Raw genomic sequence first — 57,671 nt, forward strand, 5'->3', positions numbered from 1 at the left:
CGGCAAACGTCATGGCGCGTTCGATCATGTCGCGCACCACGGACTTGGGGGAGAGTGCAAACTCGGTGATCCACGGATGGCCGCCGCGGTACATCTCGAATGCGGGGAACAGCAACTCCGACAACGGTTTCGGCCAAGTCACTTCTTCGAGGAGTTCCATGCGCTCCTCGTATTCGATGCCGTCGGCCTTCATCTGAGCCACAGCTTCGCCGCGGGCGAAGTGCTGCTGACCCATCAACACCTGACGGGGATCGTCGAGCGTCGACTCGATGATGGACACGACATCGAGTGCGTAAGTATCGGATTCGACGTCGAGGAGCTCGAACGCGGCCCATGCGAAGGGCGAGAGCGGCTGGTTCAACGCAAAGTCGCGCTGCAAATCCATGGTCAAGCGTGCCATGCGGCCGTACTCGTCGGGTTCATCGAGGCGTTCTACGATGCCGGCGCTGAGCAACCCGCGGTACAGGGAGATGGTCTTGAGGATGTGCTTGCGTTGAGCCGGCCGAGATTCGTGGTTGTCTTCCAACAGATGTCGCATGGCCTCGAAGCAATTGCCCGGCCGTGCAATGACATTGAGCAACATGGAGTTACTGACCGAGAACCGCGACACCAGCGGTTCGGGTGAAGCCGTCACCAAGCGGTCGAAGGTGGCTTCACTCCAGGATACAAAGCCCTCAGGTGCCTTCTTGCGTTGGATCTTCTTGATCTTCTTCGGATCGTCACCGGCCTTGGCGACGGCCCGCAGGTTGTCCACCTCGTGCTCCGGTGCCTGAACGACGACGGTACCCATCGTGTCGTAGCCGGCCCGGCCCGCACGTCCCGCGATCTGATGGAACTCTCGTGCTTTCAAGTGACGGGTCCGGACGCCGTCGTACTTGGCCAGGCCTGTGAGCAACACTGTGCGGATCGGGACGTTGATGCCCACACCGAGAGTGTCGGTGCCGCAGATGACCTTGAGAAGGCCGTCCTGAGCCAGGACTTCGATGAGGCGGCGGTACTTGGGGAGCATGCCGGCGTGGTGAACCCCGATGCCATGGCGAACGAGGCGAGACAGGGTCTTGCCGAATCCTGTAGTGAAGCGGAATCCGCCGAGAGCCTCGGCGATTGCTTCCTTCTCGGCCTTCGAGCAGAAGTTGACGCTCGTCAGTGCCTGGGCGCGTTCCAGTGCTGCGGCCTGCGTGAAATGCACGATGTATACGGGGGCCTGGTTGGTGGTGACCAGATCTTCGATGGTCTCGCCGACCGGCGTCGTTGCATACGAAAACATGAGGGGGACAGGACGTTCGGTGCCGGACACCACGGTGGTGGGGTTGCCGGTACGACGCGTGAGGTCCTCGGCGAAGAAGTCGACCTCACCGAGTGTGGCGGACATCAACAAGAACTGTGCATGCGGGAGTTCAATCAACGGAACCTGCCACGCCCAGCCGCGATCGGGTTCGGAGTAGAAGTGGAACTCGTCCATCACGACCTGGCCGATGTCCGAGTTCGCACCTTCGCGGAGAGCCAGGTTCGCGACGATTTCCGCGGTGGCGCAGATGATGGGCGCCGACGAATTGACCGCCGCATCACCGGTCATCATGCCGACGTTCTCGGCTCCGAACACCTCGCAGAGGGCAAAGAACTTCTCGCTCACCAAAGCCTTGATGGGAGCCGTGTAGTACGTGCGTTTGCCGCGAGACATTGCGTAGAAATGCGCACCGATCGCCACCATGGACTTACCGGAACCAGTCGGAGTCGCCAGAATGACGTTGGCGCCCGAGACCAGTTCCATGACGGCCTCTTCCTGGGCAGGATAGAGCGTCAATCCTCGCTCCACGGTCCAGGAGGCGAAGGCGTCGAAAACGGAATCGGGATCCGCGTTGTCGGGGAGCAGTTCCGTCAGCAGCACTCGTACAGGCTAGCCGTTGGCGGTGATCAGGTTGCGCTGCGCTCGTCGGAACCCATCGCGTCGAGCACCGCCATCCGCGTCGATGACGAACCGGTGATCATATTTTCGCCGACTCCGGCAATCAGCATGTGTCGCCACCGTGCTTCGTCGAACGTCAACGGAACAGTGGTCGAGAGGAAGTCTTCGACGACATGCAAGAAACGCATGGGGTCGTCACGGAACGGGAAGTGACCCGATCCACGAAAGATTTCGAGGCGAGAATTGGGCATTGCCGCATGCGCAAGATGCGCGTGAGAAACGGGGATCACGGAATCGTCGTCTCCCCAGATCAGTTGAACCGGGAGATTCTCCGTCAGGTAACACCGATCGAGCATGGTCACCACTTGGCCGCGCCAATCGACTACGGCACGCAAAGTGCGGAGGTATGCCTCGTAGGCGGTGGGGTCGGGTAACTCGGCGAGCACTCGGATCAGATCGGGAGTGTCGTGGAGCATGGTTCCCGGACGAAGGTTTGATCCGTGGACCGCACCGGCAAAGGTTCCGGCGAGTCGCACCAACGGTACGGCCCCGGGTAGGCGGAGCAGCTTGAGAACTTCGTTGACCACAGGCACCGACATGAGTCGCAGAATCGGATGTACGTCCTTTGTGATGCCGCCGGCCGAGACCAGCACCAGACGATCGACCATGTTCGGGAACTGATACGCGAACTGCATCGCGACACCACCGCCGAGCGAATGCCCGATCACCGAGACATGCTCGATGCCCAACGTCGACAACAGATCGCGCATGCCGTTGGCGTAGGCAGCCACTGAATAGTCGGCACGCGGTTTGTCGGAACGGCCGTGACCGAGAAGGTCAGGCGCGATGACGGTGTAGTTCTTGGCCAAGTGGGGAATTATTTCGGTCCACGTGGAGGAGTTGTCGCCGATTCCGTGGAGCAGGAGAACGGCGGGACCCTCGCCGGCGATTCGAAACGCTCGGCGGTAACCGTGAATTGTCCGAAACATCATCCGCGGTTCCTCGTCGGGTACCGGACGGAGCTGTCGCGTTCGGGGTCTGCTCATGTCGCCTCCAGGATCATGGCGTGACCTCAGCTGACTGATGCGCTCCGATTCGTTGAGCCGTCAACAAAAGCTACGCTGAATTTGAGGCTATCCGACGAAAGTGTCGAGGACAACATTTCAGATAACGACAGGGTTGCGGAATGCGCACAATGTGCGCATTCCGCAACCCTGTTCGTCAGTTCTGGTCGGTGTCGCCATCTTCGGGAGCATCGAACTCTCCGCTACCGGCCTGTTCGGCCAGGAAGCGCTCGAATTCGGCCCCGATCTCGTCTCCACTGGGGAGATCGGCCTCTCCGGCCAACAGGGACGCCTGTTGTTCCTGGGCTGTGACAAAAGTGTCGTATTGCCGTTCCAGTGCCTGGACAACCGTCTGAACTTCTTCATTCGCAGCAATATGCTCGTTAACCTGTTCCCGGACTCGCGCCGAGGCGTCACCCAGGGCGGCCAACGGGAATTCGAGCCCGGATACCGTGGCAACATTCTCGAGCAGAGTCTCAGCTGCACCGGGGTAGTCGGTCTGTGCGAGGTAATGCGGAACGTGGACCGAGAAACCTACGGCTTCGTGCCCGTGCTGAGCCATCCTGAATTCGAGCAGTGACGACGCACTACCCGGCACCTGTAATTCACCAGACCAGCGCTGATTGTCGCCGATCAGCTCTTTGTTCGTGGAATGCGCAGTCAAGCCCAAGGGACGTGTGTGCGGAATTGCCATGGGGATTGCGTTCAAACCGATGGTTTGACGAACGCCCAGTTGTTCTGCGAGCAATCGAACCGCGGTGGTGAACCGTTCCCACTTCAGGTCTGGTTCCATACCGGCGAGCAGCAGGAACGGAGTTCCGACGGTATCGCGCAGTGCGTACAAGTTGAGCGTGGGTTCGGCGTAGTCCGAGAAGTGATCGGCCTTGAAGGTCATCAGTGGCCGACGCGAGCGGTAATCGATCAAATCGTCCACAGCAAACGATGCGACAAGTTCGGTCTCGAGGCTCTCGCGCAGGTGCGTCGTCGCAAGCTTTACCGCGTGACCTGCGTCGGAGTAGCCCTCGAGCCCGTGAATAAGGACCGGTCCCTGGCCGTCGGCAGCAGACAATTGGGGTGCCGGGAATTCCAGCTCGTACATTTTCGACTGGTCATCCATCGCAGTCCCCTTCTTTCGCAGTGCTTGATTCCAGTGTCCACTATCAGCGACGGCTGATTGGCAGTGGACTCACTCTTCGGTCGAGGTTCCTCTCATGGAACACGCCCGCTGTGCTCGGACATTCCCGAAATCGCACATTGGTGCGTTCGCCACGAGCGAATTTCGGTTTAGGGGAGGATTCCTCGCGAGCTGCCCGGTTTCGACACCGGCGGCAAGCGCAACGGCAGATCCACGATCCGGGAGATCGGACATGGCAGAGTGACGTTGAGGCACTGCCGCCGCGGATTTCGGTTCGGCTGCAGCCGAATGGAGGCGCACATGCGTAACGGTCGAGTAATGTCCCGAAAAATGCTGCGGACACGAGTAGGTGGTGTCGCCGCAGCGATCGCCGCTGTCGGTCTGTTGGCGGGCTGCGCGCAGCCGGTGACAGGAGCGGCCGTACCGGATCCGGCAGTGGAGTCGCCGAGTTCTGTCGATTCGACATCCGTAACCGGTTCACCGCAGCCTGCCGCGAAGCTGTCCGACCTGCTGTTGACTCCGGCAGAATTTCCCAAGCCTTTCGACGCGATTGTGCTTCCCGCGCAGGCTGTGCCGATGGCGGCCCCTGACCTCGTCGGCGTTCCGCGCGGCGCCACAGTCGATCCGGCCGACTGCGCTCCGCCGAAACAGGACTACGGACCAGAGGGCACAGTCATGGCTGTCGGTACCGACAACTCGACGAGATCGACGATCTCCGTGGAACTGACGCGCATTGATACCAGTCTCACCGAGTTGCAGGCGCAGACCGAAGATTGCACGTCGATGACCGTGACTGCCAATGGAGTCACCACGACGGTGACCACCGTCATCCTCCCGCCGTCGCCGATCGCTGCCGATCAGACGTTGTCACTGCGACGGACTGTCACGGCGCCGTCCTCGGCCACCGGCGACCAATCCATGTTGACCCTGCTGGCCCAGGTCGGCGACGTGCGAATCGCCGCCACCCTCATGACATTCGGGGCGGCAAACGGGGTGGGTAACGCTGCCACTGGCCAACTCGACCAAGCGTTTACCGCAGCCGTTCAGAAGGTTCGCGCCGGCAGTTGAGAATGATGCACGGTGCACCGACAGGAAGTGGCGTCGCGCAACGTGAATGCTCGATTCATCCCCAGCTTGGCGCGTAATCCACAGTTGTGAATTCTGTCGACGTTTTCCCAGGTCGATCAGCGGGAGCCTTCGGTGGCGCTTGTCATGGTTTGTGGCATGACAACATCACCGTTTTCCCGCGAATTCGAATCCTCCGACCATGACGAGAGCAGTTCGGCGCTGCCTCTGTCCGAACACCTTTCGGATCCCGGCGAATTGGTTGCCGCGATTCCGGCGCTGTTGGGATTTCGCCCGGCCGATTCGATAGTCGCGATGTGCTTGATGGACACCACGCCGAAAACGCTCGGCCCGATCATGAGGCATGACTACTTTCCGAACATCGGTCCTGAACTTGCGCCGGCGATGCACGCGGCTCTGGCACAGTTCGTTCGAGTCTGCGCTGTGGAAGGGACGGTAGCCGTGATCCTCGTGATGGTCGGGGATCATCCACTCGGTGAATTATTCGACATTGCAGGCGAGTTCAACGACATGCTTGTCGGCGAGGGTATCGATCTCGCCGATGTGCTCTGTGTCGCCGAGATCGAACCGGGCCGCGAGTGGACGAGCGTGTTCGCGCCGGACCGCTACGGGCGATTGCCGGATCCGGCGTCGTCATCGGTGGCCGCGGCGCAGGTGTTCGGTGGACGCGTCATCAGGGGGTCGAGAGAAGAGTTGGTGCTGGCGGTGCGAGGTGAATCGCACAACCACAGGTCGATCGGATCGTCGATCGACGTGGAACGACCATCCGTGGCGTCAGCGCGGTGCGCGGCCCACTGTTCGAACGATCCCTTCGCACAGGTTCGACGGGAGGTGGAGACCGTTCTGATCTACGTTGAGAGCGTCGAGTGCGGGATGTATCCCGACACCTACGAGTGCGCACAGTTGGCGCTCATGTTGTCGGACGTGCGCGTACGCGATGCAATCATGGGGCTCGCTGCAACGGAGTACGCACGTGCGGCGGAAGCGTTGTGGTCCATGCTCACGCATGAGCTTCCAGTTCCGGAATGTGCCTGGGCGGCATCACTTTTGGGATTCTTTGCGTATGTCCGCGGTGACGGCCCCCTGGCCGGCGTTGCGCTGGCCTATGCGCTGGAAGCGGATCCCGAGCACACTCTGGCCGGTTTGCTCGACAAATCGTTGCACGCTGGAGTCAGGCCGGACGGAATCCGTGAACTAGCGACCGTCGGCCTGACGCTCGCTCGGGAATTGGGAGTCGCCCGAATGCCCGAAATGCGGCGGATGAACTAGCGAGCTGCGTGTGAGGCAGAACCCAAGTCCTGCAGGAACTGCCATGCGTCGGCCACGATCACGTCGAGGTCGGTACGCGTCGCCGTCCATCCCAACTCGGCGATTGCCTTGTCGCTGGACGCGATGAGAACTGCAGGATCACCCAGGCGCCGGGGCGCATCTTCGACGTTGATCGGCAGACCGGTCACACGGGCGCAGGACGCGATGACTTCACGCACGCTGAACCCCGTACCGCTACCGAGGTTGTAGATGCGGTGCTCCGCGGGCGTGGCCGCTTCCAGCGCGAGCAGATGTGCTTCGGCCAAGTCGAGAACGTGAATGTAATCGCGAACCGCGGTGCCGTCGGGAGTCGGCCAATCGGTGCCGAACATCGAGATCTTGTCTCGTTGGCCGAGTGCAACCTGAAGGACGAGGGGAATCAAATGTGTTTCGATAACCCGATTTTCGCCGGCGGACTTGTATGCGCCCGCGACATTGAAGTACCGCAGACTGGTCGCCGCGAGTCCGTGCGCGATGGAGTACGAGGTGATCGCATGATCGATCGCGAGCTTGGATGCTCCGTACGGATTGGTGGGGCGGGTCGGGGCTGTCTCCACGATGGGTGACTGCTCCGGCTCACCATACGTCGCTGCCGTGGAAGAGAACACCAAGCGCGGGGTACCCGAGAGACGAATTGCCTCCAGAAGGGCAAGGGTGGTGACTACGTTGCCCTGCCAGTACTTTTCGGGATGCAGTACCGATTCGCCGACGAGGGACTGCGCAGCGAAGTGCAGGACACCGTCGAACTTCGCGGAGTCTGTGAGGACCTCCGCGGCGAGTTTTGCGACGTCGCCTTCGATGAACTCGGCACCGGCAGGCACCGCGTCGGCATTTCCGGTGGAGAGATCGTCGATGATGACAACCTCATGCCCACGTTCGAGCAGCACCGTGCTGCAGACACTTCCGACATAGCCGGCACCGCCGGTGACCAAGAGCTTCATGAAGACGTTCAGACCTGCTTTACCTGTACGGCGTGCGCCATTTCTTCGGACAACTCGAACCCACTGTGGCCGGGCACCGTGATGGTGACGGAGCCGGGACGTGTTTCGACGGTGACTCTGGCGTCAGGAACAACGCCGGCTTCGCGCAACTGCGCGATGACTTCGGGATCCGACTGCACATGCTCGGCCAGCCTGCGCACAACGACTGCCGTCGGCTTGCCCGGCGGAACGTCGGTGAGGCGCATGAGCGTCTCGGGCGTGCTGGTCACTCCGTCGAGGCCCAGCAAATCGAGCCCGGGGATCGGGTTACCGTACGGCGAGGTGGTCGGATTGTTCAGAACGACGACAAGTCGACGCTCGACCTCCTCGCTCATGACGTGTTCCCAGCGGCAGGCCTCGGCGTGCACGTCTTCCCACTTCAGTCCGATCACATCCACCAGCAGACGCTCCGCCAATCGATGCTTACGCATGACCGAGACAGCCAGGTCACGGCCCTTGTCGGTGAGCTCCAGGTGTCGATCGCCGGCAACCATTAGCAATCCGTCGCGCTCCATGCGGGCAACGGTTTGGCTGACGGTAGGTCCGCTCTGTTCGAGCCGTTCGGCGATCCGCGCCCGGAGCGGGACAACGCCCTCTTCTTCCAAGTCGTAGATCGTCCGGAGATACATCTCCGTGGTGTCGACTAGATCCTTCACACTCAACCCCTTCGTCGGAAGTCATTCTACCGTTCAGTTCACTGATCTTGTGCCGCTAGCGCAGCGGCGAGTCCAGGGCATTGTCCGTATTCACGTTTATCGCCGCGATTGCCTGGACGGGAAGGTGCAACGGTGTGGTGCATGGCACGAATCGAACAGCAAGTAGCGTGATCGCATGACCGCCTCGATCAGATCTGACGGGGACCCCGCGCCGCCTCGAGCAAATCGAGTTGTGGTGTGGAGTCCGGAGTACCTGAGTTATCGGTGGAGCAACGATCACCCGATGAATCCGACGCGGCTCGACCTCACGATGGAACTCTCGCGCGGGCTCGGATTACTCGAGGGAATCGAGTTCCTCGAGCCCACTCCGGCCACCGATGTCGACCTCCTCCGTATTCATACTCCGGCGTACCTTGCGGCAGTGAAACAAGCGGGCCATTCTGCGTCCAACGGTGTCACCGGCGCAGATGTTCCCCACGGCCTCGGAACCGAGGACAATCCGGTGTTCCCGCAGATGCATGAGGCGAGCGCAATTCTCGCCGGTGGTTCACTCGCTGCGGCAAAAGAAATCGCGTCGGGTCGGACGCGACGAGCGGTCAGTATCGGCGGCGGCATGCATCATGCGATGGCCGACTGGGCATCCGGCTTCTGTGTGTACAACGACGCGGCAGTCGCGATTTCCTGGCTCCTCGACAACGGATACGACCGCATCGCCTACATCGACGTCGACGCCCATCACGGTGACGGCGTGCAACATGCGTTCCTGGGTGACCCCAGAGTTCTGACAGTCTCGCTGCATCAGCATCCGGCAACGCTGTGGCCCAACACGGGCTGGTCCAGTGAAGTCGGAGACGGTGCGGCAGAGGGAACAGCCGTCAATATTCCCGTGTTGCCGGGAACCGTCGACGCGTTGTGGCTGAGGGCGTTTCATGCTGTCGTTCCGGGTGCGATCGCGGCGTTCCGCCCGCAGATCATCATCAGTCAGTGCGGTGTGGATTCGCATCGGGAGGACCCTCTCGCCGATCTGGCCTTGACGGTCGACGGGCAGCGGGCAGCGTTCCTGGCGATGCGTGACCTTGCGGATCGCTACTCCGAAGGGCGTTGGCTGGCTGTCGGAGGCGGCGGGTACGGACTGGTGCGGGTTGTTCCGCGTGCGTGGACACATCTCATAGCGGCGGCCCTCGACCGTGAGATCGACGTGAGTACAGCAGTTCCGGACGGATGGAAAGAAACGACCGGAGCGCTCGCGCCCGGTGTAGATCTACCGTTGACGATGGGTGACGGCGGCGATGTGAACTACGCCAAGTGGGACGGTCCCGGGGGTACCCCCGAAACGGGAGTTGCTTCCGTGGACCGCGCACTTACCCGCATCGATTCCGCCATCATCGCCACGCGGCGAGCTTCGTTCCCGCTTCTCGGACTCGACCCGGAGGATCCCCGTGACTGAACAGTCCGATACTGAACCGACAGCATCCGATCAGACGCCGGCACCGGACGCTGCGCACACCTACCCACACAGTTGGGTTGTCGATGTTCTTGCGTCCGACGGAGGTGCGGTTGCTCTGCGGCCCATCGTCCCCGAGGACGCGGACAAACTGGTGGAGTTTCACAGCAAGCTGTCCGAGCGGACCCGCTACCTTCGGTACTTCGGCCCGTATCCCACGATGTCCAAGAAGGACGTCACGAACTTCACGACGGTCGATCACCACAATCGAGTGGCGTTTGTGATGATGCTCGGCGACGAGATCATTGCGGTCGGACGGTACGAGCGGCTGCTCGACGTCGGTGACGGTAAGTCCGCGGAAGTCGCGTTCGTGGTTGCCGACGCCCATCAGGGCCGCGGCCTCGGGCCGATTCTGCTCGAATACCTCGCAGCTGCCGCAGCGGAGAACGGTCTGACGATGTTCGTGGCCGAGGTGCTCTCGGAGAACCGCAACATGGTGACTGTGTTCCGGGAGGCCGGGTATCAGGTCAGTCGATCATTCGACGGGGGAGTGCTGCGTCTGGAGTTTGCGATAGACCCGACGGAAGCTCTTGTTTCCGTGCGAAATTCGCGCGAACGTGCGGCGGAAGCCCGAAGCATGGGCAACGTTCTGCGCCCGCGCTCGGTTGCCGTGATCGGTGCGTCCGCTGATCCGGCGAAGGTCGGCAACGCAGTCCTGACAAACCTGTTGCGCGGCGGTTTCACTGGGCCGGTCTATCCGGTTAACGCCGAACATCGTTCCGTCCACGGAGTGCGCGCGTACAAGACTGTTCGCGAGATTCCGGACGATGTTGATCTGGCTGTGGTCGCAGTTCCCGCCGAATCCATCAGCTCGGTCCTCGACGACTGCCTCGACAAGGGCGTCAAAGCGCTCGTCGTGGTGTCGTCGGGATTCAGTGACAGCGGCCCGGACGGTCGGGCATCCGAACGTAAGCTGGTCCATGCTGCCCGGGCTCACGGTATGCGGCTCATCGGTCCCAATGCGCTGGGTGTGGCCAACAACGATCCGTCGATTTCGTTGAACGCGACGCTCGCACCGGTCCTGCCGGCGGCGGGTAACGTCGGCTTCTTCTGTCAGTCGGGCGCTCTCGGAATTGCCATCCTCGACGAGGCTGCTCGCAGTCGAATCGGCTTGTCCGCCTTCGTTTCTGCCGGAAACCGCGCCGATGTATCCGGCAACGACCTTCTGCAGTACTGGGATTCCGATCAATCCACCGAAGTAGTGCTCCTGTACTTGGAGAGCTTCGGTAACCCACGAAAGTTCTCCCGCATCGCCCGGCGGGTAGCGCGAAAGAAGCCGATCGTGGCTGTCAAGAGTGGCCGTCATGCCGTCCCGCCGGTCCTGGCGGCAACCGGTGTGGAGATCGACGATTCAGTGGTGCGTGCACTTTTCGAGCAGGCCGGCGTCATCCAGGTCGGATCGATCTCCCAACTTTTCGACTGCGCACTGCTGTTCGGGTATCAACCCCTTCCTGCCGGTCCGCGTCTGGCGGTCATCGGCAACTCCACAGCCCTCGGTGTGCTCGCTGCGGACGCCGCTCGCAGCGAGGGCCTTCAAGTCAGCGATCCGATCGATCTCGGTGCGCAGGCCAGCCCGGAACTGTTCGCGTCCGCGGTCCGTGACGCCCTCGGGTCCTTCGACGTCGACGCGGTCATTGCCGTCTTCGTTCCACCCGTTGCCATCCCGGTCGAGCCTTTTGCCAAGGCACTCAAGGATGCCGTCGCCGGGTCGGACAAGCCGATTCTCACCACGTTCCTCGCGGCCGAGGGTGTGCCGGAAGTACTGACGGTTCGCGACGGCGCCGGCAATCCCACTCGTGGATCGGTGCCGTCCTACCCGGGGCCCGAACGCGCCGCACTGGCATTGGCACGGGCCTGGCGCTACGCAGAATGGCGAAGCAAGCCCGCGTCGAAGGTGGTTCGGCCCGCGGGAATCGACTCGGAGCGCGCACGAGCCATGGTTGCGGATTGGCTCGAAAATTCGCCCGGCCGTTGGCTTTCGGATGTAGAAGCGGCGGCGCTCCTTGCTTGCTACGGGGTCGACGTCGTCGAGTTCCGCTCGGTACTGAGCGAGGACGAGGCCGTCGAAGCAGCCGACGCGTTGGGTTATCCCGTCGTGGTGAAGGCCACCGGTGAACTGTGGCGGCATCGCCCTGATCTCGGCGGTGTTCGTCTGGATCTGGTGGGTCCGGATTCGGTTCGACTGGCGTACAGCGATCTGGCTGCCGCGTCTGGGGAGCCGCTCCTGCATGTGCAGAAGATGGCGCCGAAGGGAATCGGCTGTGTGGTGGCGGTGCAGGACGACCCGTCGTTCGGTTCGCTGATCTCGTTCGGTCTGGCCGGAGTCATCTCGGATCTGCTCGGCGACCGAGCCTATCGCGTCCTACCGCTCACCGAGGATGCTGCGACCGAACTGATCGATGCGCCCAAGGCAGCACCGCTGCTCTCCGGATATCGAAATGCGGTCCCGGTCAACAAGGCTGCGCTGGTCGATTTGGTTCAGCGGATTTCGACGCTGGCCGACGATATCCCGGAGGTCCGGGAAATGGCCTGCGAACCGGTCCTGGCATCGGCGATCGGAGCGGAGATCACCGACGCGCGGGTGCGAATCGGGCCGGAACCGAGTGCCGTGGATCTGGGACCGCGTCGCTTGCGCTGAAACAACGCAAAACACCGGCCCGGTTCGTTTCCGAGTGGAAATGAACCGGGCCGGTGTCTGTGGCGTTATGTACTGACTGGATCAGCTGGCGTCGGCGTACGAGCGCAGTTTCTCGGCACGATCGCCGACCCGAAGCTTGCCCATGACCTCACGTTCGATCTGGCGGACACGCTCACGGGAGAGTCCGAAGAGCTTGCCGATCTGATCGAGGGTGCGAGGCTGGCCGTCGTCGAGGCCGTAGCGGAGACGGATGACCTGCTGCTCACGCTCGTCGAGTGTGCCGAGCACACTGCGGACGTCGCTGTGCAGCAAACCGGCAATGACGGCGTTCTCGGCCGACGTTGCTTCGGCGTCTTCGATGAAGTCTCCCAAGGGAGCTTCTTCGTCGCTACCGACCGGCATGTCCAGGCTTACCGGGTCGCGGCTGTGGTCGAGGAGATCGGCAATCTTGTGGGCCGGAATGCCTGATTCTTCGGCCAACTCGTCGTCTGTTGCTTCACGTCCAAGTTGCTGATGTAGTTCACGCTTGATGCGGGCAAGCTTGTTGACCTGCTCCACGAGATGGACTGGGAGCCGGATGGTGCGACTCTGATCAGCCATTCCGCGGGTGATCGCCTGGCGGATCCACCACGTTGCATAAGTCGAAAACTTGAAGCCCTTGGCGTAGTCGAACTTTTCCATCGCTCGGATGAGTCCGAGGTTGCCCTCCTGGATGAGGTCCAGCAAGGGCATACCGCGTCCCGTGTAGCGCTTGGCCAAGGACACAACCAGTCGCAGGTTTGCTTCGAGCAAGTGGCTCCGCGCGGACTGACCTTCACGAACGATCGTTGCGAGATCCCTCTTCTTGGCGACTGTCAGGCGCTTTCCCGTGGCGAGAACGTGGCTGGCGTACAGCCCCGCTTCGATTCGCTTCGCCAGTTCGACCTCGTCTGCTGCTGTCAGCAGCGCGGTGCGTCCGATTCCGTTCAGATAGACACGAACCAGGTCTGCGGACGGGCTCTGGGCGTCCAGATCCGCAGCGCTCGGGCGAATGCGAGTAGTGGTGCTGGGGCTTGTCATGACTTGCCTCCCTATCGGCGGTCTCTCACAAGGTTCAACGTGTGAGAGTTCCCGATAAGTTCCCGCAGCGATTTCTCCAAAAGTGCCCTGACCTGCAGTGTTCCCGTTCTCGTCCTGAGAAGTTGCTGAGAACTCGAAAATCTGCAACCCGATCGGAACTCAATTTGTGACGGGCAACACCAATCCGTGACGAACCAGTGATACCAACAGACTGACGACCCCGCCGCTCAGGACCTCGGGGTCTTCACCGTTGGCCGCAGCGAGGAGTTCCACCAACTCCGCTACGACCAAACCGTCGGCGCGCAGGCCCGCGAGAAGGGCAGCTCCAAGTTCGTCGATCTCGTGCTGCCAGTGTGGTCCGTTGCCGCGGTGGACTCGGGTGACCACCTGCTGCCACCCTTCCTCACCAGGCAGGTAGACGCGTTCGAGTGCGGTATTCGGATCGAGGACAAACCGTTCCTGCAGTACGTCGTGTTCACGCAGCCACGCGACGCGCTCGAAGTAGGCCAGGGCTTCGGGGCCGAGCGGGTCGGAGAAGCCCTGCAGAAGGTCCTCAGCCATCAAGTCCGTCGGAGAGTCGGTACGGCGCAAGAAGACGAACCCGAAGCCGACACCTTCGACGTGCGACTCTTCGAGATGGTCGAGCCAGGCGTTGGCGCGAGCCTCCGTCGCCGGATCGCGAGGATCCTGGCCACCGTCCTTGAGCCACGTTCCGACGTACAGTGCGGGATCCGCGACGTCGCGCTGAACCACCCAGGCGTCGACGCCATGCGCCGGCAGCCACGACGCGATGCGTGATCGCCAGTCTTCGCCCTCGATATGTACCCACGACGCCAACAGCGCTGCCGTGCCGCCGGGGTTCAAGTAGTCGACGGAACGGGAAATCATCAATTCGCTCGCGCCGTCGAGATCGAGTCCCGAGTCGCGGTAGGTGTGGTGAACGCGAGCCTCGCCGACGACAAACGGGGGATTCGCGACAACCTGATCGAAGGTGCGTCCCTCTACTGGCTCGAACCAAGAACCCTGATGCAGTTCGACGTCGAGGCCGTTGAGCGACATGGTGGCGGCGGTGAGATCGATCGCGCGCTGGTTGATGTCCGTCGCGGTGACCGAATCTGCGTAAGTCTTTGCGTGCAGAGCCTGGATTCCGCAGCCGGTACCCAAATCGAGAACACTGCCGACGCGTGCGGTCGGTGTTGCCTGCAGTAGCGACAGCGATGCATGTCCCACGCCGAGAACGTGATCGCTCGTTGTGGTCTGCTTACGGCGAATTCCACCGTCCAGATCGGAGATCACCCAACGATCTCCGGCACCGACGTCGAGGGGACGCAAGTCGACTGCTGCACGAACGACGGAGTTGTCACCCTCGAGCAGACCCGCGTCGATGGCGTCGTCGACGGTCAGTGGCGTCAGTGCAGCTTCGACGTCTGAGCGAGGGCAGTCGTCGGCGAGAAGGAACAGCCGAACGAGTACACCGAGATCGCCGTGCTCGCTGCTGGCACGTCGAACGGGAACCGGTTCACTGCGGCCCAGCGCAGCGTGGACTTCGGGACCCAGTGTGTCGAGAAGGGTTCCGGTGTCGAACCGATTCCGAAGCAAGGCGGTACGTAGTGCGGGAGTGATGGACAGGAGTGTTTTGCTTCTCACTCGAGCATTCTCGCAGGTGCAACGTCAGTGGACGCGAGTCAACCTTCGATGGTGTGGTGTGTTCCTGCCTCGAGAGCCCCGGCGTTGTGCCGTCGCCCGTCGTAACGGCTGGGCTCGTCCTTGGTGCGCGGGGGACGATCATTGGCGATCAGGACCGCGATCCAGGGGAGTGGAATTGATGCACCGATGATGAGCATCGAGATCCAGCCGTTCTCCCAGATGCCGTACGCGATGGCGGCAAAGATCAAGGCCGGGAAGCGGAAGGCCATGATCGTCATGTACTTCCGGACTCGCGCTTTGTGCTGCTCTTCGACGGAGAGCTGTGCTGCGGTAATCAGTACGGGATTGTCGGGTGTTCCGGCTTCGTCGGACTCGCCGAACGCGCCATTTCGTGCCATAGGTCCACTGTTCCACTCTCGGCCGACAATTGCACACACGACCCTTCGGTCGCATCGCCCCGAAGGAGGCGGCATTATTGGAGGGGTGAGCACTCAAACCAAGGAACGTCCCGACGTTTCCACAGACGAAACAACCGACGACGACACCCCCAAGTTCTTCCATTACGTGAAGAAGAACAAAATCGCGGAAAGCGCTGTCATGGGCACCCATGTCGTCGCGCTGTGCGGTGAAGTCTTTCCCGTCACCAAATCAGCGAAGCCCGGATCTCCGGTCTGCCCCGACTGCAAAAAGGTCTACGAAGGCCTACGCAAAGGCGAGTGATCTCGCTGCGCGTGATCGAGTGGCGAGTGATCTCGCTGCGCGTGATCGAGTGGCGAGTGATCTGACGCGCAATCCGAACTCGGCGGGTCGATAGTTTCGATTTCGGCCGCCGGGTTCGTCGTGTCGGCATTCCTACGCAGACTCCGCGGCCGCCCGTACGAGGGAACCGCCGCAGGATCGGCCTTGTCACCGGAAATGCGGATCGGGCTGGTAGCCAGGCGCCACGTCAGGTTTGTCACCGGGCCGACGTTGTCGTCCTCGCTCTGCTGCGCGGAAAGCCACCCGCGAACCTGTTCCATGCGGGTGGCGCGTGCCGGCCAGAATTCCTGGACCGTGGCATTGAACTCGGCACCGAGCACCACCGCGAAACCGAGAAAAAACGTGAAGAGCAGGAAAGCGATCGGTGTCGCCAAAGCGCCGTACGTGTAACCCGCGCTCGCGACAAATCCCAGGTACCAGCGAAGTCCCGTACTTGCTGCCATGAAGAACACACCGGCCACCAGTGCCCCGGCGAGAAGTCTGTGCCACGGCAGCGACTTGGGCAAGGCAACTTTGTAGAGCGTCGTGAGACCGATGATCACCAGCAGGCCGACCGCTGGATAGTAGAAAGTATCGACCAGATGTGAGCCCACTTCGTACCAGGACGGTGGGAGTGCCCGGCCGATCATGGTGGGACCGAGTGCAACCAACGGCAGGGTGAACACCGCCATCGTCAGGAACATCACGTAAAGCAACAGCGCGAAGATTCTCTGCCAGATCGGGTTACGTGCATCTTGCTGGCCGTGAGCGTCGACAATCGAGTCGACAAACGTCGATATTGCCGAGGACCCGGCCCACAGGGACAGCAGGAAACCCACTGAAATGATGTCGGGCCGACCACGCTGGAGGATGTCCGTGACGGTCGGCCTGATGATCTGATCGACGACGCTTTCGCTGAAGATCGTCCCGCTGAAGGTGACGATCTTCGATTCGATGATCTCTACCGTGTTGGGGCCGAACCAACCGCCGATGTAACCGATCATGCCGAGCAGGCCCAAGAGCAACGGCGCGAGTGAGAGAGTTTGCCAGAATGCGGCGGTTGCGGCTTTCCCGAAGATCGAGTCGTCCCACGCCTTGCTGAGGGTGCGGCCGATCAATTGTCCGGTGCGGCGCAAGGGATGCCATCTACGGTGACGCAGATCACTCTCGCGGGACTGTGGATCCGGCTCGTCACTCATGATCACTCCAGCATTCCTGATGACACGCCAGGTTGCCCAACTGCAGCCGCGCTGTGTCGCACTTTTTTCTGACGCGACGTGTGGTCGAGGTCTCTCGAAATCCCTGGTGGAGAACACCGTTCCAGTGAATCCGGCCATGCCGCGGCGCTTCGGGTGCGGCTTTCGTCGGTGGCTGCGGTTACGCTCGTCGCCGGACATTCATTGAAAAAATCTAGGAGCTCGAGACAACAGTGCGAATCCAGCGGAGGCGCGGCCGATGACGTCTGAGGCAGTTGCGGTTAGAGCGAGTGGGGCGGCAGACGTAAACAACTCGACCGAGAGCACCGGAGGGCAACCTGGCCCCGCGACGCAGTCGCTTCGCGCTTGGCAGCGCCGTGCGCTCACGAAGTATCTGTCGAGCAGTCCTCGGGATTTCCTCGCGGTAGCAACTCCTGGCGCCGGCAAGACGACGTTTGCCTTGCGGGTTGCGTCGGAGTTGCTCCGTGATCGAACCATCGATCAGATCACGGTTGTCGCGCCCACCGAGCACCTCAAACATCAGTGGGCGGAGTCGGCGCAGCGCTCGGGCCTGGCGCTCGACTCGCGGTTCTCCAACTCCACCGGCCAGACGTCCAGTGACTATCAGGGCGTTGTATTGACCTACGCCCAGGTCGCAGCCCATCCAACCAAGCACCGAGTGCGCACCGAAGCGCGCAAGACGCTGGTCATCCTCGACGAGATTCACCACGGCGGCGACGCCAAGAGTTGGGGCGAGGCAATCCAGGAAGCGTTCGGTGACGCGACCCGCAGGCTGGCGCTGACCGGAACCCCGTTTCGAAGTGACGACAGCGCCATCCCTTTCGTGCAGTACGAACCCGACAAGGAAGGTCTGCTGCGGTCGAAGGCGGATCATTCCTACGGTTACGCGGACGCACTCAAGGACGGCGTTGTCCGTCCGGTGGTCTTCCTCGCGTATTCGGGTGAAGCACGCTGGCGCAACAATGCCGGCGAAGAATTCACTGCCAGGCTCGGTGAGCCGCTCAGTGCCGAGCAGACGGCTCGCGCCTGGCGCACTGCATTGGACCCTACGGGCGACTGGATTCCCGCCGTCCTGCACGCTGCAGACACTCGCTTGGGGCAGCTGCGTAGCGGGGGCATGCCCGACGCCGGCGGATTGGTCATCGCGACGGATCAGACGGTTGCTCGCGAATACGCCAAGGCGTTGACGGCAATCACGGGTGAGGCACCGACCGTGGTTCTCTCCGACGACCCCACCGCGTCGAAGCGGATTGCCGAATTCGGCGCCAGCGACGCCAAGTGGATGGTCGCGGTGCGCATGGTGTCGGAAGGCGTCGACGTTCCGCGTCTGGCAGTCGGCGTGTACGCGACCAGTGCCTCGACGCCCCTGTATTTCGCGCAGGCTATCGGCCGTTTTGTGCGTTCGCGCCGCAAGGGGGAGACGGCCAGTGTCTTCCTGCCGTCAGTGCCGGTGCTGCTGGATCTGGCGTCGCAGCTGGAAGCGCAACGTGATCACGTCCTCGGTAAGCCGCACCGCGAGAAGGACGGGCTCGACGACGATCTGCTAGCCGACGCCAACAAGCAGAAGGACGAACTCGGCGAGGAGGAGAAGGCATTCACCTCGCTCGGGGCCGACGCCGAGCTCGACCAGGTGATCTACGACGGTTCCTCCTTCGGAACCGCCACGTTCTCCGGTAGTGACGAGGAAGCCGATTACCTCGGGTTGCCCGGACTGCTGGATGCAGATCAGATGCGCGCATTGTTGCGTCAGCGTCAGGCGGCACAGGTCGACAACAACACCGCGAAGGCCGCCGCGCCGGTGCCGACCGCAGCCGTGGTGTCGGATCGCGCCGCCACAGCTGATCAACTCGGTGCATTGCGCAAGGAACTCAACGGCCTTGTTGCGATGAATGTGCACCGCACCGGAAAGCCCCACGGAATCATTCACGCGGAATTGCGTCGGGTGTGTGGTGGCCCGCCGACGGCCATCGCGACCGTCGATCAGCTCACCGAACGCATCGCGATTCTGCGTAGCTGGTAGTCGAAGTCGGTTCACTGAAGACGGCAAAACGGGCGATCACATACATGTGATCGCCCGTTTCGGCGTTCATGGTGTGCCTCGCGAAGAGGTCACCCCGGCTGACAGGTCAGATTGCGGGTTCACTCTCGGAGACGACGGCATTCATCTCGTGAAGTCGATCCGCGTGTTCGGTTGCGTGGTGTCCACAGAAGAGAAGCTCGCCGCCGGTGGGAAGCACCGCGCGTACGCGGGCTCCGGCACCGCACCGGTCGCACCGGTCGGCAGCGGTCAACTGTGGGCTGGTCAGTGTTCCGGGCATGACTCCTCCGTACTGGCTAGCGGCTTTCGTGCCGTGTGCCTGGGGCCTGGTCCGCCGCGTCGGAATGGCGCGGTAGATCCACTCTTACAGACGTTTGGGGTTCATGGGTTGTTCCCGGATGCGTTTCTTAGTGTCGTGTCTCACTGGAAATGCGCTGGGCTGGGGTTCTGGTGCTGAAATTGTTCGCTGACAGCTGATTCGAATTTCTCGCCTACAGCTCGATAGTCTGGGCCGATGAAACCGGAATCCGGCCAGAACGCGAGCGAACCCGTCGAGTTGCTACACATGTGCACGCGCGCCGAGTGGGAGCGCGCGCAGGAGATCGGTCAGCGTACTCCGGACGGGTTTGCGGCCGAAGGATTTGTTCACATGTCGACTCCGTACCAAGTTCATCTGCCGGCAAATCGGATTTTTGCGGGCCGGGACGACGTCGTTCTGCTGGTCCTCGATCCCGCACTGCTGGCCGCAGACGTGAAGTGGGAGCCGGGAGTTCCATCGGATCCGGATTCGATGCGATTTCCGCATCTCTTCGGTCCGATACCCGTCGGCGCGGTCATGTCGGTCACCGAGTACCTGCCCGACGAGAACGGGGTATTTCCGGCACTGCGGTGACGGACGCGCGTAGCGCGCAGCAAATTGCAACCCTATTGCGATGGATGTCGGCGATCGGCGCTACCGTTGATCTATGAATGTAGAAGTCACCCCACTACCGGGCATCGGGACTCGTAAAGATTTTGTCCTGGCTTCCGGTCGCCGCGTGGGTGTCGTCACTCACCGTGACGGTCATACCGATCTGATCGTCTCCAAGGCAGACGATCCCGATGCCTGTGCTGCCTCGTTGCCGCTCACCACGGAAGAAGCCGCCGCACTGAGCAACCTGCTGGGTGCGCCGCAGTTGGTGGCACAGCTCGAGGACGAGCACAGCGAGGTTCCCGGGATCCGTACCAAGCAGTTGTACATCAACGACGGTTCCCGCTACGACGGACAGACTCTCGGAGATACGGGAATGCGAACACGCACCGGCGTTTCGATTGTGGCAGTCATGCGCGCGGGGCAGGTGAACCCGTCGCCAAACCCTGATTTCACGTTTACCGGAGGAGATCTCCTGGTTGCGGTCGGAACGCCGGACGGTCTGGCCGCCGCGGCAAAAATATTGACCAACGGCTGACTGGCCCGTGAACACCACTACCCTCGCGCTGATCGAACTCGGCGCGGTCTTTTTTGTGCTCGGATTACTGGGAAGGCTTGCAGCTCGGTTCGGCATGTCGCCGATCCCGTTTTACCTGATCGGCGGCCTGTGCTTCGGGCAGGGCGGATTCATTCAGCTCGGCGATATCGGTGAGTTCTCGCACCTTGCGAGTGAAATCGGCATTGTTCTTCTCTTGCTTCTGCTGGGCCTCGAGTACACCGCAGCGGAGTTGATGACGGGGCTCAAACGCTCGCGGGTCGCGGGCTTGGTCGATCTTGTTCTCAACGCGACACCGGGCGCGGTAGTCGGCCTTATGCTGGGCTGGGGCGTTGTGGGCGCGACGGTCATGGCCGGTGTCACCTACATTTCCTCGTCGGGAATTATCGCGAAAGTTCTCAGCGATCTCGGGCGCTTGGGTAACCGCGAAACGCCGGTCGTCTTGTCGATTCTGGTGTTCGAGGATCTCGCGATGGCGCTCTACTTGCCTATCTTGACGGCGATGCTTGCCGGCGTGAGCTTCATGGGTGGGCTCGAGGCAGTGGGAATCTCGCTGTTGGTGATCACCGTGGTTCTGGTGGTGGCACTGCGATACGGACGCTATGTCTCCGCGCTGCTGGACAGCCCTGACAGTGAGACGTTGCTGCTCAAACTGCTGGGTGCGGCATTGCTGGTAGCTGGTGTCAGTTCCGCGATGCAGGTATCAGCCGCCGTCGGCGCTTTCCTTCTCGGAATAGCGATCTCGGGTTCGACGGCACGCAATGCCAGTCGAGTCCTCGAGCCGCTGAGGGATCTGTTCGCGGCCATGTTCTTCGTCGTGTTCGGCCTCAACACCGATCCGAGCACGATTCCGCCGGTCATCGGATGGGCGGCGTTGCTGGCCGTGGTCACGGCAGTTACCAAACTCATCACCGGAGCTTGGGCGGCCAAGCGCCAAGGTGTGGCGCGGATGGGTCAGGCCCGCGCCGGTGCAGCACTGATTGCGCGCGGTGAGTTCTCGATCATTATTGCTGGGCTCGCAGTCTCAGCCGGCGCCGTCGAGGCTGAATTGGCAGCGCTCGCAACGGCATACGTTCTCCTGATGGCAGTGATCGGTCCGGTTGCGGCAAGAATTGTCGAACCGGTCGCCTCGCTGTACATCAAAGTTCGTACCAAGGCATGATGTCGCCGCTAGCCTGTGCAAATGTCGAATCGCATGAAGAAATCGGCCGTGGTGTTCGCTCTCGCAGGTGCGATCATGCTCTCTCCCGTACCCGCGTTGGCCTCGGTACCCGCTACCGTGATGCCAGCGTCCGAATCCGTGGTGATCGACCGATCGCTGCACCTCGAGGGCGCCTCGAATGCCCGTGACATCGGCGGCTATCTGGGCGACGGTGGACGGTCTGTGCGAAGCGGAATGGTCCTGCGTTCGAACTCCCTGGACAAACTGACACCCGCTGACCTCGCCAAACTGGAAGATCTGAATGTCACCTCGGTAGACGATTTCCGGACGGTGTTCGAGCGGGCGCTGGCTCCGGACAAGATTCCCGCGGGTGCCACCGGCAACTGGTTCGACGTGATCGGCGGCAATCCGGCCAACCTGCCGGCCATGGTCAGCATGCCTGACCTCTACCGAATCATGGTCACCGATACAGACGCCGGCAAGTCGTTCCGCAATGCGCTGATCAACATCGAGACATCCGATGGTGCAGTGATGTATCACTGCACATCGGGTAAGGACCGCACCGGTTGGATGACCGCGGTGCTGCTCACGATCCTCGGCGTTGATCGCGAGACGGTGAACGCCGACTACATGCTGAGCAACCAATATCTGGGTGGCTCGGGAACAGGCAGTTCCGGACCTGGAAGTGCGTTCATCAACAGCGTCGAGCAGTCGTGGCTGGACATCTCGTTTGCCACGGTCGACCAACAGTTCGGCAGCTTCGACAATTACGTCAGACAGGGGCTGGGTCTCACCGACGCAGATATCGCGTCGCTGCAGGCAAAACTTCTCAACTGAGTTCTTGTCGAAATAACAGAACGGCCCTCGGATCAAGGATCCGAGGGCCGTTCTGGATGTACATGTTGTGACTAGTCGAGGTAGTCGCGCAGTACCTGCGAACGCGACGGGTGGCGCAGCTTCGACATCGTCTTCGATTCGATCTGGCGGATACGCTCACGCGTGACGCCGTAGACCTGTCCGATTTCGTCTAAAGTCCTCGGCTGGCCGTCGGTGAGACCGAAGCGCAGGCGAACGACGCCGGCTTCGCGTTCGGACAGCGTCTCGAGTACCGACTGCAACTGATCCTGCAGCAAGGTGAACGAGACGGCGTCGACTGCGACAACTGCCTCGGAGTCCTCGATGAAGTCACCGAGCTGGCTGTCGCCCTCGTCGCCGATGGTCTGGTCGAGAGAGATGGGCTCACGCGCGTACTGCTGGATCTCCAGCACCTTCTCGGGCGTGATGTCCATTTCCTTGGCGAGCTCTTCCGGGGTGGGCTCGCGGCCCAGATCCTGGAGCAGCTCACGCTGGATACGGCCGAGCTTGTTGATGACCTCGACCATGTGCACCGGAATGCGGATGGTGCGAGCCTGGTCGGCCATCGCGCGGGTGATGGCCTGACGGATCCACCACGTCGCGTACGTCGAGAACTTGTAGCCCTTGGTGTAGTCGAACTTCTCGACTGCACGGATCAGTCCCAGGTTGCCTTCCTGGATGAGGTCCAGGAACGCCATTCCGCGGCCGGTGTAACGCTTGGCAAGCGAGACGACCAGGCGAAGGTTGGCCTCGAGGAGGTGGTTCTTGGCGCGGTTACCGTCGCGGCAGATCCAGCTCATGTCGCGACGCTGGGCTGCGGGCAGCTTCTCGCCCTTGTCCGCGAGGTCGGCCATGATCTGCACGGCGTACAGGCCGGCTTCGATCCGCTTGGCGAGCTCGACTTCCTCTTCTGCGTTGAGGAGTGCGACTTTGCCGATCTGCTTGAGGTAGGCGCGAACCGAGTCGGCGGAGGCCGTCAGTTCGGCATCCTTACGAGCCTGGCGCAGGGCCTCGGATTCTTCTTCGTCCCAGACGAAGTCTCCGGAAGCCTTGTCCTTGTCGGTCGGCTCCTCGGTGGCAGTCTCTTCGTCTTCGCCGACGGCGACGACCTCGACTACATCGGACTCGACCTCTTCGAGGTCACCAGCCGTGATGTCGATGTCTTCCAACTGAACATCGCCGTCTTCGGCGCCGTCCAGGGGATCTCCGGCCTTCTTGGGGCTGGCCTTCTTGGCAGCGGCTTTCTTTGCCGGAGCTTTCTTGGCGGGAGCCTTCTTTGCTGCTGCCTTCTTGGCGGGGGCCTTCTTAGCCGGGGCCTTCTTTGCAGCCGGAGCTGTGACGGTAGCCGGAGCTGAGACAGTGGCCGCCTCCACGGCTGGAGATTGTGGCTCTGACTCTGATGGAGAATCAGCAGTCTGACGTGTATCGGTGGCTGCCACGTACGCCCTTTCGTGACGGTGTCGTGCGGCGTCACGCCAGAGTGGTGATCCGGCGGAGAGGTCAATGGTTGTGGCCGGCGCGCAGCCGGACTTCACCATTGTAACGACTCTCAGGAAACTCTTACGTCACGACGGCCGGTAACGGCTATTTCTTCCCCGATTTCACCCGGTCGGTCAGGCGGAAGTCGCAGACTGGACCGACGCCAGTGCTGCTCCCGCGATGCCGGCAGTGTTCAGGAGAGTGGCAGGAACCACCTTTGTGCGGTTGGTGAGCAGTGGAATCCACTTCTCGTGCTTGCGGCTGATGCCACCGCCGGCGATGAACAAATCGGGCCAGAGCAAGTTTTCGAAAGTGACGAGAACCTTGGACACCTCGGCGGCCCATTCTTTGTAACTCAGGTCTTTCTTTTCCTTCACCGACGACGCAGCTCGATGCTCGGCTTCCTTGCCGTCCACTTCGAGGTGACCGAACTCCGTGTTGGGCAACAGGACACCGTCGTGGAGAACGGCCGACCCGATGCCGGTGCCGAAGGTAAGCAAGATGACTACGCCCGACGTGTCCTTGCCGGCGCCGAATGCGTCTTCGGCGATGCCTGCGGCGTCGGCGTCGTTGAGGACCGTGACTGTGCGTCCGCCGAGCGCCTTACCGAACAAGGCCGACGCGTCGGTTCCGATCCACGACTTGTCGATGTTTGCGGCGCTGCGCGCAATGCCACCGGTGATCACGGCCGGCAATGTGATGCCCACTGGGCCGTCCCAGCCGGCCTGCTCGACGATCTGCGCCACCGTTGCGGCTATCGCGTCCGGAGTGGCAGGTTGCGGCGTCAGAATCTTGATGCGGTCGCCGATCATCTCGCCGGTGCTCAAGTCGATGGTGCCGCCCTTGACGCCACTGCCGCCGACATCGATACCGAAACCTGTGGTTGTCATCGCCTGATACTCCTGAGGGCTTGAATGAACGTCGCGATTGCCGCACGCAAACATTAACCTTCACGCCCGGCGAGTGGTGCCCTGCATGCCGATGTGTTCCGATGGGCGAGTGCCCTCACAAGAGATTTTCCTGTCCGACGTGTCCGCAGATTCGGTAGATCCAGCAGTGCTGAGAGTGGTGGCGGTGGCGGTCGCGGAGGCCGCAGCGGCACACGTACGGGGGCGCCGCCCCGAAGTATTCGGAGTCGTGGGTTCGGGTGTACTTCACGATGATTCGGTAGAGGTCAAGAGCACCCCGACCGACCCGGTGACGATCGTCGACACCGAGACCGAAGAAGTGATTCGGGATCTGCTCGCGAAACTTCGGCCGGCGGATTCGATCCTCGGTGAGGAAGGCGGCGGCACCGATGATTGTGAAGGTGTCCGTTGGGTCGTCGATCCGATCGACGGCACGGTGAACTTTCTCTACGGGATTCCGGCCTTCTCCGTGTCGGTCGCGGTCCAGATCGACGGCGTGTCGGTCGCGGGTGCGGTGGTGGACGTGTCCATGCGTGCGACGTACTCAGCGCATCGCGGCGGCGGAGCAACGATGACCGACGTCGACGGCAACGTCAGTGAGCTCGCCTCCAATTCGGTGACGGAGCTGTCAATGGCGTTGGTGGCCACGGGTTTCGGCTACGACGCCAAACGGCGGAAGGTTCAGGGGCGACTGATCGCCGAGATCTTGCCGCAGGTACGTGACATCAGGCGGATCGGCTCGGCCGCGCTCGATTTGTGCATGGTCGCAACGGGGCGCGTCGACGCCCATTTCGAGCACGGGTTGAGTCCGTGGGATTGGGCGGCAGGGTCGCTGATCGCGGAGGAAGCCGGCGCTGTCATTCGGATACCTGGACCGAATTCGACGTCGGCGGGGGGAGCGATCGTGTACGCCTGCGCTGCTGGAATTTCCGACGACTTTGCACACATGCTCACTGCCTGCAGCGGCGACGAACCGATCAGCACCTAGCGGTACGGGCCGCCTTGAGGAGTCCGATGTCCATCGGGGCGGCCTGTGCATTGGCAGGCTGCTCCGCGAGGGCGCGAAGGATCTCGGCTGCATCGGTGCTGGGAGACAAGCTGGCCGGTGTGTAGGTGCCCAGTGCCAAGTCGACGGTGTCGTCGGTGCGGCCATCCCTGATCAACTCCGCGCAGGGCGCGACCAGCCACACAGCGCTAGCGGCAGCGGTTCCGTTTTCACCGAAGCGAATCTGGCCTTGGCACTGCATGTTCTGGTCGACGTAGACGGGGTCGTTGCCGACCTGAACGTCCGGAGCGCTGGCAAAGCCGTAGTCCTTCAACTGCGCCGCGACCTGGGCGGCCTGACCGTGTTCGCCGTTGGCGTTGAATACCCGAACCCTGGTTGCGGACAGCGCTGCCGGTTCGACGTCGAGCAGCGTGGTGCGATCCACCACCGTTCCGAGTGGCAGCGGCGCCGGGGCGGCCGGATCGGAGGAAGCCTGCGGACGGTTGCACGCTACGGTCTCGCTGAGAGCCGCGTCGGCCGTCAGGATTCGGATCCACAGTGTGCTGCCCAGGACGGCGAGTACAGCGAACACCGCAACGACAGGCCACACGCGTCGGCGCTTGAACGGACGACCACGATCGTCGTTCGCGCTGCCTTCGGTGATCAGTGAAACCACGGTATCCCTCGATTTTCTCGGCGAACATGAGCTTTTCTCGCCAAGCCGGAGCAGAGGGCGTGACGTTCGGTGCCTACCTTAGAGGGCGCGATGTCGAATCTCTCCCACGTCGCCGCACAAGTCGCCCGTCGTCCGACTTTCGGCGGGGCGAAGATCACAAAATGCTGCGCGGTTGGTGACAATTCGCAGACGTTTTTCGGAATTGACCGAATGGGTTACTACTTTGGCGCCGACTTCGGCTACTGTCTGGCGGCCCAGGTCGTTCGACTGGGCGTCGGCTCCATGCCGTAATGACAACCAAATGAGGCGCAGATCACGTTCTCGGGAACACCTTCCGGGCACTTTTTCCTCCGCTGCAGCGTTATGCAGCGACAGGGAATGATCTCGATGCCACGGCGGTTTCCATGCGCATAGCGGGATCTACCGGATTCCAGGCGTTCATGGGACCGGGATACACGAAGAGGATGAGGGGTAGACGACATGGCAACTGACTACGACGCACCGAGGCGCACAGAGTCCGACGAGGTATCGGAGGATTCACTCGAGGAGCTGAAGGCGCGGCGCAACGAGGCGCAGTCGGCTGTCGTCGATATCGACGAGACCGACACTGCAGAGTCCTTCGAGCTGCCGGGTGCCGACCTTTCCGGCGAAGAACTGTCGGTGCGCGTCGTGCCGAAGCAGGCCGACGAATTCACGTGCTCCAGCTGTTTCCTGGTGCATCACCGCAGCCGTTTGGCCAGCGATGCCAATGGACAGCTCGTGTGCATGGATTGCGCTGCCTGATATTGATTCCCGACGGTCGACCCGATTCGTATTCGGGTCGACCGAGGGTTCAGGTCGGCGCGCAGAAGGCTGGAAGCCTTCGTATTTACTACTTGAGCGCAGCGACCAGGTCGTCTGCGCGACGTGTGCTCACCAGCCAGTACGGCGTGGGGTCTTCCGGATCGTCGAGGACGATCAGGGCCATGGTTTTGACCCACGGTCGATGCTGAACAAACGCAGCGGGGTCGAGCTGACGACCCATGGCCGCACTCTTGGCCGAAGCGGGGACCGCAGCGGCCCGCGAGATCAGGTCTACGGGCACGTGCGCGCGCCCCACATGTAATTCTTTGACTCCGCCGGTCTCGATGACCTCGACGCGGGTGCGGCTCAGCCAGAACGACAGCCAGATCGGGATCGGCAGCAGCACGACATATGCCAGATACGAGACAAGTCCTGGACGGCCCATGTGGACCTCGGCGGCCAGCAGGGCGGCTACGGCTATTCCGGCGGCCCACCACCAGATCGGCAACCAGAGGCGCTCGGAATAGAGCGTGGTGGACGCGGGGGTCGTGGAAGCGACGTCAGGTCGAGATGTTTCGGGCACCTGTCAAGGATAGTCGGTCGCGACGAGTAGTCTTGGCCGACGTGAGCGATCAACTCTCCATCGCCTTGAAGCGACTGGACCCAGAACTGCCGGTTCCGCAGCGTGCGCATCCCGGGGATGCAGGCGTGGATCTGTGCTCCACCAGCGACGTCACCATCGAACCGGGTCGTCGTACCCTGGTGGGTACGGGCGTTGCGATCGGCCTGCCGGTGGGAACTGTCGGACTCATTCATCCGCGTTCCGGGCTTGCCGCAAAGTCGGGTTTGTCCATCGTGAACGCGCCCGGCACCGTCGACGCCGGCTACCGGGGCGAGCTCAAGGTCTGCTTGATCAACCTTGATCCGGATACCGCGATCGAGATTCGCCGGGGTGACCGAATTGCGCAGCTCGTAGTCCAGCGCGTCGAGCTTCCGGTGTTCGTGGAGGTCGAGTCGCTCGACGACACCGCTCGCGGTACCGGTGGTCACGGTTCCAGTGGCGGACACGCGATACTCGACACAGAGGTACGTGCCGGGTCTGTCGGAGAGGGAGTCTGAAACATGTTCGGACGCAAGAAAAAGACTGAGGTCGACGAGGAAGCTACGAGTTTCTTCGGCGACGAGAACGAAAACTCGGATCAGGTCGACGGCGACTTCGGCGACGGCGCGGTGGCGGGGGACGGTGCCGACGAGGATTTCGGCGACGAGAGCGACGAGACGCAAGGTCCGTACGATTTTGCGGATATCGATTCCGAAGATCCCACGGTAGGCCGTGACGGTCAGCGACTCGATCTCGGATCCGTCCTGGTGCCGATGCCTCCGGGCGGCCAACTGCAGGTGGAGATGGCACCCGACGGTTCACCACAGGCCGTGCATCTGGTTACCGAACACGGACGGGTTACCGTCGCCGCATATGCAGCACCCAAGTCGCCTGGTCAGTGGCGTGAAGTTGTCAGCGAGTTGGCGCAGTCACTGCGTGACGACAATTCGCCGGTCAGCATCGAGAACGGCCCGTGGGGTCGCGAATTGGTAGCCGAAACAGCTGCCATGGACCTGCGTTTCATAGGCGTCGACGGTCCGCGCTGGATGGTGCGATGTGTCGTGGCGGGTCCCAGCGGATCGACCGCGGCAGGTACACAATTGGTGGCAATTGCGCGCGACATTCTGCGCGATACCGTCGTCAATCGTGGAACTGAACCGCATCCGGTTCGGACCCCGTTGCCGGTCGTACTGCCGCAGGCATTGGCCGAGCAGCTCGCCTCCGCACATGAGCAGCAGATGATTGCTCAGCAGCAAGCCGCCGCTCAGCAGCAGGTAGAGCAGCAGCAAGCCGCAGCCCAGCAGCAGGTAGATCAGCAGGCTGCCGCACAGCAGGAAGCCCCGGCGCAACCGGCTCCGCCGCAGAGGCGCGGCGAATCCGGTTCTGCCATGCAGCAATTGGGTCAGTAGACAGCGTTTTTCTCAGGCACTCGCGGTCGTATCGGTTTCGATCGCCGCGAGTGCCTTGACGCATGTGGACCCCAGTATCGAGGGGTCCTGGCCGATCTGTTCGAGCGTCAAGGTTCCGACGTGGGCGTGGGGGAGCGTTGCTGCCCATTCGTGAGCAATCGCCGAGGGATGGACCGGATCGTCGACGGCTGAGGCAATTCCCACCGGGACACCGATTTTCGACATGGCGGCTACGGTCAGCCCGCTGTACGTCGAGGCCTCGTCGAGTGCGCAGGGCAGATCCGGCCACTGCGAACGCCAGGAGCGCTCCAGTTCCCGGCCCAGCCAGGCCGGGCTGGACGCGAGCATCGCTGCGATCACCGATTCCAGGCCCTCGCTGCGTAACTGGGACGCCGTGAAGCGTGCGCTTGCTGCAGCAGGCGCCCCGTCGGGCGCTCCGGTCCACGCCGGCAGGGCTGCCAACACGCCCGATGTCAAAGTCGGATTACAGGCAGCCCACTGCAATGCGACGGCGGCTCCGATGGACACACCGCCGACCAGGATCGGGCCGTATTCTGCTGCTGCAGCATCCATCGCCTCGAGGTAGCTGTCGACGACACGCCGAGGGTCCGGTTCGATTGCGACGGTGAGCACACTTCGGGCATCGAGTGGGTCGCGGAACGCGCGTTCGGCAAAGTGTGCGTCGGAGCCTGTACCAGGGAGAACGACGGCAACGGTGGGGGATTGAGTGAGCGCCATGACTCGATCTTGCCCGGTGCCCCCGCACCGCCGACCGACTGGTGTGGTTACCCGGTCGTATTGGGGCTACAGTGGCGATCACACAGCCCTTCAGTGACGCGAAACCCGTGCGTCACATTTGTTCGCAGGAGCGCGCAATGGCACCCGCCGCCGCAGGATATTTTCGCCGATTGACCCGTCGTCTCACCGAGGACATCGATCAGTTGGATGCCCAGGAAATGACCGAGTCCATCGAGGCTGCGGGAGGCCAGAAGGCATGCGATTGTCGGCGCGGTGAAGAAGTCACGATGGTGGGTCGACTGCGAAGCGTCGACGCGTGTCCCAAGTCGGGCAACGCAAGCATCGAGGCGGAGTTCTTCGACGGGACCGAAGTAATCAATCTGGTCTGGATCGGCCGCCGCCGCATTCCCGGCATCGAAACCGGAAAGACCCTGCTGGTCCGTGGCCGTGTCGGCGAGCGGGACGGTCGTAAGGCGATCTTCAACCCCTATTACGAACTGCGCGGAGAGTAGACGCGCACCGCATTCGTCGCGAATGTCGGCCGTGCGCTGTGCCGCGAATGTAGACGGATGTGGCACCCTCGACAGGTGACTGAACCAAAACAGCAATCGATCATGGACCAACTCGGCGGATTGAGTGGTCTGATCTACACCTCGGTGCCGATTCTGATTTTTGTCCCGGTCAACAGCATTTGGAACCTGACCGCCGCAATCTGGGCGGCACTGGGCGTGGCCGTGTTGATCGCGGCGTGGCGAGTTTTCCGCAAAGAATCGATCCAACCCGCAGTCTCGGGTGTTCTCGGCGTCGGTGTGTCCGCATTCATCGCGTACCGAACCGGAGATGCCAAGGGCTACTTCCTTTTCGGCATCTACACCAGCCTTGCCTACGGCGCTGCGTTCGTATTGTCGATCGTGGTGCGATGGCCTCTGGTAGGCATCATCTGGGGATTTCTCAACGGTCACGGAAATCTGTGGCGTAAACACCCCCGTGCTGTGCGGTTCTACGACATCGCCACAGCGGCATGGGCATTGGTATTCGGCGCCCGGTACCTGGTGCAGTCGCAGTTGTACGACACCGATCACACGGGGTGGCTTGCCATCGCGCGTATTGCGATGGGGTGGCCCCTCACCGGACTCGCACTGCTGGTCACTATTTGGGCTGTGCGCAAAGCAGATCGGATCGTGGAGCCCTCACCGACCGAAGAGCTTGATGATGCGGTAGACGAGGACCCGGATCGCCGCGACCTCAGCTGACGAGGTCCTGGTACTCCGGGTGCTTGCCGAGGTACTTCACGACGTACGGGCACACCGGGTGAACCTTGAGACCCCGCGCTCGAAGCTGGTCCAGGGCACTGCCGACGAGCACGGCGGCAAGCCCCAGACCTTCATGCTCCGGATAGATCTCGGTGTGATTGAACGAGAGCACATCACCGGAGGTGGTGTAGTCCTCGATGCCGGCCAGAGTCCCGTCGACATGAATTTCGAAGCGGCTCTGCGTCGGATTGTCGGTGACTACCGTGTTTCCGGTCATCCGATTTCCCTCTCGTTGTCAGCTATTGAGACGAAGTGCGTTGCGTAGTTGATCCTCGGCGTCCACGGCTGCCACGAACAGGAGTTCGTCTCCGCCTTCGATCGGATCGTCCATCTGAGGCACGATGACTCGGCCACCGCGCAGAATCGTGACCAAAGCGCAGTCCCGTGGAAGTTCGAGACGCTTGACGGGCTTGCCGGCCAGCGGCGTGTTGTCGGGCAACGTGATTTCGACGAGGTTGGCCTGCCCCTGACGCAGCGTCATCAGTTTGACGAGATCGCCGACCGACACCGCTTCTTCGACGAGCGAGGCGAGCATTCGGGGAGTGGACACTGCGACGTCGACGCCCCAGGACTCGTCGAACAGCCACTCGTTGCGGGGATCGTTCACGCGGGCTACTACGCGCCGAACACCGAATTCTGTTTTTGCGAGCAAACTCAGAACCAAGTTGGCTTTGTCGTCGCCGGTTGCAGCAATGACGACCTCGTACGATTCGAGGACAGCGTCTTCGAGTCGGCTCAGTTCGCAGGCGTCAGCATGGATCCAGGTGGCTTCGGGCACGGATTCCGGCTCGATGTGCTCGAGTTTGCGTTCGATCAACATGACGTCGTGTGCGCTACGAATGAGCTCACGCGCAATCGAGCGGCCCACGGCGCCTGCGCCGGCGATGGCAACCTTCACCTTGATTTTCCAATCACGTTGTTATGCAGCGATAGTGGCTGCGGGTTCGGATCAGTCACAGCGGTCGGCATCAGTCGTCGCTCGGCGGCGGATTGCCGGCAAGAGCGATGGCTTCGGCGACAGTGCCCGACACTGCAGCCACGTACACCTGATCGTCGGCCTGGATCACGGTCTTACGATCGGGGAGGATTCCGGTGCCGAATCGAATGATGAAGGCGACTCGCGAATTGGTCGCACCCTCGAGGACTGCGACGGGCTTGCCCGCCCAATCCTCATGGAGGGCAAGTTCGGTGATTGCCACGGTGCCGGACGGATCACGCCACTTCGCTGTCTGGCTTTCCTTGGTCAAGGTGTGCAGGAATCGGTCCGTCGACCAAGGAACAGTGGCGACGGTGGGGATGCCCAGACGCTCGTACACGGCGGCGCGCTTGGCGTCGTAAATTCGGGCGACGACGCGCTCGACGCCAAAGATCTCGCGCGCGACTCGCGCTGCGATGATGTTGGAATTATCACCTGAAGAGACGGCAGCGAAGGCGTCGGCGCGTTCGATACCTGACCGAATCAGGACGTCGCGGTCGAATCCCATGCCGAGAACCTTGGTTCCGGGGAAATCCTGGTCGAGACGCAGAAATGAGCTTTGATCGCGGTCGATGACCGCAACTTCGTGTCCGATCCTGGTCAGAGATGCGGCGAGGGAAGATCCCACACGGCCACACCCCATGATGACGACATACACGCCCTACTCCGTTCATGGACTTCTCGGCGAGATTGCACGCCGAAACGAACGGTACCTCGCTTGGCGGGAAGAGCAAGTTTCGACCGGCGCAAGGTGTCCGTGTTTTGGGTCGTTCCGGGGCAGTTCCACTGCTGATGACTCGAATTCGAGTCGGACGGCTTACGCTTTGCTCGTGTCTAAGCTCTCGACCGCCACCAAGCGGCTCCTGCTCGGTCGGCCGTTCCGAAGCGACAAACTCGGGCACACGCTGCTACCTAAGCGGATTGCGCTACCTGTCTTCGCTTCCGACGCTATGTCGTCCGTCGCCTACGCCCCCGAAGAGATCTTCTTGGTTCTCTCCGTTGCGGGCATTTCTGCATACGCCTACACACCGTGGATCGGCTTGTCCGTCGCGATCGTGATGGCTGTGGTCGTGGCCAGCTACCGCCAGAATGTTCACGCGTACCCGTCCGGCGGTGGTGACTACGAGGTCGCGACGGTCAATCTCGGTCCGACTGCAGGTTTGACGGTCGGTAGCGCCCTGATGGTCGACTACGTGCTCACTGTCGCAGTGTCGATCTCGGCAGCGGCGTCGAATATCGGATCCGCGTTGCCCTTCGTCGCCGAGCATAAGGTGTTGTTCGCAGTCGCGGCGATCGTGCTGTTGACTGCCGTCAACCTTCGCGGAATCCGGGAATCGGGGACGGCATTCGCGATTCCGACCTACGCCTTCATCGTCGGCATGTTCGTGATGCTCGGCTGGGGCTTCTTCCGAATCTACGTACTCGGCGACGATGTTCACGCCGAGTCGTCGTCCTTCACACTCAATGCCGAAGATTCGCATCTCTACGGCGTCGCCTTCGCGTTTTTGATCGCCCGCGCATTCTCTTCGGGTTGCGCCGCGTTGACCGGCGTCGAGGCGATCAGTAACGGCGTTCCCGCATTCCAGAAGCCGAAGTCCCGCAACGCCGCGACCACGTTGCTGATGCTGGGTGGTTTCGCGATCGTACTGCTGATGGGCATCATCATCCTGGCTCAGAAGATCGGCATCGTGTACGCGCACAATCCGGCCGAGCAGTTGGTGGGTGCCCCGGAGGGCTACCAGCAGAAGACATTGATCGCGCAGATCGCGGAAGCCGTGTTCAACGGCTTCCCGATCGGGTTCTTCTTCATGGCGATCGTGACGGCTCTCATCCTGGTATTGGCGGCAAACACTGCCTTCAACGGTTTCCCGGTTCTGGGTTCGATCCTTGCGCAGGATCGCTACCTGCCGCGTCAGCTGCACACACGCGGTGACCGTCTGGCATTCAGCAACGGAATTCTGTTCCTGTCGGGCGCTGCAATCGCGTTTGTCGTCGTGTTCGGCGCCGAAGTCACCAAACTGATTCAGCTCTATATCGTCGGCGTATTTGTCTCGTTCGTGCTCAGCCAGACCGGCATGATCAAGCACTGGACGCGTCATCTGAAGTCCGAGACGGACAAGTCTCAGCGGGCCAAGATGCAGCGCTCGCGCGTGATCAACTCGATCGGTCTTGCCATGACCGGTGCGGTTCTGATCATCGTGCTGATCACCAAGTTCGCTGCCGGCGCGTGGATCGCTATCGTTGCGATGATCGCGATCTTCGGTGTCATGAAGATGATCCGGCGCCATTACGACAGCGTCGCAACCGAACTCGAAGAGCAGGAATGGGACGGCGTTCTGCCGAGTCGTACGCATTCGATCGTGCTCGTCTCGAAGCTGCACATGCCGACCATGCGCGCTCTCGCCTATGCGCGGGCAACTCGGCCGGACACGTTGGAGGCAATCACCGTCAACGTCGACGAACCTGATACCCGAGCCTTGGTGCGTCAGTGGGAGAAGAGCGACGTCACTGTGCCGCTCAAGGTGATCGAATCGCCGTACCGGGAAATCACGAAGCCGGTTCTCGATTACGTCAACCGGGTGCGACGCGATTCACCGCGCGATGTTGTGACCGTGTTCATTCCGGAATACGTCGTGGGGCATTGGTGGGAGCAGATCCTGCACAACCAGAGCGCTTTGCGACTGAAGAGCCGTTTGCTCTTCCAGCCCGGAGTGATGGTGACCAGCGTGCCGTGGCAGTTGAACTCGTCGGAGAAGGCGAAGCCTTTGGACATCGAAAAGACTGCCGGAGCGACTCGTAGAGGTTACGACTCTGGAGAACCCTGATGTCAGGTTCGACTCCGGAGAGCAATGATTCATCCGAATATGGAACGGCAGGCGTAGTTCGTTGAGTGAGAATTGGACCGGGCAGACTTTCGAGGCTGATTTGGGGAAGCCCGGGCACGGCGGGTTTGTCGTCGCACGCCACGAGGGACGTGTGGTGTTCGTCCGTCACGGTTTGCCGGGGGAGCGGGCACTGGTTCGGGTGACGGAGGACAAGGGCGGTTCGTTTGCCCGCGCCGACGCGATCTCGATCCTCGAGGCTTCGCCGCATCGAATTGATCCGACCTGTCCCATTGCGGGGCCGGGGGGCGCGGGTTGCTGTGACTACTCGCATGCAGATCTGCAGATCCAGCGAGAGATGAAGTCGTCGGTGGTACGCGAGCAACTTCAGCGACTGGCCGGCGTCGAATCTGATGTCGATGTCGAGGAGTTGCCCGGAACCGGCGACGGCACCGGATGGCGGACGCGCGTTCGCCTGGCCGTCGACGACAATGGTGAAGCGGGGTACCACGGGTACCGCAGTAACAAGATCGTGACGGATCTGCGCTGCACACAGATCGAGCAGCGTGCGTACGACGGTTTAGCCGGTCCGCAGTGGACACCGGGCAGCGAACTGCAGGTGGTTCTTGATTCTGCGGGCGCGACGCATGTTGTCGAGATCAGTGCGCCGACGGTATCGAAGGCGGGGCGCCGCGCACCGGGTCGACGCGGAGCGACAGCACGCCGCGCGGCTAGCAGTGGGCCGCGGAAAACCCGGGTTGCTCTGGGTAGTGACACAGTGCTCGAGCGCGTCGGATCCCGGGAGTGGGCATTGTCCGCGACCGGATTCTGGCAGGCGCATCGTGGTGCGGCACAGGCATATTCACAGGTTGTGCGGGACTGGGCCGGTGTGGATTCTGGAGCTACGGCGTGGGATCTGTACGGCGGAGTCGGCGTATTCGCAGCGGTTCTGGCAGATCTTGTCGGTCCGACCGGCGTCGTGGAATCCGTCGAGTTTTCCGCGCAAGCAGTCAAGGATGGCCGGGCAGCGTTGTCCGATCTCGGGCAGGTCCGATTTCACAGTGAGCGGGTCGAGAAGATCGTGGGCGCTGCTGCTCCGTTGGCGCCCGCGCCGGGGGTAGTCGTGTTGGACCCGCCGCGGGCCGGTGCTGGCCGCGCGGTGGTGGAGTCGATCGCGTCGACCGGTACCGAGCGGGTAATCCATATCGGGTGTGACCCGGCGTCGTTCGGGCGCGATATCGGTCTCTATCTGGAACAGGGTTTCCGACTCGGTGGACTGCGGGCATTCGACGCGTTCCCGCAGACTCATCATGTGGAGTGCGTAGCTCTGCTCGAGCGCTGAACTCTTTCTGTCGGTATCGCTGCAGCGGCTGTGACGCTAATCGCGTCGTCAGCCGTTGCTTGCGTTACGCAACTAATTGTATAGTTGCGTTCTGCAAGTAGTTTTCTCGATCACTCTCAGGGGTACGCGATGTCTGTACAGCCCGAAACGGCTCAAGCACTTGTCGACACAGTTTTCTTGTTCGGCAGGTCGTTGCGGGCAGTGGTCACGGTAAGCGCTGAAAATGTGTTGCCCCCGGCGCTCGTCAGCGTGTTGTTCATGCTGGCAGTGCGAGGGGAGTGCCGGCAGAACGAGTTGGCTGCGGACCTGTGTGTCAGTCAGTCATCGCTCAGCCGGCAGATGTCGGACCTTGTGGATGCCGGCTACGTCGAGAGAAGTCCCGACCCTTCGGACAAGCGGGCATTCCGCGTCCGAGTCTCGGAGGTGGGCCATGAGGTTCTCGAGGAAACGAAACTACGGCGTGCGGCGCGATTGCGCAGCATGCTCGAAGACTGGAGCCAGGAAGAGGCCGCGGCTGCATTGTCGTCGCTGCAGCGTCTCAACGAGACGTTCAGCGCCACGATCCATCGAGAGGCCTCACCTGCAATTCTGCGAACGGCATTGCCGATCGCAGGCGTAGAAACTATTGGGAGATAAGCACATGGCAGCCACAGTGGGAGAAACTCGGGCAAGTACCGGGAGCCGTGCGATGACGCACAGCGAAATCTTGAAAGTCTTGACCGGCCTCATCGCGGCGCTTTTCACAGCGCTGCTGAGCAGCACTATCGTGTCGACGGCGCTCCCGACCATCATCGGTGAACTGCACGGAACGCAGACGCAATACGCCTGGATCATCACGGCGGCGCTGCTCGCAACGGCCGCGTCGACGCCCATCTGGGGAAAACTGTCGGACCTCTTCAACAAGAAGTTGCTGGTCCAGACCTCGATCGTGATCTTCGTGATCGGTTCCATGATTGCCGGCGCAGCGCACAACGTGCCGTTGCTTCTCGGTGCTCGCGTGATTCAGGGCATCGGCATGGGCGGCCTGACTGCCCTCGTCGTGGCGATCATCGGCTCCATCATCCCGCCGCGTGATCGCGGTCGTTACTCCGGTTACATGGGCGCCGCTATGGCTGTCTCGATGTCCGGTGGACCGGTTCTCGGCGGTGTCATCGTCGATACCGTCGGCTGGCGCTGGTGCTTCTACGTGTGTGTGCCGCTCGCTGTGATCGCTCTGTTCCTCCTCCAACGCACGTTGCACATCGAGACTGTGAGGAAGGACAACGTTTCCATCGACTGGTTGGGTGCAACCTTGCTCACCGCCGGTGTCAGCGTTCTGCTGATCTGGGTTTCCTTTGCCGGTCAGGACGACTACTACGCGTGGTTCTCGATGGCGTCGCTGTACTTCGTTGCCGGCGGATTGGCTTTGCTCGCCCTGACGATGTTCGTGGAATCCAAGGTCAAGGATCCGATCCTGCCGATCAAGATCATCACTGAGCGCACTACCGCACTGGCGATCGTGGCATCGGTAGCAGTCGGTGTCGGCCTGTTCGGTGCCACGACATTCCTGACTCAGTACTTCCAGACAGCTCGCGGATTCGATCCCACCGCGGCCGGATTGCTCACCATCCCCATGGTGGCCGGCATGCTCGTCGGCTCGGTCGGCTCGGGACTTCTGATCACCAAGTTCGGTCAGTGGAAGCCTTTCGTCGTGGCCGGCGCAATCCTGCTGGTCATCGGTTTCGGTCTTCTCTCGACGATCGACCACGCGACAAACCTGTGGATCATCGGAATCTTCATGGCCGTCGTCGGTTTGGGAACTGGCATGTTGATGCAGAACATCGTCCTCGCGGTCCAGAACACGGTCAAGGCCGAAGATATCGGCGCGGCCAGCAGTATCGTTGCGTTCTTCCGTACCTTCGGCGGCGCGATCGGTGTCTCGGTGCTGGGTTCGATCCTGGCATCGCGGGTCGGCACACTGACCAAGGAATCCGTGTCGGCACTGCCGCCCGAGCAGCAGATGGTTGCCGGAAAGAGCTTGGTGGACGGACTCGACCTTCACAACATGCCCGACTTCGTCGCGCAGATCGTTCGCTTCGCCTACGGTGACGCAACGGGCCGGATCTTCATGGTCGCCGCAATTGTCGCCATCGTCACCCTGATCGCGGTTGTCTTCATTCCGAACCGCACCCTACGGACGACGATCGACATCGTGGAGCCTGAGGTGGAGGACGTCAACCTCGAAAAGAGTGCTTCACACTGATCACGCCATAGACCATCGGACACGGACCGAGATCGTTTCTTCGATCTCACCGTGTTCGACGGCTATCGGAGCAGAAACCGCCCGGGCTGCGGAAACCAACCCACGGACCGGGCTCATCTGGTCGACGCCCTCGGTGATCTCGAGGACGTCGACCAGATTTTTCTGTGCCAGGTCCGCGAACTGTCGGGCCTTGGACAGCGCTGCAACCCAAGCTGATTCACGTGCACGTACAGTCAATTCTGTTCGGTCCTCGAGATCGAATTCCAGAGAATCCAACCGGATCGCGTCCCCGCCTGCGGCTACGCACGCGGTGATAACAGCAGCGGGGGAGTGAGCTGCGCCGGGTGTCAGATCGCGCAGTACGGCGCGAAATGATGTGGACGCCGTGAAACCGGTGGTCTCCTGTCGTCCGCCGTCAACCCACTGGGTCTGGGGGTGGACGCTCAATCCCGTGGTCACGAGATCGGGTCCGGCAACACTGTGTTCGTGCAAAGCCTCCGTCAGTGCGGCCGAATGACGCGCGAGGGCGTCAACGGCGTCGGCGACGGTGGGGTGTGTTTCCGAGACGCCGATCGTCAGGCGTGCGATGTCGGGAGTCGCGGTGGCGCAGGCGCTTCCGGTGACTGTAACGGTCGTGGCGGCGTTGCCAATGGGTTCTGCGGTAACCATGAGTGTTCTCCTATCCGATGGGACCCGCAGCGATGACACTGCGCAAAGTCATGTCGAGCTGTTCATAGGCTCCGGCGGCCAGACGTTCGAGGAGAGCAAGTTTGAGTTCCGGTGCGTGCGCGGTCAGGGCGCCGTACTTCTCCGACGTCAGGACGGCAACCACGACGGTGGTGTCAGCGCGAATGTCGTTGAGGAACCGGGTGTCCAGGAACATCGTCATCTCGCCGAACGTCATGCCCGCGGACAATGTGGTGATGCGGTGCTCGATGTTCTGGCTGTCGGTGAACATGGTGCTGACCTGGCCTTGCAGAATCAGATAGAACCCTGACGCCGGATCGCCGCGCCGGGCGATCATGTCGCCGCGGGCATAGGTCCGCCGTTCCAGCTGAGATACAAAGGCCGACAACTGATTCGAAGACAATGCGTCGAGCACGGGGTGGTCCTCGATCGTGACCGTCGACGGTTGACGTTGCTGCGGGCAATGCGCCGCGAGCAAAGTATCCTCGCACCACTGCAAGGCAGAGTCGAGGTCGGCGAACACGCGGCCACCGCGCTGGTCGGGGTCGATGCTCGAAGTCCGCTGTCCGAGAAGTCCTTTCGGATCCACGAGCGCAACCGCGCACCCTTGTTCGCCGAGTTGGGCCCGCAGCGCTGTGATCATGCGAATTGCGGCGATGCTGGCGTCGTCGACCCGCCGGACGTCGATCACGACAACTTCGAGTCCCTCATCTGTGGAATGAACTCCAGGTCCTCCGTCCAGCGAACCGATTTCACGCACTGCGGACTCCGCGCCGGCGAACAGGAGGTCGCCGTGCAGTTCGTACACTCTGCTCTGCTTGCCGACATCGTCGAGAACGGCCTGCTCGGTGGGTGTCCGGCGCATCCGTGACGGTGCATCGGTGACGTTGTAACGGGCGCGGATCGAGGACCTCGACGCGCGAGTCACATGCAGGAAGTGAAGTTCCAATTCCTTCGACAGTGCCCTCGTGGCGGCGACACCGCGAACACTGTTTCCGTGTACGTCGAGTCTGGGGGAGTAGACGGCGATGCCGATCTGCCCGGGCAGTACGGCAAGCACTCCGCCGCCGACGCCACTCTTGGCCGGCAAACCCACTTCGACCAGCCATTTTCCGGCGCCGTCGTACATGCCGCACGTGGCCATGACGCTGAGGACCTGCTCGACTCCGATCGCCGTGAGGGCGCGCTCGTGTGTCACGGGGTTGACGCCGTTGTTGGCCATCGTCGCGGCCATCAAGCCGAGGTCGCGGCACGTCACGTCAATGGAGCATTGCCGAAAGTAGAGGTCGACGGCGTCGTCTGGGTTGCCGGAGATCACGTCGAACGAGCGAAGCATGTGGCCGATAGCGCGATTGCGGTGTCCGGTACGTGATTCGGATGTGTAGACCGACTCGTTGAAGGACAGTTCGCGTCCGGCATACCGTGAATATGCGCTGCGAATGCGTTCGAAGCGTGCGGCGGGATCTGCGCCCTCGACCATCGATGCGGCGGTGATGGCGCCCGCGTTGATCATCGGGTTCCGGGGGCGCTCGGTCAACGGATCCAGGCTGATTTCGTTGAACGGCTCACCCGACGGTTCGACGTCGATCTTGTCGGCGACAGCGTCCGGGCCGTGATCGGCGAGGGCCAAGGCGTAGGTGAACGGCTTGGAGATCGACTGGATTGTGAAGGGGAGTCCGGTATCTCCGATCTCGTACACGTAACCGTCGACGGTCGCGACGGCGATACCGAAAGAGTCGGGGGCGACGGAAGCAAGTTCGGGAATGTAATCGGCCAACGTGCCGGCGTCGAGTGCGCGGACGTCGTTGAATATTCGGGCTATCAGATCGTTGACCACGTTTCCCATGGGTCGACTCTAGGCGGGTTCGACACTGATTTCGGGGATCAAAAGTATGTGCGTGAAACATCTGCAATCCGAATTGTCTGTGATTGCGCTCACGATAGACGGCCACAGTCGCCCTGTAACTCGAAGTCACATGTGAATCACGCGGAGTCCGCGTGTCGGTTCGACGCAACGCTCCGTAGACTGACAGCACTGTCGCACAGACAGTCGCGGCGCGCACCGGTGCAGCTGTGAAGCGCGGAGGGAGCGATCTCGTTGGGTGTTCTTGCCCGCATTCAGGGTCCTGACGATCTACGTCAGTTGAGTCACGCCGAGGTATCGGAGTTGGCCGACGAGATTCGTGATTTCCTGGTGCAAAAGGTTGCGGCCACCGGTGGTCACCTCGGCCCCAACCTCGGAGTCGTCGAACTGACGATCGCGCTGCATCGTATTTTCGATTCGCCGCAGGACCCGATCATCTTCGACACCGGGCATCAGGCGTATGTCCACAAGATCCTCACCGGTCGCAAAGATCAGTTCGACACCTTGCGCAAGCAGGGCGGACTGTCGGGTTACCCGTGCCGGGCCGAGAGTGAACACGACTGGGTCGAGTCCTCGCACGCGTCGGCCGCATTGTCATACGCCGACGGACTGGCCAAGGCCTTTGCGCTGACCGGCCAGAACCGCCACGTCGTTGCCGTCGTCGGCGACGGCGCGCTCACCGGCGGAATGTGTTGGGAAGCCCTCAACAACATTGCGGCCGGTAAAGACCGTTCCGTGGTGATCGTCGTCAACGACAACGGTCGCTCGTACGCGCCCACCATCGGTGGCCTCGCCGATCATCTCTCCGCGCTTCGCACGGCTCCCAGCTACGAGCGCGTTCTCGACAACGGCCGCCGGATGGTCAAGAAGCTTCCGTGGGTCGGGCGCACCGCGTACTCCGTACTACACGGCATGAAGGCCGGTCTCAAGGACGCTGTCAGCCCGCAGGTCATGTTTACCGACCTCGGAATCAAATACCTCGGCCCTGTCGACGGACACGACGAGGTCGCGATGGAATCCGCCCTGCGCCGCGCCAAGGCATACAGCGGTCCGGTGATCGTGCACGCGGTTACCCGTAAGGGCAACGGCTACGCGCACGCCGAGAACGACGTCGCAGATCAGATGCATGCCACCGGTGTCATCGACCCCGTCACCGGTCGCTCCGACAAGACCCCGGTGCTCGACTGGACGTCGGTCTTCTCTGACGAGTTGATCGCCCAAGCGTCGCGCCGCGAAGACATCGTGGCGATCACCGCGGCAATGGCCGGCCCGACCGGACTGGCTGCGTTTGCCGACAAGTTCCCGGATCGCATGTTCGACGTGGGCATCGCCGAGCAGCATGCGATGACCTCTGCCGCCGGCCTTGCGCTGGGCGGATTGCACCCCGTCGTCGCGATCTATGCAACGTTCCTCAACCGCGCCTTCGATCAATTGCTGATGGATGTCGCGCTGCTCAAACAACCCGTCACGGTGGTTCTGGATCGCGCCGGTGTCACGGGCGTCGACGGTGCCAGCCACAACGGAGTGTGGGATCTGTCGCTGCTCGGAATTATCCCCGGTATTCGCGTCGCCGCACCGCGTGACGCGGATACTCTCCGTGAGGAACTCGACGAGGCACTACTTGTCGATGACGGCCCGACCGTCGTACGGTTCCCGAAGGGCGCTGTCCCCGAGGCGATTCCGGCGGTCAAGCGTCTCGACGGGATGGTTGACGTGCTGCGTGCCAGCGAGGGTGAGCGCGGCGACGTTCTTCTTGTCGCGGTGGGTCCGTTTGCAGCATTGGGACTCGAGATTGCCGAAGGCCTCGACAAGCAGGGCATTTCGGTCGCTGTCGTGGATCCGCGCTGGGTGTTGCCGGTGTCGGATGCGTTGGTGAAGTTGGCCGACAAGTACGCGCTTGTTGTCACTCTCGAAGATGGTGGAGTGCACGGCGGAATCGGCTCGACGGTGTCTGCGGCCTTGCGAGCTGCGGGAGTTCACACGTCGTGCCGCGACATGGGTGTGCCGCAGCAGTTCCTCGATCATGCGTCGCGTGAGGCCATACACAAGGAACTGGGTCTGACGGCGCAGGATCTCTCACGCAAGATCACCGGTTGGGTTGCGGGCATGGGCGGTTCGGTTGTACAGGTTCAGGCCGACGCACCCACGCAGGGCGAAGTCGCACAGAGCTGATTGTGGTCGGGGTGCGCCCGGGAGTACCCGGACGCACCCCGATTTCTACTGCACCGATTCGAGGGTGCTGCCCCGCGTTTCCTTCACGAATTTCAGCACCACGAACAGCGACAGCAATGCCATGACGGCATAGCCGCCGTACGTGATGGACAGGTTCCAGTCGGCCAGCGACGGGAAGGTCCACGAGACGAAGAAGTTGGCGACCCAGTTGGCAGCGGTGGCGATTCCGACTGCTGCGGCGCGGACCCGATTGGGGAACATCTCGGAGATGAGGACCCAGACCACCGGTCCCCACGAGAGAGCGAAGAAGAAGACAAACGCGTTGGCGCCGATCAGTGCGATCGTCGCGTTGGCGCCGCTGAGGGTGGCGACGGATTCACCGAGCTCATTCTTGGTCACTGTTGCCGAATGGAAACAGATTGCTGCGGTCCCCAGTGAGATCGCCATGCCGGCAGAACCGACCAGCAACAACGGTTTACGTCCGACGCGGTCGATGACGGCGATGGCGACGAAGGTGCCGACTATGTTGACGAGCGCACTGACGACGCTGATCAGGAGTGAGCGATCGGGGCCGAAGCCGACGGCCTGCCAGAGGGTGCTGGAGTAGTAGAAGATCACGTTGATGCCGACCAGTTGTTGCAGCGCTGCCAACGCGATACCGACCCAGACTAGCTTGGATACTCCGAGTGGCTTCGAAAAGAGCTCACGCACAGTAGTTTTCGCTTGTTTGAGCTTGAGGGAATCGCGAATTTCGTCCATTCGCGCGGTGACGGCGTCGTGATCGCCGCCTTCGAGGTCGGAGATGATCTTCCGGGCGCGGTCGTCGCTACCCTGCGCGACGAGGTAGCGGGGAGATTCGGGGATCGTCGTGGTCATGACGAGATAGAGCAAGGCTGGGACGGCCTCGAGCATCAGCATCCACTGCCACGCTTCGAGGCCCGCAATTTGATTGCGAGCGCCACCCGCCGCTGCTTGGAGTGCGTAGTTCACCAACTGGGACACGGCAATTCCCAGCACAATTGCCAATTGGTACATGGACCCGAGGCGTCCGCGGATCGCTGCGGGTGAGATTTCGGCGATGTAGGCGGGCGCAATCACCGATGCAAAACCGACAGCGACGCCGCCGACAATGCGCCAGAAGGTGAGGTCGTAGACGCTGAACGGTATTGCTGATCCGACAGCGCCGACAACAAACAGGACGGCGGCGATCTGCATGACGCGGATCCGGCCGAGGCGATCAGCGAGTGACCCTGCCATCCAGGCGCCCATGGCAGCACCGAGAAGTGTCAGCGAGACGGTGAGGCCGGTCGCACCGGCACCGATGTCGTATTTGTCGCGGATCGCTCCGACAGCCCCGTTGATAACGGCTGTGTCGTAACCGAAGAGAAAACCGCCGAGCGCAGCAGCGCCGGCAAAGAGAACTGCATGTCCGACGTCGGCGCGTGTTACCCCGGTTCCGCCGCTGTCTGCCGTACCGCTGAATGCCATGCCTGCCCCCTTCGGGCCATGTGGGCGACGCTCTGACGCGTCGATCCTTCAGTGAGCGTCGATCTTTCAGTGAACACTGTGGACGCTACGCGCTGTGCGCCCGATTCGGCGGCTACTCGGATGTCGTTATCGAAGCTGAGTTGTTCACGGGCCGGTCAGGCCGACGCGATTCGTTCGGCCTTGGCAGCAAAATTGTCGAGGTTCTTGGCCATCATCTTTCGGGTCTCGCGCCACCTGGTTCCGACGGCGTAACCCTCGCCGGCGAGCCGTTCGATATGGGTGACGCCGGCGAGGGTGTCGACGGCACCGTCGAGGTCGGTGACAACCTTCCAGACGGCGCCGATCGGTGCGTTGACATGCTTGGTCACTGAGACCGACAGTTCAGGCCTGTGCTGAGCATAGAACCGGGGACCGACAGTCGCAGTGGTCTCTAACCGACGCGGTTCGCAGCGTCCGTCAGTGCGGGGGTGATCTGGCCCAAAACCCACGGGACGCTCAGGACGTTGACATTGCTCAGGCCGCCGATCACCTTGGTGTCGCTGAGAAATACCGTCGATCCACGCTTCACCGAGTCGAGGCCGCCGACGGCGGGAATGCTCGACGGGTCACCGGATCCGTCGGTGAAACCGACGATCACGTCGGCGTCGATGTCGGCGATGTTCTCGTACGAAATGGTTTTGAAGAACGTTCCACCGGCGTTGTCGGCCGCTAACTTTTCGACACCGGGTGCGTTGACGAATCCGAGTTCCGTCAAGACCTGCACGCGGGGGTCAGTGGGCAGGTAGACGTTGATGTTGCTGGCATCGGTGTCGAAATTGACGACGGCAATGGTCTTACCCGCGTATTCGGGGTGCGCAGAAGCAGTTTCGGCGAGGGTCTTACCCAAACCGTCGACCAGTGTGTCGGCCTCGGCGCTCTTGCCGACGGCCTTTCCGACTATGCGGGTCTGATCCTGCCAGGACGTCTGCCATGCGGCGCCCGGGTAGGCGGCAGTGGGTGCGATCTTGCTCAGTTGGTCGTAGACCGACTTCTCGAATCCCTCGTACGGCGCGAGGATGACATCCGGGGCCAGGGAAGCGACGATTTCGACGGGCGGTTCACCGCTGGCCGGCATGTCGAACAGTGTGGTCTTGTCGGCCTGGAAGAACGGCTGGGCCCAGGGCATGACGCCGTTGTCGTCGGCGCCGTAGGTGTATTTGGGCTGCCCGACGGGGGTGAGTCCGAGCGCGTACACGATGTCCTGGGCGTTCCAGCCGAGCGTCACCAATCGCTCGGGCTGTGACTCGATGATGGTGGTACCGAAGACGTTTACGATACTGACGGGGAATCCGTCTGTACTTGTCGACGCTGTCGAGGATTCCGAATCGGAGGAGCAGGACACGAGCGCTGCGGCGGTGATGGCAGCCAGTCCCAGTGCGGCCAATCCACGAAGTGAAGATTTCATGCAGGGAAGCCTAACCTATATCAAATGTTCCGATGATCCGGACTCCGATCGCAACGACAAACACCGATAGCCCCTCGCCCCGGGATCGGGACGGGTGGCCATCGGTTTGATCTGTGGTGGTGTTCGGGTATCGAGTTCGATTCTCGTTACGGTGACGGGTTGACGTTGTGGGCGCTCTACGAACATCCGGGTGATCCAGTGGTTTCTCCGAGTAGCACACCGCTCGGCAATGAGGCTGTTGATGCTCGTGATCCTGCCCTTGTCGAGGCGATGCGTCTGCTCGATCTCGTGTGGTTGATCGATGAAGCAATTCGTAGATTGGGAGAAGTTGCGAGGTATTTTCTGAGAGAGATGGATCCGACCGCGCCAATTATTTGAAGGGGATGATGTCAACTTTGCTGCTGAACTGGCTTTCATTCTCGGCGCGGGCGGTTACCGACGCACTCGCCGCAGCCTGAACCCGGTTTCTCACCAACAGAATTCATCCCAGACTGACCGAATGCTGCTGATCCCCAGTCGCGTTCCGCTAAGTTGACAGAGTCGTTCGGTGGGATTGTTGAAGATGGCGGTCGGCACCGGCGCCGGTTGTTGCGATCGAGAGTAGTTCGGCCACAGTCGTTTCGTTTCCGGATTCTGCCGCTACGGTCAGGGTTCGATGTGCGGCATCGGGATCGCAGTGCGGTGGAACGACAAGGATCACGGGCCGTTTTCCGTCGAGTCCGCTGACGTACACGGTGCTGTGTGGTTGAAACCTGTAGCCGTCCAACCGGACTGAGCGGCCGGCGAAAGGTAGGCGGGTGGGTCGCGAGTCCCATCCGTTCAGGTCGTAGGCCACGCGATCGATCGGTCCCACCCGCGTGATGAGTACGGCGAGTAGTTCGGGTAGCTCTGCTTCGAGATCTGTGGAGTACGGCCACCATGCACCGTCGACGCTACCGATTGGCACGGTTGTGGTGCTTTGAGGTTCGGGCTTGAGTCTGAGCCGGGGGATCTGCGCTTGGTTGATGCCGCGATCAGAGGGTATGTCGGTGGTGTTGTGCGTCATGACGACGCTCCTGTCTCGACCTTTGTTGCGGCCGAAGTTTTTTCAGTTCGGGGACGACGTGAAGTCGAGTATCACGTGCGAGATGTCGCCGATATGTCCGACGATACGCCACGAGCCTGCCGAAGATCGTTGACGACCAGCGTGTTCGATACGTTCGTCATCCCTCGAACGGGATGTGGTGGAAAGCGGCGGACCTCATAAAGTTGAACACGACCGGGACAGCTACAAGTTTGTACTTCTCAACTCCTGACGGGAGCCATCCGGCGACAGCGGTGACGGCCGCTTGAACGCCGATTCCCATCGTGTAGGACTTTCGTCGTACATCCGGTGGTTACGGCCCACAGCTTGTTCGGGCCGGCAGTGACGAGCGGCGAATGGCAGAAGAAACGTAGATCGATCAACGGTTTTTGCGATCCGAAAACTGGAAGTCAACCTCGCTGCGAGAAAGCCGATTCCGACTAGGAGAGACATGAGGGTGCTGTTTCATTGTGATCGTGAACTCGAATCTTCCACTGGTAGTGGCTGTTCCGGTCAGGGTCCCGGCCGGGCGGCGGCGCCGACCGCTGCGGAGGTTCGGGACCGCGGCAGCGATGAGTGTGGTCGTTGCTGCCGTCCAAGCATCGGAGACCACCCTGATACGACGACGCACCCGGCCTGCCGAAGCAGACCGGGTGCGAAGTTCCTGCCGGTAAAACAGCTATATCTAGACGCTGGCAACACCAGGAGCCAGGAAACGCTTGCCGTTGACGGCCTCTGAGGTGCCGGTGCGGTCCAGGTACGGTGTGATGCCACCGTTCCAGAAGCCGAAGCCGCCGCCGAGAAGCAGGCAGAGGTCGATGTCCTCGGCTGCCGCAACTACACCTTCGTCGAGCATGATCGAGATTTCCTCGGCCATGGCGCGACGCGTGCGATCGAGCACCTCTTCCGAGGTGGAGACCTTGTCACCCTGGGGCCACAGTGCTGCAACCTCGGGGTCGACGATCTGGCCGTTCTCGCCCCAGGTCCAGACGCCGGGCTTGCGGGCCTCGACCAGAGCTTCGAGGCCGGGACTGGACGTGAACCGCTCCGGGTACGACGCCTGCAGGGTCTCACCGGTGTGCAGTGCCACTGCGGGTCCGACGAGAGCGAGGAGCATGAACGGCGACATCGGCATGCCCAGTTCGGCGATGGCGTTGTCGGCGACGTCGAAGGGGGTGCCTTCGTCGACGGCGGACATGACCTCACCGAGGGTGCGGGTGACGAGGCGGTTGAAGACGAAGCCGGCCTTGTCACCGCAGAGGACAGCAGACTTCTTCAAGACCTTTGCGGTCGCGAAAGCTGTTGCGAGCGTAGCGTCGTCAGTCTTCTCGCCCTTGATGATCTCGAGGAGAGGAAGAACTGCGACGGGGTTGAAGAAGTGGAAGCCCACAACACGCTCGGGATGAGCGAGACCTTCAGCCATCTCCGTGATGGACAGTGACGACGTGTTGGTCGCGAGGATCGTCTCGGGAGCGATGAACTGCTCTAGTTCCGCGAAGACCTTCTTCTTGACGTCCATGTTCTCGAAGACGGCCTCGATGACGAAGTCGGTCTTCGCGAAGGCGGCCTTGTCGAGCGAGCCGGACACGAGTGCCTTGAGGCGGTTCGCGGCGTCGGGGGACAGACGCCCCTTGCCCTGGAGCTTGTCGATTTCGGTGTGGACGTATCCGACACCCTTGTCGATACGCTCCTGATCGATGTCGGTCAAGATGACCGGCACCTTGAGCTGGCGGACGAACAGCAGTGCGAGCTGGCTGGCCATCAGGCCGGCACCGACGATGCCGACGCCGTTGACCTTGCGGGCCAGCGAACGATCCGGAGCTCCGGCGGGACGCTTGGCGCGCTTGTTCACCAGGTCGAAGGCGTACAGGCCGGCACGAAGTTCGTCGGTCAGAAGGAGTTCGGCAAGAGCCTCGTCCTCGGCCGCGAAGCCCTTGTCCAGCGAAGCCGGATCGGTGATGTCAGTGGTGCGAGCCAGTTCGAGCAGTTCGACGGACTTGACCGCGCCGGGAGCGTTGCCCTTGGTCTTGCCATCGACAATCGCCTTCGCGCGGGCGATGGCGTCGTCCCAGCCCTGACCGCGATCGATCTCGGGGCGAGCGGGGGTGATGGTTCCGGCGAGAACCTGCGACGCCCAGACGAGGGACTGCTCGATGAAGTCAGCGGAATCGAGAACGACGTCGACGACGCCGAGTTCGAGTGCCTTCTTGGGGGAGAGCACCTTGTTCTGGTTCAGCGAGTTCTCGATGACCACGGTGACAGCGTTCGCGGGGCCGACGAGGTTGGGGAGCAATTGTGTTCCGCCCCAACCGGGTACTAGGCCGAGGAAGGCTTCGGGCAGGCCGAGAGCGCCCGCATTTGCCGCAACGGTGCGGTAGTGACTGTGCAAGCCCACTTCGAGGCCGCCGCCCAAAGCCACGCCGTTGATGAAGGCAAAAGTGGGAACGGAGGATTCACGAAGGCGTCGGAAAACCTTGTGGCCCAAGCGTCCCAGTTCGAGGCCCTGCTCTCGCGAGGTGATGGCGGGAACGCCCTTGAGGTCTGCGCCGGCCGCGAAGATGAACGGCTTACCGGTGACAGCGATGGCAACCGGGTTGGCTGCGAACGCTTCGTCGAGAGCCGCGTCGAATGCCGCGAGTCCGCCGGGACCGAAGGACGAAGGCTTGGTGTGGTCGAATCCGTTGTCCAGGGTGATCAACGCGAACGGACCCTCGATGCCGGGGACCGAGATGATCTTGGTGTACGCGTTCGTCACGACCTCGTCGGCGAATGCTGTTGCAATATCAGACATCTCTTAGACTCCTGCCTGGTAATCGGCGTGGTTCGGGTTCTCCCAGATGACGGTGCCACCCATGCCGAGACCGATGCACATGGTGGTCAAGCCGTAGCGCACGTCGGGACGCGTCGCGAACTGGCGCGAGAGCTGCGTCATCAGACGCACACCCGTCGAAGCGAGGGGGTGGCCGCACGCGATGGCGCCGCCCCACTGGTTGACGCGCGGGTCGTCGTCGGCAATTCCGTAGTGCTCGAGGAACGCGAGGACCTGAACGGCGAACGCCTCGTTGATCTCGAAGAGTCCGATGTCCTCGATTTTCAGGCCGGTGCGAGCGAGAAGCTTCTCGGTGGCGGGAACCGGGCCGATGCCCATGACTGCGGGGTCGACGCCCTGGTAGGCGAAGCCGACCATGCGCATACCGACGGGCAGGCCGAGCTCTGCTGCGGTGTCTTCACCGGCGAGCAGGGCTGCGGTGGCGCCGTCGTTGAGTCCTGCGGCGTTACCGGCGGTGATGCGGCCGGCGGGACGGAACGGAGCCTTGAGCTTCGCAAGATCTTCGACGGTGGTTCCGGGGCGCGGCGGCTCGTCCTCGGTTGCGAGGCCCCAGCCGGTGGCGCTGCGGGTGGCGACGGGAACCAGGGTGTCGGCGAGGAAGCCGGCCTTCTTGGCTGCGTCGTACTTGTTCTGGCTGTTCACGGCGTACGCGTCGGTACGTTCCTTGGTGATGCTCGGGAACCGGTCATGCAGGTTCTCGGCGGTGTTACCCATCACGAGGGCGCTCGGGTCCACCAGGCGGTCGGCGAGGAAACGCGGGTTGGGGTCTGCGCCCTCACCCATCGGGTGGTGGCCCATGTGCTCGACGCCACCGGCGACGACGACGTCGTACTGACCGAAGCCGATGCCCGACGCGGTGGTGGTCACGGCAGTCATTGCGCCGGCACACATGCGGTCGATGGCGAATCCGGGGACCGACTCGGGCAGGCCCGCGAGGATCGCGGCGGTGCGGCCGATGGTCAGACCCTGGTCACCGGTTTGTGTGGTGGCTGCAATCGCTACTTCGTCGATCCGCGCCGGGTCCAGCTGGGGGTTACGGCGAAGCAGTTCGCGGATGGCTTTGACGACGAGGTCGTCAGCACGCGTCTCGGCGTACATGCCCTTGGGGCCTGCTTTGCCGAACGGGGTGCGAATGCCGTCGACAAAGACGACGTTGCGTTGGTTGTGTGTGGATGGAGCCACGCGAGTTCCTCCTGATGGAGATGCCCACCACGCCAGAAGCGGGTGAGACTTACGGTTCGGCGATCACGGCCAAGCGTCCGGCCTTGCAACAAGCGTACTACTGCCCGTTACTGGCCGGTAACTTAACGTGCCGAATTGCTCCACCACCGACGCGCGCCTCGCCTCAGGATTCTGCTGCGACCTCTTCCGGTTCGCTCGGAACCACGGAGTTCAGAGCTTCGGCGAGGACGGGAACAGTCAAAGTGCGTTGCCAGTCTCGTGCGCCACCGGAAGTGAGTTTGGTCTCGACCGCGTCCGTGACGACGTTGATGTCGGAACCGGGTTCCAGCTTCCAGTCCCAGCACAAGCGTCGTACCAGGTCCGGTTGCAGCAAGTTTTCGACAGGAACGGAAACTTCGGCACTGACATCCGACAGGGCGGCGCGGGCGGCAGTCAGTCGATCGGCAGCCGCGGGATCCTGACGAGCCCAACGTCCGGCGGCAGGCGGTCCGACGATCGCGGGAGTCTTGGACGGAAGTTCGCTCTCGGGCAGGGCCCGTGCTGATTCCAGGGCGTCCATCCAAATTCGCGAATAGCGTCGCTGGCGCGGACCGCCGAAGACGGGAAGCGAACGCAGTGCGTCCATCGATCGGGGATCCTTGAGTGCGGCGTCGATAATTGCCGAATCCGGAAGCACACGACTCGGGGACACATCGCGCTTACGGGCAAGATTCTCGCGTGCTTGCCAGAGCGCCCGCACCGCAGCCAGTTGTCGGGTGGTCTTGAGAGACGTGATGTGCGACGTACGACGCCAGCGATCCGGCTTCGGCTTCGACGGGCCGGCCAGGCGGATGTACTCGAATTCCTCTTTCGCCCACTCGAGTTTTCCTTGCGAGCGCAGTTCCTCTTCCATGGCGTCGCGCAGTTCGAGCAGTACCTCGACATCAAGAGCCGCATAGTTGAGCCAGGGCGCCGGCAACGGACGGGTGGACCAATCGGCGGCGCCGTGCCCCTTGCGAAGTTCTACGCGCAGGGTGCGTTCGACGATCGCGGCAAGTCCGACTCGTTCGAATCCGGCGAGTCGGCCCGCCAGTTCGGTGTCGAAAAGGACGGCCGGATAGAGGCCCAGTTCCGCGAGTCCGGGAAGGTCCTGATCGGCGGAATGCAGGACCCACTCCAGCGGATTGATCGCCTCTGCCAGAGGTGCCATGTCCGCCGCAATGGGGATCGGATCGATCAGGAACGATCCAGCACCCGCCCGGCGAAGCTGAATCAGGTACGCCCGTGCCGAATAGCGGAAGCCTGATGCCCGCTCGGCATCGACGGCCAACGGTCCGGTTCCTGCTGCCAGCGCCGTTGCGGCGTCGGCGAGTCCCGCAGCGGTGGCGATGACGTCCGGCACACCGTCGCGCGGTACCAGCAAGGGTTCTACATCGGAGGTGGGCTCGGCTGCATCATCGGTGACTTCGGACATGATCAATGACTCTACGTCGCAGACGGCAACGTCGTTGCGTCCCGTTCCCCGTCGAGTCGCTCGCTGCGATCGTCAGCCTCGGTTACCGGGTCCGCGTCGAAAAGTTCGTCGAGCGCCGTGCCGAATCCCTGCGCGAGCTCGTGCAATTGGGGCGCCAGATCCGTGCAACTGACAATTCCCACGTCGAGATTGCCGTCGAGCGACATCACGGTCACGTTGAGTCCGGCGCCGTGAAAGATGGGACCCAGCGGGAACATTCCCTTGATCTGTGCGCCCAGGAAGTACAGCGGAACCGGGGGTCCGGGAACATTGGAGACCACCAGGTTCGACACGACAGGGTGACGCTCGGCGAGCTTGAGTGACGAGTAGACGCGCATCGCAGCGCCGAAGACTGCGGGTGACGCGAACTGTGACCAGTCCTGAAGCATGTTCGCGCCCAACGCCTCATTGTGATTCTTCGAGGTCACGTTGTATTCACTGATGGCGAGGAGACGTTCGACAGGGTCGGCAACCTGGGTGCTCAGCTGTGTGAACATGCCCGAGATCTGGTTGGTGCCGGTCCGGTCCGACTTGCCGTGAACGGACACCGGAACCATCGCGACCAGCGGATCGGTCGGAAGTTCATCGCGCCTTTGGAGATAGCTCCGCAACGCTCCGGCGCAGAGTGCCAGCACTACATCGTTGACCTTGACGCCGTAACGGTCCTTGATCGCCTTCACCTTGGCAAGCTCGAGTTGGGCGAAAGCCACGTTGCGGTGTCCGGTGATCGCTCCGTTGAACGACGTGCGCGGAGCAGTGAACGGCGCAGGCATGGCCTCGCCTTTGCGGGCACGCGTCACCCATTTGGGGAGCATGGCTATGCCGCCGGGAACGAGTCTGGCGATGCGAGCAGGCCGAGCGATCACGGCGAGCAAGCCTCCGACGGCGATATCGAGTGTGCTCGCATCGCCGGCACTCTTGGCCGTCGTGTCCACCAACGACTGGGAATCCGGTTCCAAGCTGCATAGTTGCGCCAGCAGGTTTGCGCCGGTGATGCCGTCAGCGGCACTGTGATGAATCTTCGACATGACAGCAACACGGCCGTCGGCGAGGCCTTCGATGACCCACATTTCCCACAGCGGCCGAGAGCGATCCAGCGGCTGGCTGGCAATGTGTCCGGCAAGTTCCGCCAATTCGTCATGGCCGCCGGGAGCAGGAACCGACGTGCGATGGCAATGGCGTTCGATGTCGAAATCGTGATCGTCGACCCACACCGGGTAATCGAGGTTGAGCCGCGAATCTTTCAGCTTGCGCCGGAATGTCGGCATCCCTGCCATTCGGGAGTCCAACTCACCCAGGAGGCTCCGATAGTCGTATCCGCCGGGAATTGTCGACGGGTCCAGTACGACTAGGCCACAGACATGGAGGAGTTGTGTCGAAGTTTCCAAGTAGAGGAAGGTTGCGTCGAGTCCGCTGAGACGTTGCATCTCCCCACTTTAGAACGGGTTCTAGTCGAGATTCGGGAGAATGCCCAAACGCGGAGTGCGGTCTCAGTCATTCTTCCGCGACAGTGTGGTTATCCCCGTGGGAGGCAAGCCCGCGGCGTACGCCAGTACTTCGCAGAACGCTTCCACATGGTGTGACAATTCTGTCGACGTTGCAGTCCACGAGGCTCGAAGCTCCAGTTGATGCGCTCGCGGCGGTCCCGCGATATCGCCGTAGCGGACCGACGTAGTTGCCGTCACTGTCCCGCCAAGCGCCACATAGGGTTCCGATCCTGCTTCGAGGGCGTCCACCAGCCAACTCCACGCAACCTCGGGAAGCAGTGGATCGGAGGCGAGGGACTCGTCGAGATCGGCCTGGATGTAGGCCACCAGACGCATCGTCCCGTTCCACGCTTCATCGCCGTCCGGATCGAACAGCAGAATGAGTCGGCCGAACGCGTCGCCTTCGGACTGCTCCGAAATCGTGTCCGATTCGGGATGAAGTACCTCTGCGCCGACGGCGTGGCTGTACGGGGCGAGTCGCTGCGGCGGACGGATAGGCCCGACTTCGATCTCTGGCCGGACCTGCGCTGAAGCCATTGCGGCAATTGCGGCACGAAACTCGGCCGGGTCGGCGGTCGATCCGGAAGTCGTCACAGGTCAGGACGTTAGTCGCGGAAATCCCTGCCGGGGTGGAGGCGCGCCGACCGAGTGTGATGTGGCTCCCGATGCGGCACAGGAAGACTCAACAGTCGGTATGTGTCGGGGATCACTAAAGATGACGTGGCCGTCCTACTGCGGCGAACATGGCAGCATTGAGGTCGGTCGAAGACACACGTTGGCGGAGAGCGCGAGGATTGATGAGCGGGTTGGACAACTTGAATTCAGGCACCATCGGGTCGGCGGAGTACAGCGCCCGGCGAGTACTTCCGGACGCACCGTTGCTGGCTGCGGCCACCGGTCGGACTCCGAGTCGGCGTCCGGTGTGGTTCATGCGACAGGCCGGCCGTTCGCTTCCGGAGTACCGAAAGATTCGGGCCGGAGTCGGAATGCTGGAATCGTGCTTCGATCCGGCATTGGTTTGTGAGATCACGATGCAACCCGTCCGTCGTCATGACGTCGACGCAGCAATCCTGTTCTCCGACATCGTGGTCCCGCTGAAGGCCGCGGGTATCGATCTCGACATCGTTGCCGGCGTCGGCCCCGTGGTGGCCAATCCCGTGCGCTCGGTCGCCGATGTCGCTGCTTTGCCGCGATTGGTACCGGAAGAGGTCGGCGCGATCTCGCAGGCCGTGCGACTGCTCACCGCAGAGCTGGGTTCGGTGCCGTTGATCGGCTTCGCCGGCGCGCCCTTCACCTTGGCGTCGTATCTCGTCGAGGGTGGTCCCAGCCGGAACCACGAGAAGACCAAGGCGCTCATGCTCTCTGATCCCGCGACATGGCATCAGCTGCTCGGAAAGATCGCGGACGTCACCATCTGCTTCCTGCAGGCGCAGCTTCATGCCGGCGTCGACGCAGTGCAGTTGTTCGACTCCTGGGCCGGTGCACTGTCGTTGGCCGAGTACCGCGAATTTGTGCTGCCGCATTCCGAGCGCGTGTTGGCGGAGGTAGCTGGCGCCGGAGTGCCGCGCATCCACTTCGGTGTGGGGACGGGCGAACTGCTCGGCGCGATGGGTGAAGCCGGGGCCGACGTCGTGGGCGTCGACTGGCGTATTCCGCTCGACGTTGCCGCGACGCGTGTCGGTCCGGGCAAGGCTTTGCAGGGCAACCTTGATCCGGCGGTGTTGTTCGCCGGTCCCGAGGCGATCAACCGTGAGGTCAGGCGCATTGCGACTGAAGGCGATCGCGCGATCGAAGCGGGCGCGATCGGACACATCTTCAACCTCGGACACGGTGTTCTCCCGGACACCGATCCCGCGGCGATCACGGCGGCGGTGGAGCTGGTGCATTCGCTGTGAGCGTGGAGCGATCCCGTGTTGCTGTGAGCGTTTCGGTGGCGGTGATCGGCGGTGGAATCTCCGGTCTGGTTGCCGCCTACCGGCTTCGCTGCAGTCTCGGCCCTGATGCGGACATCTCGATTGTCGAGACTAATCCACGTCTGGGCGGCAAGCTGCGCACAGTCGATCTCGGCAGCGGCCCGGTAGATATCGGTGCCGAGGCGTTCATTGCGCGTCGGCCTGAGGTCCCGGCGCTGTTGGCTGAGCTCGGGCTTTCGGATCAGATCGTGTATCCGGCGGGCTTGAGTCCGCTGATCTGGTCGGAGGGGTCACTGCATCGCCTTCCGGTTGGAACGTTGATGGGAATTCCGGCTGGTGGGGACGCGGTCGCGGAACTTGTTTCTCCGGGGTCGCTGCGTCGGATCGAGGCCGAGCGGTCCGTCCCGTTCCATTGGGAGCGTGGGTCGGATTGCAGTGTTGCCCAACTGGTCTCGGAGAGATTCGGCGATCAAGTGGTGCGTCGCAGCGTGGAGCCATTGCTGGGTGGTGTGTACTCGGGGTTGGCGGAAACCATCGGGGTCCGGGCTGCCTTGCCCACCCTTGCTGCAGCCCTCGACGCGGGTGCCACGAGCCTTTCCGACGCCGTCGCAGCGGCTTTGCCGACGCCCGCTCCCGGGCCGGTTTTCGGGGCTCTGAAGGACGGTTACGGGGTTTTGCTCGACGCGTTGCGTGGTGCATCCGGTGCGCAGGTGATCACTGGAGTGGCGTCCGGTCTGCGCCGAGACGGCACGCGATGGTTCGTCGACCCGATCGGAACTGTTGATGCCGTAATTTTGGCGGTGCCTGCGCCGGCGGCGGCTGCGCTCTTGGCCGACGTAGCGCCCGAGGCAGCGCGAACCGCTGAACAGATCCAACTCGCGTCGTCGGCGGTCGTGGCACTGCGGCTCGCTGGTGACGTCGATCTACCGCAGAACTCCGGGATCCTTGTCGCGACGGATTCGGAACTGACGGCCAAAGCCTTCACGCTGTCCAGTCGCAAGTGGACGCACCTCGCCGAACGCGATGATCACCTGGTGCGGGCGTCGTTCGGCCGGTTCGGCGCAGCCGAGATCGTGGAGAGTTCTGATGCGGCACTGATTGCGCTCGCACGCGAAGATCTGTCGACCGTGACGGGAATCACGGACGAGCCGGCTGCAGCATTTGTTCAGCGGTGGCACGGCGGACTTCCTCAGTACGCCCCAGGTCACACGGCGATGGTCGCCGAAATCGAGCACGGCGTGGCCGAACTCGCGGGCGTGGAAGTGGCCGGGTCCTGGCTCCACGGCGTCGGAGTTCCGGCGTGTGTTGCGGTCGCA

52 protein-coding genes (1 of these 52 running past the window's edge) are annotated in these 57,671 nt (G+C 62.2%); 23 read left to right on the forward strand and 29 right to left on the reverse strand.

What is annotated here, in order from left to right:
* From QM600_RS14370 to QM600_RS14380, 3 genes are all read right to left on the reverse strand, one after another.
* Positions 1 to 1,888: DEAD/DEAH box helicase (locus tag QM600_RS14370; protein ID WP_283262151.1), on the reverse strand; the 1,888-nt coding region annotated here is incomplete at its 3' end.
* 26 nt (positions 1,889 to 1,914) lie between these two features.
* Positions 1,915 to 2,952, reverse strand: a complete 1,038-nt coding sequence (locus QM600_RS14375) for an alpha/beta fold hydrolase (RefSeq protein WP_283262152.1) — start codon at positions 2,950 to 2,952, stop codon at positions 1,915 to 1,917.
* A gap of 175 nt (positions 2,953 to 3,127) precedes the next feature.
* A complete protein-coding gene (locus tag QM600_RS14380; protein ID WP_283262153.1) occupies positions 3,128 to 4,087 on the reverse strand; it encodes a proteasome assembly chaperone family protein in 960 nt (319 codons plus the stop codon).
* A 336-nt stretch (positions 4,088 to 4,423) separates the two neighbouring features.
* Between QM600_RS14380 and QM600_RS14385 the strand changes: the two genes are divergently transcribed.
* Both QM600_RS14385 and QM600_RS14390 read left to right on the forward strand, forming a co-directional pair.
* The gene (locus QM600_RS14385; RefSeq protein ID WP_283262154.1) at positions 4,424 to 5,173 is read left to right on the forward strand and encodes a DUF5642 family protein; all 750 of its coding nucleotides are present in this window, start codon (positions 4,424 to 4,426) and stop codon (positions 5,171 to 5,173) included.
* Positions 5,174 to 5,329: 156 nt separating this feature from the next.
* Positions 5,330 to 6,460, forward strand: a complete 1,131-nt coding sequence (locus QM600_RS14390; protein WP_283262155.1) for a DUF4192 domain-containing protein — start codon at positions 5,330 to 5,332, stop codon at positions 6,458 to 6,460.
* Here QM600_RS14390 and galE read toward each other — a convergent pair.
* Both galE and QM600_RS14400 read right to left on the reverse strand, forming a co-directional pair.
* The gene (galE, locus tag QM600_RS14395) at positions 6,457 to 7,440 is read right to left on the reverse strand and encodes a UDP-glucose 4-epimerase GalE (protein WP_283262156.1); all 984 of its coding nucleotides are present in this window, start codon (positions 7,438 to 7,440) and stop codon (positions 6,457 to 6,459) included. The two genes, QM600_RS14390 and galE, sit on opposite strands and share 4 nt — an antisense overlap.
* Before the next feature lie 8 nt (positions 7,441 to 7,448).
* Complete coding sequence (locus tag QM600_RS14400) at positions 7,449 to 8,135, reverse strand: iron-dependent transcriptional repressor DtxR (protein ID WP_283262157.1); 687 nt, start codon at positions 8,133 to 8,135, stop codon at positions 7,449 to 7,451.
* Positions 8,136 to 8,310: 175 nt separating this feature from the next.
* On the opposite strand from QM600_RS14400, the gene QM600_RS14405 reads away from it, so the two are divergent.
* Both QM600_RS14405 and QM600_RS14410 read left to right on the forward strand, forming a co-directional pair.
* Positions 8,311 to 9,582 (forward strand): acetoin utilization protein AcuC, encoded by a 1,272-nt coding sequence (locus tag QM600_RS14405; protein WP_283262158.1) that lies wholly within the window; start codon positions 8,311 to 8,313, stop codon positions 9,580 to 9,582.
* Entirely contained in the window at positions 9,575 to 12,277 is a 2,703-nt protein-coding gene (locus QM600_RS14410) for a bifunctional acetate--CoA ligase family protein/GNAT family N-acetyltransferase (RefSeq protein ID WP_283262159.1), read from the forward strand. Before QM600_RS14405 ends, QM600_RS14410 begins: the two co-directional genes overlap by 8 nt.
* An 81-nt stretch (positions 12,278 to 12,358) precedes the next feature.
* Here QM600_RS14410 and QM600_RS14415 read toward each other — a convergent pair whose 3' ends face one another.
* The 3 genes from QM600_RS14415 to QM600_RS14425 form a co-directional block, all read right to left on the reverse strand.
* On the reverse strand, positions 12,359 to 13,336 hold the full coding sequence (locus QM600_RS14415; RefSeq protein ID WP_283262160.1) for a sigma-70 family RNA polymerase sigma factor: 978 nt from the start codon (positions 13,334 to 13,336) through the stop codon (positions 12,359 to 12,361).
* 159 nt (positions 13,337 to 13,495) lie between these two features.
* On the reverse strand, positions 13,496 to 14,983 hold the full coding sequence (locus QM600_RS14420) for a DUF7782 domain-containing protein (RefSeq protein ID WP_283262161.1): 1,488 nt from the start codon (positions 14,981 to 14,983) through the stop codon (positions 13,496 to 13,498).
* Between the two features lie 38 nt (positions 14,984 to 15,021).
* Positions 15,022 to 15,381 carry a DUF3099 domain-containing protein gene (locus QM600_RS14425; RefSeq protein WP_283262162.1) on the reverse strand — a complete coding sequence of 120 codons (360 nt, stop codon included), beginning with the start codon at positions 15,379 to 15,381 and terminating at the stop codon, positions 15,022 to 15,024.
* 85 nt (positions 15,382 to 15,466) lie between these two features.
* On the opposite strand from QM600_RS14425, the gene QM600_RS14430 reads away from it, so the two are divergent.
* Complete coding sequence (locus tag QM600_RS14430) at positions 15,467 to 15,703, forward strand: DUF3039 domain-containing protein (protein ID WP_094274965.1); 237 nt, start codon at positions 15,467 to 15,469, stop codon at positions 15,701 to 15,703.
* On the opposite strand, the gene QM600_RS14435 is transcribed toward QM600_RS14430, so the two are convergent.
* On the reverse strand, positions 15,676 to 16,920 hold the full coding sequence (locus tag QM600_RS14435) for a YihY/virulence factor BrkB family protein (RefSeq protein WP_283262163.1): 1,245 nt from the start codon (positions 16,918 to 16,920) through the stop codon (positions 15,676 to 15,678). The two genes, QM600_RS14430 and QM600_RS14435, sit on opposite strands and share 28 nt — an antisense overlap.
* Before the next feature lie 256 nt (positions 16,921 to 17,176).
* Between QM600_RS14435 and QM600_RS14440 the strand changes: the two genes are divergently transcribed.
* Positions 17,177 to 18,958 carry a DEAD/DEAH box helicase gene (locus tag QM600_RS14440; protein ID WP_283262164.1) on the forward strand — a complete coding sequence of 594 codons (1,782 nt, stop codon included), beginning with the start codon at positions 17,177 to 17,179 and terminating at the stop codon, positions 18,956 to 18,958.
* A 106-nt stretch (positions 18,959 to 19,064) separates the two neighbouring features.
* On the opposite strand, the gene QM600_RS14445 is transcribed toward QM600_RS14440, so the two are convergent.
* The gene (locus tag QM600_RS14445; RefSeq protein WP_283262165.1) at positions 19,065 to 19,256 is read right to left on the reverse strand and encodes a DUF7455 domain-containing protein; all 192 of its coding nucleotides are present in this window, start codon (positions 19,254 to 19,256) and stop codon (positions 19,065 to 19,067) included.
* A 234-nt stretch (positions 19,257 to 19,490) separates the two neighbouring features.
* Between QM600_RS14445 and QM600_RS14450 the strand changes: the two genes are divergently transcribed.
* The 4 genes from QM600_RS14450 to QM600_RS14465 all read left to right on the forward strand — a co-directional run bounded on the left by QM600_RS14450 (position 19,491) and on the right by QM600_RS14465 (position 22,441).
* Positions 19,491 to 19,868 carry a DUF952 domain-containing protein gene (locus tag QM600_RS14450; protein WP_283262166.1) on the forward strand — a complete coding sequence of 126 codons (378 nt, stop codon included), beginning with the start codon at positions 19,491 to 19,493 and terminating at the stop codon, positions 19,866 to 19,868.
* A gap of 73 nt (positions 19,869 to 19,941) precedes the next feature.
* Positions 19,942 to 20,424: a cation:proton antiporter regulatory subunit gene (locus QM600_RS14455; RefSeq protein ID WP_283262167.1), complete on the forward strand. Its 483-nt coding sequence runs from the start codon at positions 19,942 to 19,944 to the stop codon at positions 20,422 to 20,424.
* A 7-nt stretch (positions 20,425 to 20,431) separates the two neighbouring features.
* Positions 20,432 to 21,604 carry a cation:proton antiporter gene (locus QM600_RS14460; RefSeq protein WP_283262168.1) on the forward strand — a complete coding sequence of 391 codons (1,173 nt, stop codon included), beginning with the start codon at positions 20,432 to 20,434 and terminating at the stop codon, positions 21,602 to 21,604.
* Positions 21,605 to 21,625: 21 nt separating this feature from the next.
* Positions 21,626 to 22,441 carry a tyrosine-protein phosphatase gene (locus QM600_RS14465; RefSeq protein ID WP_283262169.1) on the forward strand — a complete coding sequence of 272 codons (816 nt, stop codon included), beginning with the start codon at positions 21,626 to 21,628 and terminating at the stop codon, positions 22,439 to 22,441.
* 71 nt (positions 22,442 to 22,512) lie between these two features.
* Here QM600_RS14465 and QM600_RS14470 read toward each other — a convergent pair whose 3' ends face one another.
* Both QM600_RS14470 and ppgK read right to left on the reverse strand, forming a co-directional pair.
* Positions 22,513 to 23,997, reverse strand: a complete 1,485-nt coding sequence (locus QM600_RS14470; RefSeq protein WP_502942980.1) for an RNA polymerase sigma factor — start codon at positions 23,995 to 23,997, stop codon at positions 22,513 to 22,515.
* Positions 23,998 to 24,072: 75 nt separating this feature from the next.
* Positions 24,073 to 24,828 carry a polyphosphate--glucose phosphotransferase gene (ppgK, locus tag QM600_RS14475; protein ID WP_283262170.1) on the reverse strand — a complete coding sequence of 252 codons (756 nt, stop codon included), beginning with the start codon at positions 24,826 to 24,828 and terminating at the stop codon, positions 24,073 to 24,075.
* A gap of 91 nt (positions 24,829 to 24,919) precedes the next feature.
* Here ppgK and QM600_RS14480 point away from each other — a divergent pair, with 91 nt between their 5' ends.
* On the forward strand, positions 24,920 to 25,834 hold the full coding sequence (locus QM600_RS14480) for an inositol monophosphatase family protein (protein WP_283262222.1): 915 nt from the start codon (positions 24,920 to 24,922) through the stop codon (positions 25,832 to 25,834).
* Here QM600_RS14480 and cei read toward each other — a convergent pair.
* Positions 25,824 to 26,507 carry an envelope integrity protein Cei gene (cei, locus tag QM600_RS14485; protein WP_283262171.1) on the reverse strand — a complete coding sequence of 228 codons (684 nt, stop codon included), beginning with the start codon at positions 26,505 to 26,507 and terminating at the stop codon, positions 25,824 to 25,826. The two genes, QM600_RS14480 and cei, sit on opposite strands and share 11 nt — an antisense overlap.
* 480 nt (positions 26,508 to 26,987) lie before the next feature.
* Between cei and QM600_RS14490 the strand changes: the two genes are divergently transcribed.
* Positions 26,988 to 27,290: a DUF4193 domain-containing protein gene (locus QM600_RS14490; protein WP_003942593.1), complete on the forward strand. Its 303-nt coding sequence runs from the start codon at positions 26,988 to 26,990 to the stop codon at positions 27,288 to 27,290.
* An 88-nt stretch (positions 27,291 to 27,378) separates the two neighbouring features.
* Here QM600_RS14490 and QM600_RS14495 read toward each other — a convergent pair whose 3' ends face one another.
* The gene (locus QM600_RS14495; protein ID WP_283262172.1) at positions 27,379 to 27,873 is read right to left on the reverse strand and encodes a DUF3093 domain-containing protein; all 495 of its coding nucleotides are present in this window, start codon (positions 27,871 to 27,873) and stop codon (positions 27,379 to 27,381) included.
* 41 nt (positions 27,874 to 27,914) lie between these two features.
* On the opposite strand from QM600_RS14495, the gene dut reads away from it, so the two are divergent.
* Both dut and QM600_RS14505 read left to right on the forward strand, forming a co-directional pair.
* On the forward strand, positions 27,915 to 28,409 hold the full coding sequence (gene dut, locus QM600_RS14500) for a dUTP diphosphatase (protein ID WP_283262173.1): 495 nt from the start codon (positions 27,915 to 27,917) through the stop codon (positions 28,407 to 28,409).
* A 3-nt stretch (positions 28,410 to 28,412) separates the two neighbouring features.
* A complete protein-coding gene (locus QM600_RS14505; RefSeq protein ID WP_283262174.1) occupies positions 28,413 to 29,300 on the forward strand; it encodes a DUF3710 domain-containing protein in 888 nt (295 codons plus the stop codon).
* A gap of 12 nt (positions 29,301 to 29,312) precedes the next feature.
* Here QM600_RS14505 and QM600_RS14510 read toward each other — a convergent pair whose 3' ends face one another.
* A complete protein-coding gene (locus tag QM600_RS14510) occupies positions 29,313 to 30,038 on the reverse strand; it encodes an alpha/beta fold hydrolase (protein ID WP_283262175.1) in 726 nt (241 codons plus the stop codon).
* A gap of 137 nt (positions 30,039 to 30,175) precedes the next feature.
* On the opposite strand from QM600_RS14510, the gene QM600_RS14515 reads away from it, so the two are divergent.
* Both QM600_RS14515 and QM600_RS14520 read left to right on the forward strand, forming a co-directional pair.
* Positions 30,176 to 30,550, forward strand: coding sequence for an OB-fold nucleic acid binding domain-containing protein (locus QM600_RS14515; RefSeq protein WP_283262176.1), 375 nt, complete (start codon positions 30,176 to 30,178; stop codon positions 30,548 to 30,550).
* Positions 30,551 to 30,625: 75 nt separating this feature from the next.
* On the forward strand, positions 30,626 to 31,291 hold the full coding sequence (locus QM600_RS14520; protein WP_283262177.1) for a DUF3159 domain-containing protein: 666 nt from the start codon (positions 30,626 to 30,628) through the stop codon (positions 31,289 to 31,291).
* On the opposite strand, the gene QM600_RS14525 is transcribed toward QM600_RS14520, so the two are convergent.
* The 3 genes from QM600_RS14525 to QM600_RS14535 form a co-directional block, all read right to left on the reverse strand.
* Positions 31,284 to 31,568, reverse strand: a complete 285-nt coding sequence (locus QM600_RS14525) for a GNAT family N-acetyltransferase (RefSeq protein ID WP_283262178.1) — start codon at positions 31,566 to 31,568, stop codon at positions 31,284 to 31,286. The genes QM600_RS14520 and QM600_RS14525 overlap by 8 nt on opposite strands.
* Before the next feature lie 18 nt (positions 31,569 to 31,586).
* Complete coding sequence (locus QM600_RS14530; protein ID WP_283262179.1) at positions 31,587 to 32,249, reverse strand: potassium channel family protein; 663 nt, start codon at positions 32,247 to 32,249, stop codon at positions 31,587 to 31,589.
* Positions 32,250 to 32,319: 70 nt separating this feature from the next.
* On the reverse strand, positions 32,320 to 32,985 hold the full coding sequence (locus tag QM600_RS14535; RefSeq protein ID WP_283262180.1) for a potassium channel family protein: 666 nt from the start codon (positions 32,983 to 32,985) through the stop codon (positions 32,320 to 32,322).
* Between the two features lie 172 nt (positions 32,986 to 33,157).
* Between QM600_RS14535 and QM600_RS14540 the strand changes: the two genes are divergently transcribed.
* The 4 genes from QM600_RS14540 to QM600_RS14555 all read left to right on the forward strand — a co-directional run bounded on the left by QM600_RS14540 (position 33,158) and on the right by QM600_RS14555 (position 38,733).
* Entirely contained in the window at positions 33,158 to 35,152 is a 1,995-nt protein-coding gene (locus tag QM600_RS14540; protein WP_283262182.1) for an APC family permease, read from the forward strand.
* A 61-nt stretch (positions 35,153 to 35,213) separates the two neighbouring features.
* Positions 35,214 to 36,491 (forward strand): class I SAM-dependent RNA methyltransferase, encoded by a 1,278-nt coding sequence (locus tag QM600_RS14545; RefSeq protein WP_283262183.1) that lies wholly within the window; start codon positions 35,214 to 35,216, stop codon positions 36,489 to 36,491.
* 129 nt (positions 36,492 to 36,620) lie between these two features.
* A complete protein-coding gene (locus tag QM600_RS14550) occupies positions 36,621 to 37,127 on the forward strand; it encodes a MarR family winged helix-turn-helix transcriptional regulator (protein ID WP_283262184.1) in 507 nt (168 codons plus the stop codon).
* A gap of 4 nt (positions 37,128 to 37,131) precedes the next feature.
* Positions 37,132 to 38,733, forward strand: coding sequence for an MDR family MFS transporter (locus QM600_RS14555; protein ID WP_283262185.1), 1,602 nt, complete (start codon positions 37,132 to 37,134; stop codon positions 38,731 to 38,733).
* Here the strand turns inward: QM600_RS14555 and QM600_RS14560 are convergent, their stop codons facing one another.
* Positions 38,734 to 39,402 (reverse strand): SIMPL domain-containing protein, encoded by a 669-nt coding sequence (locus QM600_RS14560; RefSeq protein ID WP_283262187.1) that lies wholly within the window; start codon positions 39,400 to 39,402, stop codon positions 38,734 to 38,736. It abuts the gene before it with no gap.
* Between the two features lie 10 nt (positions 39,403 to 39,412).
* Entirely contained in the window at positions 39,413 to 41,266 is a 1,854-nt protein-coding gene (glsA, locus tag QM600_RS14565) for a glutaminase A (protein WP_283262188.1), read from the reverse strand.
* Between the two features lie 252 nt (positions 41,267 to 41,518).
* Between glsA and dxs the strand changes: the two genes are divergently transcribed.
* Positions 41,519 to 43,456 (forward strand): 1-deoxy-D-xylulose-5-phosphate synthase, encoded by a 1,938-nt coding sequence (dxs, locus tag QM600_RS14570; protein WP_283262189.1) that lies wholly within the window; start codon positions 41,519 to 41,521, stop codon positions 43,454 to 43,456.
* Between the two features lie 45 nt (positions 43,457 to 43,501).
* Here dxs and QM600_RS14575 read toward each other — a convergent pair whose 3' ends face one another.
* The 9 genes from QM600_RS14575 to QM600_RS14615 form a co-directional block, all read right to left on the reverse strand.
* Entirely contained in the window at positions 43,502 to 44,944 is a 1,443-nt protein-coding gene (locus tag QM600_RS14575) for a sugar porter family MFS transporter (protein WP_283262190.1), read from the reverse strand.
* Between the two features lie 155 nt (positions 44,945 to 45,099).
* Complete coding sequence (locus QM600_RS14580) at positions 45,100 to 45,312, reverse strand: SRPBCC family protein (RefSeq protein WP_283262192.1); 213 nt, start codon at positions 45,310 to 45,312, stop codon at positions 45,100 to 45,102.
* 62 nt (positions 45,313 to 45,374) lie between these two features.
* Entirely contained in the window at positions 45,375 to 46,388 is a 1,014-nt protein-coding gene (locus QM600_RS14585; RefSeq protein WP_283262194.1) for an iron-siderophore ABC transporter substrate-binding protein, read from the reverse strand.
* Between the two features lie 526 nt (positions 46,389 to 46,914).
* Positions 46,915 to 47,433, reverse strand: coding sequence for a DUF5994 family protein (locus tag QM600_RS14590; RefSeq protein WP_283262195.1), 519 nt, complete (start codon positions 47,431 to 47,433; stop codon positions 46,915 to 46,917).
* A 703-nt stretch (positions 47,434 to 48,136) separates the two neighbouring features.
* On the reverse strand, positions 48,137 to 50,242 hold the full coding sequence (locus QM600_RS14595; RefSeq protein WP_283262196.1) for a 3-hydroxyacyl-CoA dehydrogenase NAD-binding domain-containing protein: 2,106 nt from the start codon (positions 50,240 to 50,242) through the stop codon (positions 48,137 to 48,139).
* Between the two features lie 3 nt (positions 50,243 to 50,245).
* Complete coding sequence (locus tag QM600_RS14600) at positions 50,246 to 51,463, reverse strand: thiolase family protein (protein WP_283262197.1); 1,218 nt, start codon at positions 51,461 to 51,463, stop codon at positions 50,246 to 50,248.
* 163 nt (positions 51,464 to 51,626) lie between these two features.
* The gene (locus tag QM600_RS14605) at positions 51,627 to 52,916 is read right to left on the reverse strand and encodes an HRDC domain-containing protein (protein ID WP_283262198.1); all 1,290 of its coding nucleotides are present in this window, start codon (positions 52,914 to 52,916) and stop codon (positions 51,627 to 51,629) included.
* Positions 52,917 to 52,927: 11 nt separating this feature from the next.
* Positions 52,928 to 54,382, reverse strand: coding sequence for a WS/DGAT/MGAT family O-acyltransferase (locus QM600_RS14610; protein WP_283262200.1), 1,455 nt, complete (start codon positions 54,380 to 54,382; stop codon positions 52,928 to 52,930).
* Positions 54,383 to 54,445: 63 nt separating this feature from the next.
* Positions 54,446 to 55,036, reverse strand: a complete 591-nt coding sequence (locus QM600_RS14615; RefSeq protein ID WP_094272597.1) for a DUF3000 domain-containing protein — start codon at positions 55,034 to 55,036, stop codon at positions 54,446 to 54,448.
* A gap of 203 nt (positions 55,037 to 55,239) precedes the next feature.
* On the opposite strand from QM600_RS14615, the gene hemE reads away from it, so the two are divergent.
* Positions 55,240 to 56,337: a uroporphyrinogen decarboxylase gene (hemE, locus tag QM600_RS14620; protein ID WP_283262201.1), complete on the forward strand. Its 1,098-nt coding sequence runs from the start codon at positions 55,240 to 55,242 to the stop codon at positions 56,335 to 56,337.
* A gap of 23 nt (positions 56,338 to 56,360) precedes the next feature.
* Positions 56,361 to 57,671, forward strand: partial view of a protoporphyrinogen oxidase gene (locus tag QM600_RS14625; RefSeq protein WP_283262202.1) — the 5' portion only. It continues 42 nt past the right edge of the window; 1,311 of the gene's 1,353 nt are visible here — the first part of the coding sequence; it begins with the start codon at positions 56,361 to 56,363; its stop codon lies off the right edge, out of view.

Origin of the sequence: Rhodococcus sp. IEGM 1379, from assembly GCF_030056815.1 — a bacterium.
In the GTDB taxonomy this organism is placed as follows: Bacteria; Actinomycetota; Actinomycetes; order Mycobacteriales; family Mycobacteriaceae; genus Rhodococcus_F.

What these genes read in the sequence shown, in the direction of transcription:
- glsA (WP_283262188.1), bottom strand. Translation starts at nt 41,266, where the DNA reads ATGGGAAACGTGGTCAACGATCTGATAGCCCGAATATTCAACGACGTC.
- QM600_RS14510 (WP_283262175.1), bottom strand. Translation starts at nt 30,038, where the DNA reads ATGGCGCTCACTCAATCCCCCACCGTTGCCGTCGTTCTCCCTGGTACA.
- QM600_RS14465 (WP_283262169.1), top strand. Translation starts at nt 21,626, where the DNA reads ATGTCGAATCGCATGAAGAAATCGGCCGTGGTGTTCGCTCTCGCAGGT.
- QM600_RS14480 (WP_283262222.1), top strand. Translation starts at nt 24,920, where the DNA reads ATGTGTTCCGATGGGCGAGTGCCCTCACAAGAGATTTTCCTGTCCGAC.
- QM600_RS14470 (WP_502942980.1), bottom strand. Translation starts at nt 23,997, where the DNA reads ATGGTGAAGTCCGGCTGCGCGCCGGCCACAACCATTGACCTCTCCGCC.
- QM600_RS14490 (WP_003942593.1), top strand. Translation starts at nt 26,988, where the DNA reads ATGGCAACTGACTACGACGCACCGAGGCGCACAGAGTCCGACGAGGTA.
- galE (WP_283262156.1), bottom strand. Translation starts at nt 7,440, where the DNA reads ATGAAGCTCTTGGTCACCGGCGGTGCCGGCTATGTCGGAAGTGTCTGC.
- QM600_RS14390 (WP_283262155.1), top strand. Translation starts at nt 5,330, where the DNA reads ATGACAACATCACCGTTTTCCCGCGAATTCGAATCCTCCGACCATGAC.
- QM600_RS14575 (WP_283262190.1), bottom strand. Translation starts at nt 44,944, where the DNA reads ATGGCATTCAGCGGTACGGCAGACAGCGGCGGAACCGGGGTAACACGC.
- QM600_RS14445 (WP_283262165.1), bottom strand. Translation starts at nt 19,256, where the DNA reads ATGCCCGGAACACTGACCAGCCCACAGTTGACCGCTGCCGACCGGTGC.
- QM600_RS14605 (WP_283262198.1), bottom strand. Translation starts at nt 52,916, where the DNA reads ATGTCCGAAGTCACCGATGATGCAGCCGAGCCCACCTCCGATGTAGAA.
- QM600_RS14440 (WP_283262164.1), top strand. Translation starts at nt 17,177, where the DNA reads ATGACGTCTGAGGCAGTTGCGGTTAGAGCGAGTGGGGCGGCAGACGTA.
- QM600_RS14415 (WP_283262160.1), bottom strand. Translation starts at nt 13,336, where the DNA reads ATGACAAGCCCCAGCACCACTACTCGCATTCGCCCGAGCGCTGCGGAT.
- QM600_RS14385 (WP_283262154.1), top strand. Translation starts at nt 4,424, where the DNA reads ATGTCCCGAAAAATGCTGCGGACACGAGTAGGTGGTGTCGCCGCAGCG.
- QM600_RS14610 (WP_283262200.1), bottom strand. Translation starts at nt 54,382, where the DNA reads ATGCAACGTCTCAGCGGACTCGACGCAACCTTCCTCTACTTGGAAACT.
- QM600_RS14525 (WP_283262178.1), bottom strand. Translation starts at nt 31,568, where the DNA reads ATGACCGGAAACACGGTAGTCACCGACAATCCGACGCAGAGCCGCTTC.
- QM600_RS14505 (WP_283262174.1), top strand. Translation starts at nt 28,413, where the DNA reads ATGTTCGGACGCAAGAAAAAGACTGAGGTCGACGAGGAAGCTACGAGT.
- QM600_RS14550 (WP_283262184.1), top strand. Translation starts at nt 36,621, where the DNA reads ATGTCTGTACAGCCCGAAACGGCTCAAGCACTTGTCGACACAGTTTTC.
- QM600_RS14425 (WP_283262162.1), bottom strand. Translation starts at nt 15,381, where the DNA reads ATGGCACGAAATGGCGCGTTCGGCGAGTCCGACGAAGCCGGAACACCC.
- QM600_RS14405 (WP_283262158.1), top strand. Translation starts at nt 8,311, where the DNA reads ATGACCGCCTCGATCAGATCTGACGGGGACCCCGCGCCGCCTCGAGCA.
- hemE (WP_283262201.1), top strand. Translation starts at nt 55,240, where the DNA reads ATGAGCGGGTTGGACAACTTGAATTCAGGCACCATCGGGTCGGCGGAG.
- QM600_RS14380 (WP_283262153.1), bottom strand. Translation starts at nt 4,087, where the DNA reads ATGGATGACCAGTCGAAAATGTACGAGCTGGAATTCCCGGCACCCCAA.
- QM600_RS14595 (WP_283262196.1), bottom strand. Translation starts at nt 50,242, where the DNA reads ATGTCTGATATTGCAACAGCATTCGCCGACGAGGTCGTGACGAACGCG.
- QM600_RS14455 (WP_283262167.1), top strand. Translation starts at nt 19,942, where the DNA reads ATGAATGTAGAAGTCACCCCACTACCGGGCATCGGGACTCGTAAAGAT.
- QM600_RS14590 (WP_283262195.1), bottom strand. Translation starts at nt 47,433, where the DNA reads ATGACGCACAACACCACCGACATACCCTCTGATCGCGGCATCAACCAA.
- QM600_RS14585 (WP_283262194.1), bottom strand. Translation starts at nt 46,388, where the DNA reads ATGAAATCTTCACTTCGTGGATTGGCCGCACTGGGACTGGCTGCCATC.
- QM600_RS14435 (WP_283262163.1), bottom strand. Translation starts at nt 16,920, where the DNA reads ATGAGTGACGAGCCGGATCCACAGTCCCGCGAGAGTGATCTGCGTCAC.
- QM600_RS14515 (WP_283262176.1), top strand. Translation starts at nt 30,176, where the DNA reads ATGGCACCCGCCGCCGCAGGATATTTTCGCCGATTGACCCGTCGTCTC.
- QM600_RS14560 (WP_283262187.1), bottom strand. Translation starts at nt 39,402, where the DNA reads ATGGTTACCGCAGAACCCATTGGCAACGCCGCCACGACCGTTACAGTC.
- ppgK (WP_283262170.1), bottom strand. Translation starts at nt 24,828, where the DNA reads ATGACAACCACAGGTTTCGGTATCGATGTCGGCGGCAGTGGCGTCAAG.
- QM600_RS14555 (WP_283262185.1), top strand. Translation starts at nt 37,132, where the DNA reads ATGGCAGCCACAGTGGGAGAAACTCGGGCAAGTACCGGGAGCCGTGCG.
- QM600_RS14375 (WP_283262152.1), bottom strand. Translation starts at nt 2,952, where the DNA reads ATGAGCAGACCCCGAACGCGACAGCTCCGTCCGGTACCCGACGAGGAA.
- QM600_RS14450 (WP_283262166.1), top strand. Translation starts at nt 19,491, where the DNA reads ATGAAACCGGAATCCGGCCAGAACGCGAGCGAACCCGTCGAGTTGCTA.